The sequence below is a fragment of the Micromonospora sp. NPDC048063 genome (assembly GCF_043202855.1).
Classification (GTDB): domain Bacteria; phylum Actinomycetota; class Actinomycetes; order Mycobacteriales; family Micromonosporaceae; genus Micromonospora.
The window spans coordinates 1-56,999 of the sequence record NZ_JBIDBG010000003.1 but is presented as its reverse complement, the minus strand read 5'-3'; the positions used below and the strand labels follow the sequence as shown (position 1 = coordinate 56,999).

Here is a 56,999-nt window from a genome sequence, read left to right as displayed (position 1 = left end):
CGCTTCGCTCACCGGCGTCCTGCGCGCCGGACACACCGGGCCTGGTGATCCGCTCGCTCATGACGCCACATCCTCGTCCAGGATCCGCGGTACGCGGAACCGCTGCTCCTCGGCGTCGGGCGCGCCCGACAGCGCCTCCTCCGGGGTCAGCCCGGGCACCACGACGTCGTCCCGCAGGACGTTGGTCAGCGGCACCGAGTGCGAGGTCGGCGGGATGTCCGCCGCGGTGACCTCGCCGACCTGCGCGACCGCCTGGAGGATCACGTCGAGCTGGCCGGCGAAGGTGTCCAGCTCCTCCTCCGTGACGGCGAGCCGCGACAGTCGCGCCAGGTGCGCGACCTCCTCGCGGGAGATGGCGGCCATCGGTGCCCCCTTCGTGACGGTGTTGCCGGTCGGGCCGGTGCCGGCCGCGCGGCGATGTGCGTGACGCGCGGTGACCGGAGCGAGTCTATTGTTCCGTCCCGGCGGCGCGTCCCCGACTCCCCCTATGGGCGCGGCGCGCCGGGCCGCCGCCCCGTGGGAGGCATCCCGGCGACGGGCTCGGCGGACGGTGGGCTCAGCGGGCGTGCCGGCGGGGGATCTCCGCGTCGGGGCTGGGGGTCGGGCGGACCGGGCGGTAGCGGGCCAGCCAGGCGACGAGTTCCTCGGCCGGCATCGGCCGGGCGTAGAACCAGCCCTGCGCGGCGTCGCAGCCGGCGGCGTGCAGCATGCGCCAGGTGCGCTCGTCCTCCACGCCCTCGGCGACCACCCGCAGCCCGAGCGCCTTGGCCAGCTCGATCGTCGACCGCACGATCGCCGCGTCGTCGGCGTCCTCGGCCATCCCCAGCACGAAGGAGCGGTCCACCTTCACCTCGGACAGCGGCAGCCGGCGCAGGTGCTGCAACGACGAGTACCCGGTGCCGAAGTCGTCCAACGCGATGCCCACCCCGATCCGGTGCAGGCGGGAGATGGTGGCCAGCACCCGGCGGGGGTCGGCCATCAGCGCCCCCTCGGTGATCTCCAGTTGCAGCCGCTGCGGCGGCACGCCGTACCGGGCGAGCAGGTCGGCGATCTGGTCGGCGATCTCACCGGTGTGCAGGTCCCGCACGCTGACGTTGAGCGCCGCCGGCACGGCGATCCCGGCGGCCGACCACTTGGCGAGCTGTTCCACCACGTCGTCCACCACCCGCCGGGTCAGCAGCCGCATCACCGCGCTCTGCTCGGCGACCCGGATCAACTCCTCCGGGTCCACCATCCCCCGGCGGGGGTGCCGCCAGCGCAGCAGCGCCTCCACGCCGACCACCTCACCGGTCGCGATCGCGACCTGCGGCTGGTAGTACATGGTGATCTCGCCCGCGTCGGCGGCCGGGTCCAGCTCCGCGTCCCGACCCCGAGCCGGCCCGGGGTCCGCGCCCCGCCGCCGGGCCGCGTCCTGCCGGCCACCCCGCCGGGTCGCCGGGTCGCGGTCACCGCGCCGGCCGCCGTCGCCGGTCGTGCCCTGCCGGCGTACGCCGACGCCGGTCTCGCCCCCGGGCCGACCGGCGTGCTCGCGGCGGCCGGGACCGTCGCCCCGGTCCGGGCCGGTCTCGGGCGATGCCGCCGTCCGGCGGCGGATCGGATCGGCGGCGGTGACGATCCGGTTGATCAACTCGTCGGTGGGCGGCGGCTCGGTCCGCTGCCGGCGGCGGCGCAACCGCCAGCGGCCGGATCCGGCGTCGGGGCGCAGACCCGCCGCGTCGGCCGGAAGTTCCGCGCCGTCTCCGCCCCGCGCGCCCATCGCCGGCGTGGCCGGTGCCGTCGCGGCGGCACCATCGACGCCGGCGAGATCACCGCCCCCCTCGGCCAGGACCCCACCGGCCACGGTCCGGTCGGCCGCCCCCTGCGGCCCGTCGCCGCCGCCCGGGAGCCCGGCCCGCGCGCCTTCCCCCGCCGGTAGGCCGTCCGGGGCAGCTTCCCCCGCCGGGAGCCCGGCCGGCGCGGCGTCCTCAGGCGGGAGCGTGGCCCGCGCGGCGTCCTCAGGCGGGAGCCCGGCCCGCGTCGCCGGCGGCGCGCCGGCCGGACGGCCGGACTCCAGCACCCGGCGCAGGTCCGCGAGGAGGCCCAGCCGTTCGGCGGAGTTGTGGTCCGACTCGGCCGCGTAGACCGCCACGGTGTCGTTGCGGTGCTTGGCGTCGTACATCGCCACGTCGGCGTGGCGCATCAGGGTCGCGAAGTCCTCGCCGTGTTCGGGGAAGAGCGCGATGCCGATGGAGCCGCCCACGTCGAGCGGCAGCCCGTCCAGGGGCACCGGCTCGGCCAGCGCGCGGACCACCCGGTCGGCGAGGTCCCGGGCCTCGCCGACGTCGGCCAGCCCGGTCATCACGATGGCGAACTCGTCCCCGCCCAGCCGGGCCACCATGTCCTCCCCGGCCACGCCGGTCAGCCGGGCGCTCACCTCGACCAGCAGCCGGTCACCCACCGCGTGCCCGAGGGCGTCGTTGACGTTCTTGAACCGGTCGAGGTCGATCAGGAGCAGCGCCAGGTGGGCACCGGGCTTGCCGCGGGTTGCCCGTTCGGCGTGCAGGTGCACCTGCTCGCCGACCTCGGCCAGCAGCGCCTTGCGGTTGGGCAGGCCGGTGAGCGGGTCCAGTGAGGCCAGCTGTTGCTGCTCCACGCTGAGCCGGGCCATCCGGTAGACGGCGAACAGCGGCACCAGCACCAGCGGGATCAGCGCCGCGCTGGCCCGGGCCGCGGCGACCAGCACCGGGGCGAGCAGCAGCAGCGAGCCGGTGGAGAGCAGCTCGAAGCCCAGCCCCTGCCGCAGGCTGGGCCACCAGCGGTCGCCGAAGCGCAGCCGGACGGCGGCGCTCACCAGCGCGTAGTTGACGGCGAACCAGGCCACCGTCGCGCCGCCCACGGCGGCCACGTCCGTCCAGCGCAGCGGGCCGCCGTCGAAGATGCCGCCGGGCCCGAGCCAGGTGACCACGTACGCGGCGGCCAGGGCGCAGGCGTACTGGCCGGCGTTGAAGGCCGTCCGCCAGGGGGCGTGCCCCATCCGCCAGCCGGAGACGACGACGGCCACCGCCTGCACGGCGACCGCCGGGCCGAGCCCCCAGCCGAGCAGGATCGCGAAGGTGAAGCAGGTGGACGGGAAGACCGCCGAGGTCTGCCGGCGCCCGGGCGGCACGAACGGGCGCGCGTCGCAGCCGACGGCGAGGGCCGCCATCACCCAGAACGCCGCCGGCAGCTCCGGCAGCTCCTCCGGGAGGGCGAGCAGCGGGCGTACGCAGAACAGCACGGCCAGCGCGACGACCGACCAGACGAAGACGAAGAACGGGCGTCCCCGGCCGGGCGGAACGGAGTTTCGCAGGTCGGCGGCCTCCATCACACCTCCCGGGGGGCTCGGTCCACGAGGCGTGACCCGCTGGCACGCCGTGCCGTCAATGAAACGCCCTCGGTGGCGCAATGCCCGACACGACAGTCGCGAATCGGTCGTAGTCGTAATTAAGTTGGTATCCGGGCCAGTCCCCGCAAGCCGCCCGCGACGACGCCCACCGACGACACCGCGGACCGTCCGCCCGCGCGCCCGGGTGGCTTCCCCGCGTGCCCGCCGTCACTCCTCGGTGCGGGCGACCCCCCGGGCCGCCTCCGGGCCCTCGTCCAGCAGCACCTGGAAGCCCGCCTCGTCGAGGACGGGCACCTTGAGGCTGGCCGCCTTGTCCGCCTTGGAGCCCGGGTTGTCGCCCACGACCACGAAGGAGGTCTTCTTGGAGACCGACCCGCTAACCTTGCCGCCCCGGCTCTGGATCGCCTCGGACGCCTGGTCGCGGCTGAACCCGGCCAGCGTGCCGGTCACCACGACGGTGAGCCCCTCCAGCGGGCGCGGCCCCTCGTCGACCGCCTCCTCGGCCATCCGTACGCCGGCCTCGGCCCACTTGCGGACCACCTCGCGGTGCCAGTCGACGGCGAACCACTCCCGGATGCTCGCGGCGATCGTCGGCCCGACGCCGTCGACCGAGGAGAGCTCGTCCTCGGTGGCCCGGTCGATCGCCTCGACGGAGCGGAAGTGTCGGGCGAGCGCCTGCGCGGCGGTGGGGCCGACGTGCCGGATGGACAGGCCCACCAGCACCCGCCACAGGTCGCGTTCCTTCGCCACGGCCAGGTTGTCCAGCAGCTTGTGGGCGTTGCTGCCGAGGGTGCCGTCCTTGTTGACGAAGAAGGGCGACTGGGCGAGCTGCTTCTCGTCGAGGGAGAACAGGTCGCCCTCGTCGGTGATGACGTGCGCGTCGAGCAGCGCCGCCGCGCCCTTGTAACCGAGCGCCTCGATGTCGAACACCTTGCGGCTGGCGAGGTGGTAGACCCGCTCCCGCAGCTGCCCGGGGCAGGTGCGGGAGTTGGGGCACCGGATGTCGACGTCCGCCTCCTTCGCCGGCGCGAGCGGCGAGCCGCAGGCCGGGCAGGTGGTGGGCATGACGAACGGCCGGGCGTCGGCCGGACGCAGGTCGACCACCGGGCCGAGCACCTCGGGGATGACGTCGCCGGCCTTGCGCAGCACCACCGTGTCGCCGATCAGGACGCCCTTGCGCTCGACCTCCCGCGCGTTGTGCAGGGTGGCGTACGCGACGGTGGAGCCGGCCACCTTGACGGGCTGGAGCACGGCCCGCGGCGTGACCCGGCCGGTGCGCCCGACCTCGACGTCGATGTCGAGCAGCTTCGTGTTCACCTCCTCCGGCGGGTACTTGAAGGCGATCGCCCAGCGCGGCGCCCGGCTGGTCGAGCCGAGCCGGCCCTGGATGGAGACCGGGTCGACCTTGACCACCACGCCGTCGATCTCGTGCTCGACGTCGTGCCGGTGCGCGGCGTAGTGGGCGATGTATTCCGCGACGCCGGCCAGGTCGGGCACCACCCGCCAGCGGTCGCTGGTCGGCAGCCCCCACGCCTTCAGGGCCGCGTAGGACTCGGACTGCGTCACCGGCTGGAAGCCACGACGGGCACCGAAGCCGTGCACCACCAGGCGCAGCGGCCGGGAGGCGGTGATCCGCGGATCCTTCTGGCGCAGGCTGCCGGCGGCGGCGTTGCGCGGGTTGGCGAACGGGGGCTTGCCCTGCTCGACCAGCCCGGCGTTGAGGTCGGCGAAGGCGGCCACCGGGAAGTAGATCTCGCCCCGCACCTCCACGAACTCCGGGATGTCGGGGAACTCGGCCGACGTGCTGAGCTGGCCCGGCACGTCGGCGATGCTGCGCACGTTGGCGGTGACGTCCTCGCCCGTGCGGCCGTCGCCCCGGGTCGCCGCCCGGACCAGCCGCCCGCGCTCGTAGGTGAGGTTGATGGCGAGCCCGTCGACCTTCAGCTCGCACAGGTAGGCCACCGGCCCGCCCGCGTCGCGCTCGACCCGCTCGGCCCAGGCCGCCAGCTCCTCGTCGGCGAAGGCGTTGTCGAGGGAGAGCATCCGCTCGGCGTGGGCGACCGGGGTGAAGTCGGTGGAGAAGGTGCCGCCGACCCGCTGGGTCGGCGACTCGGGGGTGCGCAGCGCGGGGAACCGCTCCTCCAGCGCCGCCAGCTCCCGCAACTGCCGGTCGAAGTCGGCGTCGGAGATGGTCGGCGCGTCCAGCACGTAGTAGCGGTACTGGTGGTCCGTCAGCTCCTGGCTGAGCGTGGCGTGCCGCTCCCGGGCCTCCGGGGTCGGCTCGGCGCCGGCCGCCGCCTCCTGCGCCGGAGTGACCTGCTGGGCGATGGCTTCCTCGGACACCGTGCGACCTCCCGTGATTCCGCTACCCCGGCACCGTATCGGTCCGGTGGGACAATCCGCCGGCCACCCGCCACGCCCGAGCGGCGACAGGGCCGCCGACGTGCGAGGATCGCCGGACTGCGGGCTGCGCCAGGGGCCCGCCACCTGCGGCGTCCGCGCCGCACCAACTGTCGAGGCGGGGGTACGGATGCCGGAATGGCTGCTCTGGGCGACGGCGGTCGCGCTGGCCGTGGCGGCCGGCTGGGCGTGGAGCGAGTGGCGGCGCGGTGCCCGTGACGACGCCCCGCGCCGACGGGAACGCCCGCGCACCCGGCCCGGCCGCGGCACCGCGTCGCCGGGCGGGCCGGGCCGGTCGACCGCGCCACCCCGGCCGCGTACCGCCGAACGGGCGCCCGCCGGTGCCCCGCGCCCGGGTGAGATCTGGTGGGCCGACGTCCCGTATGCCGATGGCACCGGCTCGAAGGTGCGGCCCTGCCTGGTGCTGCGCGCCGACGCCCGGGGCGCCGACGTCCTGAAGATCACCAGTCAGGACAAGAGCGGCCGGGACGACCACGTCCGCATCCCGACCCGCGAGTGGGACCCCGGCGCCGACCACAACAGCTTCGTCGACCTGGCCGAGCCCGCCCACGTTCCGCTGGCCGACTTCTCCCGCCACGCCGGTGCCTGCGACCCCGCCCTGTGGCGCCGCATCCGCCGCCTGCCCCACCTCCCCGGCGCCTGACCACACGCCGTCCGACCCGCCCTCGCACGGCCCGACGGGGACACGCCCTCCAGCCGGCCATCGCACGTCGGGGCAGGTCAGTCCCAGGCGCGGGCGAGGGTGTGGAGCTGGTCGGCGTACTCGATGCGGGCGGACCAGGCGTCGGGCCAGGCCGGCATGCCCAGGGCCGCGCCGACGAAGGCGCCGGCCAGCGCGGCGATCGAGTCGGAGTCGCCGGCGGTGGTGGCGCCCCGGGCCAGCGCGGCGACCGGGTCGTCGGCGTGCCGGATCGCGCAGAACAGCGCGGTGGCCAGCGCCTCCTCGGCGATCCAGCCCTCGCCGGTGTGCCGGCACGGGTCGCCGCCGTCGTCGGGGTCGGCGAGCGCGGCGTCGAGGCGGCCGAGGACCGCCAGGCACTCGTCCCAGCCGCGGGCGATGAAGTCCTCCGGCGTGTCGACGCCGGGGCGCTGCCAGAGGTCGCCGAGCCAGTCGGCGCGGTAGACGCGCCGCTGGTCGCGGGCCCGGTCGGCGAGCAGGCGGGGCAGGTCCGCCGGTGCCGCGCCGGCGCGCAGCAGCCGCACGGCGTACGCGGTCAGCTCGCTGGCCGCCAGGCCGGTCGGGTGCCCGTGGGTCAGCCCCGCCTGGAGCTGGGACAGCCCGGCGAGGGTGTCCAGGTCGACGTCGAGCAGGCCGACCGGGGTGACCCGCATGTTCGCCCCGCAGCCCTTCGAGCCGGCGACCGTCGCCTCCTGCCAGCGCACACCTCGCCCGAGTTCGGCGCAGGCGCGCAGGCAGGTCATGCCCGGCGCCCGGTTGTTCTCCGGGCTGGCCGCCCAGTCGAGGAAGCGCTGCCGCAGCAGCGGCTCGACCGCCTCGGGCGTCAGCGCCGGGGCATCGTGCAGCGCCCAGCCGACGGCCAGCGCCATCTGGGTGTCGTCGGTGACGAGTGCCGGGTGGCCGGCGAGCTCGCGCGGGCCGGCCGGGCCGTAGCGGCGGACGATCTCGGCGACGGTCAGGAACTCGGTCGGCTTGCCCAGCGCGTCACCGTAGGCGAGGCCGAAGAGCGAGCCGGCGGCCCGCCGGAGCGAGGTGTCGATCATTCCCGCGATCATGCCGCCCGGCCGCAACCCGCACCACCGCGACGGCCGGGCACCCGCGCCGCGGCCCGCCGAGCCCGTGCCGCCGGACGGTCGGGGCGACCGGCGGCCGGCGGTCGACTCAGTCGAAGAAGACCAGGCAGAACGGGTGGCCGGCGGGGTCGGCGTAGACCCGGAAGTCGTCGCCCTCCCCCGGCAGCCGCCGGGCGCCGAGCGCCAGCACCCGCTTCTCGGCCGCCTCCACGTCGTCCACCTCGACGTCCAGGTGGAACTGCTGGGGGCGCTGCGGGTCGGGCCACGTCGGCGGGCGCAGGTCGGGTGCCTTCTGGAAGGCGAGCCGGTGCCCGGAGCCGGAGATCACCACCCAACCGTCGTCGCTGGCGTCGGCGTCCAGCGGCAGACCCAGCAGCTCGGAGTAGAAGTCGGCCAGGGCCCGCGGGTCGGGACAGTCGATCACCACTGTGCGCAGCTTTCCAATCATGCCGACCATCGTGCCCCGCCCGTACGACGGGAAACCTCAGTCCTCGGCGAGCCGCCGCCCCGCGTCCCGGCAGGCGGCGAGCACCGCGCGGGCGTACTGCGGGGTCGCGTTGGCGAGGCCGCACGCCGGGGTGACCACGACCTGCTCGGCGAGCCGCCGGCGCGGGAAGCCGAGGCGGTCCCAGAGCTGGCGTACCCGGTCGGCGACCTGAGCCGAGGTGGGCGCGCGACCGGCGGCCGGCGGCCGGGTCGGCGCGGCGCCGGCCAGCAGCCCGAGCCCGGCGTCGACGGCCTCGCCCAGCGGGTCCAGGTCGGTGACGAGGTCGAGGTCGAGGGCCACGCCGACGGCGCCCGCGGCGCGGATCAGCTCCAGCGGCACGTCCGGCGCGCAGCAGTGCACCAGGACCGGCACGCCGGCCGCCTCGACGACCGTGCGCAGCAGCGACCCGGCGACGCCCGGCTCCACGGCCCGGTACACGCCGAACCCGCTCTCGGTGGGCACCCGCCCGGCGAGCACGGCCGGCAGCGACGGCTCGTCGAGTTGGAGCAGCACGGTGGCGTGCGGCAGCCGGCGGACGACCGCCGCGACATGCGCGCGCAACCCTTCCGCGAGCGAACCCGTGAGGTCCCGGACCGCGCCGGGATCCCGCAGCATCCGGCCCCCGATCGGCAGCTCCAGGGACGCGGCCAGGGTGAACGGGCCACCCGCCTGGATCTTGACCGGTCCCGCGTACTCCTCGGCCTGCTCGGCGAGCTGGTCGAGGTCGCGTTCCATCAGGTCGCGGGCGCGGCGCAGGTCCCGCCCCGGGCGGGGCGCGATCCGCCAGCGGGCGGCGTACAGCTCGACCGGCAGCTCGACCAGCAGGCCGGCGGTCCGGCCGACCAGGTCGGCGCCGGGGCCCCGGGCCGGCAGCTCCGGCAGGTGCGGCAGCGCGGGAAGCTCGCCGAGGACGATCCGCTGTGCCTCGGCGATGTCGGTGCCGGGGAGGGAACCGATGCCGGTCGCCGCGCCGGCCGGCCAGGGCCACGCCTGATCTGTCACGGCCGAAGACTATCCGGCCGCCGGGCGGTCGGACCGCTCAGCCGGCGATCGTGGCGGAGCCGAGCACGACGTCGCCGGCCGGGTCCGGCCGGTAGGCGACGATCGCCTGGCCGGCGGCGACCCCGCGCACCGGGCGGCGCAGCTCGGCGCGGAGGCCGTCGGCGCTCACCTCGACCGTCGCCGGCACCACGTCGCCGTGCGCCCGCAACTGCACCTCGCACTCCAGCGGGGCCTCCGGGCGGGGCCCGCCCGTCCACACCGGACGCTCGGCGCGCACCCGGGAGACCTCGAGGGCCTCCGCCGGGCCGACCGTCACCGTGTTGGTCTTCGGCGTGATGGAGAGCACGTACCGGGGGCGGCCGTCCGGCGCCGGCCGGTCCAGGTGCAGGCCGCGCCGCTGCCCGACGGTATACGCGTACGCGCCGGCGTGGCTGCCCACCACGGCGCCGGTGGTCGCGTCCACCACGTCGCCGGGCGCCTCGCCGAGCCGCTGCGCGAGGAAGCCGCGGGTGTCGCCGTCGGCGATGAAGCAGATGTCGTGCGAGTCGGGCTTGTCGGCCACCGCCAGCCCCCGCCGGGCGGCCTCCTCGCGGACCTGCGCCTTCGTCGAGTCCCCGAGCGGGAAGACCGACCGGTCGAGCTGCTCTCGGGTGAGCACCGCGAGGACGTACGACTGGTCCTTGGCCACGTCGACGCTGCGGCGCAGCAGCCCGTCCGCCCCGAGCCGGGCGTGGTGGCCGGTCACCACGGCGTCGAAGCCCAGGGCTACGGCCCGGTCCAGCACCGCGGCAAACTTGATCTTCTCGTTGCAGCGCAGGCAGGGGTTCGGCGTACGGCCCGCCGCGTACTCGGCGACGAAGTCGTCCACCACGTCCTCATGGAAACGGTCGGCCATGTCCCAGACGTAGAACGGGATGCCGATCACGTCGGCGGCCCGCCGGGCGTCGCGGGAGTCCTCCAGCGTGCAGCAGCCGCGCGCGCCGGTGCGGTACGTCTGCGGGTTGCGTGCCAGCGCCAGGTGCACGCCGGTCACGTCGTGCCCCGCCTCCACCGCCCGCGCCGCCGCGACCGCCGAGTCGACCCCGCCGGACATCGCCGCCAACACCCTCACCGGCCCACTCCCTTCACCCCACCGAGCCTATCCCCGCCCCCGCCCCACCCGACCTCCCCGCCCCTGGCGCCAACGTCCCCCCGCCGCGCGATCTTGCAGTTGTCGCCCCGGCAGAAGGGGCAAACACCGCGATTGAGGGGCCGAAAGTGCAAGATCGCGAGCGCGACAGGGCGAGCGCGACGGGGTGGGGTGGGGGGTGGGGGGGGTGGGGTGGGGTCAGCGGGGGGTGCGGAGGGCGGCGGCGCGGCGGGCGCGTTCGACGGTGCCCGGGAGCGCGGCGATGAGGGCGTTGACGTCGGCGGGCGTGCTGGTGTGGCCGAGGGTGAAGCGCAGCGAGGAGCGGGCCCGGTCGTCGTCGGCACCCATGGCCAGCAGCACGTGGGACGGCTGGGCCACCCCGGCGGAGCAGGCCGAGCCGGTCGAGCAGGCGATGCCCTGGGCGTCCAGCAGGAGCAGCAGGGCGTCTCCCTCGCAGCCGGGGAAGGAGAAGTGCGCGTTGCCCGGCAGCCGGCCGGTGGGGTCGCCGTTGAAGACCACCTCGGGCACCGCCTGCCGGACCCGCTCGACCAGGTCGTCGCGGAGCGCGGCGATCCGGGCCGCGTACTCCTGCTGGCCCTTGACCGCCGCCTCCACGGCGACGGCGAAGGCGACGATGCCGGCGGTGTCGAGGGTGCCGGAGCGCACGTCGCGCTCCTGGCCGCCGCCGTGCAGCAGCGGGGTGGCTGGTACGTCGCGGGCGAGCACGAGGGCGCCCACCCCGGTCGGCCCGCCGAGCTTGTGCCCGGTCACGGTCAGCGCGGCGACCCCGCTGGCGGCGAAGTCCACCGGCACCTGCCCGACCGCCTGGATCGCGTCGGTGTGGAACGGCACCCCGTGCTCGGCGGCGACCGCGGCCAGGTCGGCGACCGGCTGCACGGTGCCCACCTCGTTGTTGGCCCACATCGCGGTCACCACCGCGACCCGTTCTCCGTGCTCGGCCAGCTCGGCGCGCAGCTCGTCGGGGCTGAGCCGGCCGCTGGCGTCCACCGAGAGCCAGCCCACCCGGGCCCCCTCGTGGTCGGCCAGCCAGTCCACGGCGTCGAGCACCGCGTGGTGCTCCACCGCGCTGGAGACCACCCGGTCCCGCCGGGTGTCGGCCCCCCGCCGTGCCCAGAAGATGCCCTTGACCGCGAGGTTGTCGCTCTCGGTCCCGCCGCCGGTGAAGACGACCTCGGAGGGGCGGGCGCCCAGCGCGGCGGCCACCCGCTCCCGCGACTCCTCCACCCGTCGGCGGGCACGGCGGCCCGACGCGTGCAGGGAGGACGCGTTGCCGACCTCGCGGGCGGTGGCGACGTACGCCTCCAGTGCCTCGTCGAGCATCGGAGTCGTCGCCGCGTGATCCAGGTATGCCATCACGGCTCAGCCTAACGACCGGCCCCGGACCGGACGGACGCCGGAGTACGCCGTCCAACCCACGGGGGCGGTGGGACCCCGTACCCGCACGTCACGAATCTCTCGGACGTCGCGGGGTACTACCGACCCGCGCGACACACGGATGTTCCCGGTCGGGGTGCTCGGCGACGGGTCGGACGAGCGGCTGCCGTTGCCACCGGACGTCGACCGTCAGGCATACTCGGTTGTCGACGTTTCCGCCGAGGCGTCCGACAGCCCACGGCCCCCGCGAGAGCGTGCCGAGGGGCCTCTGACGGGCTGATCGGCGGGCCGGCTCAGCTCCCCGGCCCGCCGATCAGCTCCCCACCCGCGGTCAGGCCGCGCCCGATGACGTCGTCGGTCCCGATCCTCCCCGTTCGGGAACGGACAGCGACGGGCCGGGAACCGCCGCGCGGTTCCCGGCCCCGGTGCGGGCGAGCGTCAGCTCACTTGCGCTTGCGGATCTCCTCCGCGGCCTGCGGGACGACCTTGAACAGGTCGCCCACCACGCCGAAGTCGGCCAGCTCGAAGATCGGCGCCTCGCCGTCCTTGTTGACCGCGACGATGGTCTTCGAGGTCTGCATGCCGGCCCGGTGCTGGATGGCACCGGAGATGCCGAGCGCGACGTAGAGCTGCGGGGAGACGGTCTTGCCGGTCTGGCCCACCTGGAACTGGTGCGGGTAGAAGCCGGAGTCGACGGCCGCGCGGGACGCGCCGACGGCGCCGCCGAGCAGGTCGGCCAGCTCCTCGACCAGCTTGAAGTTGTCGGCGTTGCCGACGCCGCGACCGCCGGAGACGACGACGCCGGCCTCGGTGAGCTCGGGGCGGGAGCCCTTCTGCTCGGCGACCCGGTCGACGACCCTGGCCAGCTTGTCGGCGTCGGTGACCGACACGGTGAGCTGCTCGACGGTCGGGGTGGCGGCCGCCGGGGTCGGGTTGACCGAGTTCGGCCGGACGGTGACCAGCGGCAGGCCGCGGGTGACCTTGGACTTGACGATGGTCGAGCCGGCGAAGGCCACCTGGGTGGCGGTGCCGTCGGCGGCCAGGGCGACCACGTCGGTCAGGATGCCGTTGTCCAGCTTGACAGCCAGGCGGGCGGCGATCTCCTTGCCCTCCTGGGACGAGGCGAGCAGCACGGCCGCGGGCTGCACCCGCTTGACCAGCTCGGCCACGACGGTGGCCTTGGGGGCCACCAGGTAGCCGTCGATGTCGTCACCCTCGGCGGCGTAGATCTTCTCCGCGCCGTACTCGCCCAGCTTGGCGCTCAGCGCCTCGGCGGCGCCGGGGCCGCCGAGCACGACCGCGCTCGCCGTGCCCAGCTCGCGGGCGAGGGTGAGCATCTCCAGGGTGACCTTCTTGACGCCGAATTCCCGGGTGGCTTCGACGACGACGAGAACCTCAGACATGTCCAGACCTCTCACACGAACTTCTCGGTGGCGAGGAACTCGACCAGCTTGACGCCGCCGTCGCCCTCGTCGGTGATCTTCGCGCCGCCGGAGCGCGGCGGGCGCTTGGTGTGCTCCAGCACGGCGCTGGTCGCGCCCTCGAAGCCCACCTCGGCCGGGGCGACGCCGAGGTCACCCAGGGAGAGCGTCTGCACCGGCTTCTTCTTCGCGGCCATGATGCCCTTGAAGGACGGGTAGCGCGGCTCGTTGATGGTGTCCCAGACGGAGACCACGGCGGGGGTGGGGGCGGTGACCACCTCGTAGCCCTCCTCGGTCTGCCGCTCGACGGTCAGGGTGGCGCCGTCGACGGTGAGCTTGCGGGCGCCGGTCAGCGCCGCGACGCCCAGCCGCTCGGCGATCATGTGCGGCATCACCTGCACCCGGCCGTCGGTCGACTCGGCGCCGCAGAGCACCAGGTCGGCGTTGAGCTGGCCGAGCGCGGCGGCGAGCACCTTCGAGGTGGACACGGCACAGGACCCGTGCAGGGCCTCGTCCACGACGTGCACGGCCTTGTCGGGGCCCATGGAGAGCGCCTTGCGGATCGACTCGGTCGCCCGGTCCGGACCCATGGTCAGGACGGTGACCTCGCCGCCGTGGGCCTCCTTGATCTTCAACGCCTCTTCGATGGCGTACTCGTCCATCTCGTTGATGACGTTGTTCGCCGAACCGCGGTCGACGGTGTTGTCGTCAGTGCGCAGGTTGCGGTCCGCGCCCGAATCGGGCACCTGCTTGACGAGTACGACGATGTTCATCGCGCTTCGACGACCCTCCTGTTTGGTGTAGCGATCACTCGCCCGGTCACGGGCGCAGCCTCCCGCGTGACTTAACGATCGGTCAACCACGGGCTGCTGTGCAGTTGCCCACGGCGCAATGTTACCTGTCAGTAGCATCGACCTCCGGCGACCTCAGGGTGACACAGCTCACGGCAGGCCGCCCCGGCGGGTAATCTGGCAAATTGGGAGGTGTCGCGAAATGTCAGAATCCTCCAGCGCCACGCCGCACGACCCGCCGCGGCGCCCCTGTCGCCGGGCGCGCCCCGAGGCGTACCGCTGCGCCTGCGGCCGGGTCCGCGACCGGTGCGTACGCGCCACCGTCCGGGCGCTCTGGTCGCCGGGCCGGCGCACGCCCGCGCCGGCGGACCGGCTCACGCCGACTGAGCCAGCGCGCCCCTGATCCGCTCGATGACCGCCGCCTCGGCCGGAGCCACCCCCCGGTGCGCCCCGGCCACCCGCTCGGCGGCGGACAGCACCACCTCGCGGTAGACCGCCACGTCCTGCGGCGACTTCTCGCGCAGGATCTCGACGGAGCGGCCCAGCGCCGGCAGCACCACCGCCTCGATCTCCAGCGCCGAGTCCCGGGGCAGCTTCGGCAGCGGCCCGGTGGTCAGCGCCTCCTTCACGACCCCGCTCGTGTCGGCCATCGCGGCGGAGGCGGCGAAGCTCTCCCGGAACAGGGCGAGCATCCCCGGATCGGCGTTGGCCACCAGGAACACCGCCCCGAACGCGCCCGTCTTGAGGGTCAGCCGCTCCTCGGCCGTCAACCGCTGCTCCATGATCACGGAGTGTAGACGTACGGGGTGGTCGTCGTGACCGGGACGAGGCCGAGCCGCTGGAGGATCGGCCGGCTCTCGTCGGAGGCGTCCACCTGGAGCAGCGTCCGGTCGCGCTGGGCGGCGAGCCGGGCCCGGTAGGTGACCAGCGCCCGGTAGATGCCCCGGCGGCGCCACGGGACGAGGGTCGAGCCGCCCCACAGGGTGGCGAACCCGGTTCCCGGCACGTAGCGCACCCAACCCGCGCTCACCACCTCGTCGCCCGCCTCGGCCACCACCACCGTGATCGACTGCGGGTCCGCCGCGATCTCCTTCTCCAGCCCGGTGGCCAGGTGGCTGCGGTCGGCGTTCCAGACCGCCTCCTCCATCGCCACGATCCGGTCCAGGTCCGCGCGGGCGGTCACCTCGCGTAGGCGTACGCCCTCGGGGACGACCGGGAGCGCGGCCGCGAGCGGCGCGACCGGGCCGATCACGACGGTCTCCGGCTCCTCCGGCACGAACCCGGCGGCGCGCAACCGCTCCGGCAGGTCCGCCGGCTCGTCGTGGCCGTGCCACTTCCACTCCACCGACTCGCCGCGCGCCCGGAAGAACTCCACCTGCCGGGCGATCAGCCCGTCCAGCGCCGCGCCGGTCAGCCCGTCGAGATCGCGGTAGGTGAGGAAGCCGCCGTGGTCGAGGCCGAGAAGGCGGACCAGCGGGCCGTCCCGGTCCACGGTCACCCCCGCCGGCAGTGGGTCGGGCACCGACGCCCGCAACTGGTGGTCGTACGCGTTCCGCAGCGTCATCGCGTCAAGATCCGTCACTGCTCCAGGCTACGACCGGACGGAAGCGGATAATCGGCACGTGTGGCAGGCGATCAGGCGATGGTTCGACCCGCGCGAACTGCGCTCGGTCGGCAGCACCCCCGACTACCGCTTCTCGCTGGCCAACGAGCGGACCTTCCTGGCCTGGCTGCGTACGGGGCTGGCGCTGGTCGCGGGTGGGCTCGCCGCCGCCCAGTTCCTGCCGCCGCTGCCGCTGGCACACCTGCGTGAGGTGATCGCCGTCGCGCTGCTGCTGCTCGGCGGAACGGTGGCGGTCCGGGCCGTCGACCACTGGGCGCGTACGGAGCGGGCGATCCGGCTCGGCGAGGAACTGCCGGCCTCCCGCTTCCCGGCGGTGCTCGCCCTCGCCGTCGGCCTCGGCGCGCTGCTGCTGGTGGCGGCGGTGCTGGCCCGGGCGGTCGGCGAACGGTGAGCGCCGGCGCGCAGCGGACGCCGCCGGGCCGGCCGGCGCGCGACCCCGGGCTGCAACCCGAGCGGACCCGGCTGGCCTGGCGGCGCACGGCGCTGGCGCTCACGGTGATCATGGTGCTGACCGTGCGGCTGGCGCTCACCGGCCCGCCCGCCGGCGGGACGCTCGGCGCGCTCGTCGCCGGGCTGGCCGTGCTCGGCTGGGCCGCGGCGCTGGCGGTCTGCTGGCGGCGGGCGAACGCCGTCGGCCCGGCCTCCCGCTACGGGCGGGCGCTGCCCCTGGTCGCCCTGGCCACCGCCGGCTACGCGCTGCTCGGTGCGCTCCTGGCGGCGCGCGGGCTGGGTTGACGGGACCGGGTGCGCCATCATTGACCCATGGCCCGGTTGTACGTCCTCCTCTTCGTGGTGCAGATCGTCCTCGCGGTCTGCGCGCTGATCAGCTGCCTCTCCGCCGAGGAGGGCGAGATCAAGGCCCTGCCCCGGATCGCCTGGGTGCTGATCATCCTGTTCTTCCCGCTGCTCGGCTCCCTCGCCTGGTTCGCCGCCGGGCGCGAGCGCACCCCGGGCCGGCCCGGCGGCGCGCCGTCGACGGGCCGGATCCTGCCGGCCCGCGAGCGGCCCCGCCCGGTCGCCCCGGACGACGATCCCGAGTTCCTCCGCTCGCTCGGCGAGCGCTCCCGGCGGGAGGACCAGGAGCTGTTCACCCGCTGGGAGGAGGACCTGCGCCGCCGCGAGGACGACCTGCGCCGACGCGAGGGCGAGCCGCCGCGCGAGGAGGACCGCCCCGAGGTGTAGCCGGCGGCCGGCTGCGGGTCACACCCGGCGCCGGAGCCCGCGCACGGCGAGCGGGGCGAAGATCGCCGCGAGGACGGCCGCCCAGAGCAGCGACTGCACCACCGGCGCGGCCACCGGCCCGCCGACCAGCAGGCCGCGCAGCGCGTCGGCCAGGATGGTGACCGGGTTGACCTCGACCCAGGACTGGAGCCAGCCGGGCATCGTCTCGGTCGGCACGAACGCGTTGCTGGTGAAGGTCAGCGGGAAGATCACCATAAAGCCGAAGATCTGCACCTTCTCCGGCTCGCTGACCAGCACGCCGACCAGCACCGAGATCCACGACGCGGCCAGCGAGAACGCGAGCAGCAGGGCGAACGCCCCGAGCAGGCCGGGCAGGCCGTTGCCCAGGCGGAAGCCGAGGATCACGCCGACGCCGACGAGCAGCGACACCGACCACGCCTGCTTGACCGTGTCGGCGAGGATCCGCCCGGCCAGCGGCGCCCAGCGGGCGATGGGCAGCGACCGGAGCCGGTCGAAGACGCCCTTGGTGAGGTCGTTGTTCAGCCCGAACCCGGTGGTCATGGTGGCGAAGAAGGCGTTCTGCACGATGATGCCCGGCAGCGCGAAGGTCAGATAGTCCCCGGGCGAGCCGGAGATCGCCCCGCCGAACACGTACGTGAACAGCAGGACGAACATCACCGGCTGGATGCTCAGGTCGAGCAGCTCCATCGGGTTGTGCTTGATCTGCACCAGGCTGCGCCAGGCCAGGGTCAACGTGTGGCGCAGCCCGGCGGCGGGGCCGAGCCGGCGGGCCGGCGCGACCGGCGCGGTCAGGGTGGCGGCGGTCATGCCGGGGTCCTCTCCAGGTCGGCCCCGGAAGGGGCGTCGGCGTCGGCGCGGTGCCCGGTCAGCTGGAGGAACACCTCGTCCAGGCTGGAGCCGCGCAGGGCCAGCTCGGCGACCGCGATGCCGGCGGCGTCGAGGCGGCCCACCACGGCGGGCAGCACGCCCGGGTCGTTCACCGGCACGGTGACGGTGCTCTGGGCCACCTCCGGGGTGGCGTGGACCACCTCGCCGGCGATGGCCACCACGGTCGCCAGGTCGGCGGCGTCCGCGGGCCGGACCGCGAGCACCTGGCCGCCGGTCCTGGCCTTCAGTTCCTCGGGCGTGCCCTGCGCGATCACCCGGCCGTGGTCGACGACGGCGATCTCGCCGGCGAGCTGGTCGGCCTCCTCCAGGTACTGCGTGGTGAGCAGCACCGTCACCCCGTCGGAGACCAGGCCGCGCACGATGTCCCACAGCTCGTTGCGGCTGCGCGGGTCGAGGCCGGTGGTCGGCTCGTCGAGGAAGAGCACCTGCGGCCGGCCGACCAGGCTGGCGGCGAGGTCGAGCCGGCGGCGCATGCCCCCCGAGTAGGTCTTGGCCGGCCGGTCGGCGGCGTCGCTGAGGTGGAAGTCGGCGAGCAACTGCCGGGCGCGGGCCCTGGCGTCGGCCCGGGAGGAGCCGAGCAGCCGGCCGATGAGCAGCAGGTTCTCCGCCCCGGTGAGCGTCTCGTCGACCGAGGCGTACTGGCCGGTCAGGCCGATGAGCTGGCGCACCCGGTGGGCGTCGCGCACCACGTCGAAGCCGCCGACCGTGGCGCGCCCCTCGTCGGCGCGCAGCAGGGTGGCGAGCACCCGGACGGTGGTGGTCTTGCCGGCCCCGTTGGGACCGAGCAGGCCGAAGACCGTGCCGGTGGGGACGGACAGGTCAACTCCGGCGAGGGCGGTGGTGTCGCCGAACCGGCGCACCAGCCCCTCCGCGCGGATCGCGTAATCCATCGCAACTCCTGTCGTTCTCGCTGGTCGAGCCACCATGACCGGCATCCCTGACATTCCGCCGATCCCGGGCTGACGTTACGGCGACAGGCGCTGACATTCCGCCGATTTAGCTGGTCGTGAAACGCGCCCGCCGCCGTCGCCGGGCGCGGCGACGGCGGCGGGCGGTGGTTCAGGCCAGGTTCGACGAGCGGGGGTACGCGTCAGCCGGGTCGGTGAGCACGTTCACCAGGTACGGCACGCCGGCGTCGAAGGCGCGCTGCAGGGCCGGCCCGAGGTCGGCGGCCTTCGCCACCGTCTCGCCCGCGCCGCCGAGGGCGCTCACCACCTGGTCGTAGCGCAGCTCCGGCTGGAGGTCGGCGGCGACGTCGTAGCCGTACATGGCGCGCATGGGGTGCTTCTCCAGGCCCCAGATGCCGTTGTTGCCGACCACGATCACCACGGGCAGCTTCTGCCGGGCGAGGGACTCCACGTCCATCAGCGAGAAGCCGGCCGCGCCGTCGCCCATCAGCACACAGATCTGCCGGTCGGGGTGGCTGACCCGGGCCCCCATCGCGTAGCCCATGCCGGTGCCGAGGCAGCCGTACGGGCCCGGGTCGAGCCAGGTGCCGGGCTGGGCGGGCTCCAGGTAGCGGCCGGCGTACGAGACGAAGTCGCCGCCGTCGCCGATCGTGATGGCGTCGCGGGCCAGGACCCGGCGCAGCTCGCCGTAGACCCGGGCGGGCCGGATCGGGTCGGTCTCGGCGGCCATCTCCGCGGCGTCGCGGGCCTTCGCGGCGTCCTCGGCGGTGCGCAGCCCGGCGATCCAGTCGGCGTGGTCGGCCCGGTCGCCGGGGTGGTCGGCGAACGCGGTGAGGACCAGCCGGAGGTCGCCGGCGGGGGCGGCGGCCGGCTGGACGTGCCCGGCCCGCTGGCTGGGCGCGTCGACGACGTGCACCACCTTCGCGTCGCCGAAGTCGCCGAAGCTGAGCCGGAAGTCCAGCGGGGTGCCGATCACCACGACCACGTCGGCGCCCTTGAGCGCCACCCGGCGGGCCTTGGCGAAGGCGAGCGGGTGCTCGGGCGGCAGCGCGCCCCGGCCCATCCCGTTGGTGAAGACCGGCACCTGGAGCGCCTCGGCGGCGGCCCGCAGGGCGTCAACCGCGTCCCCGGCGTAGACGTCGGAGCCGGCGATGATCACCGGGCGGCTGGCGGCGGCGATCAGGGTGGCCGCCTTCGCCACCTCGTCCGGGTCGGGCTCGACGGGCGCGATGCCCGGCGGGGCGGGGAGTTCGGCGTCGGCGACCGAGAAGACCGCCTCCAGGGGGAAGTCGAGGAAGACCGGGCCCCGGTGCGGGGTGAGCGCGGTGGTCAGCGCCGCGGTCACCGCGCGCGGGATGTCGTCGGGGCTGAACACCGTCTCGGCGTGCTTGGTGACCGGGGCGACCAGCGGCAGGTGGTCCATCTCCTGGAGGCTGCCGGAGCCCCAGCGGAACTGCGGGGCCCGACCACCGAGCACCAGCACCGGCGAGGCGTTGAAGTAGGCGCTGGTCAGCCCCGAGATGCCGTTGGTGACGCCGGGGCCGGCGGTGAGTACGGCGAGGCCGGGGCGGCGCTGGAGCTTCGCCACCGCCTCGGCGGCGAAGACCGCCGACTGCTCGTGCCGGACGTCGTAGAGGGGGAAGCCGGTCTTGTGCGCGGCGTCGTAGAGCGGGAAGACGTGCCCGCCGGAGAGGGTGAACATCTCCCGCACCCCGTACGCGCGCAGCGCCGCGAGCGCGAGCTCCCCGCCGTGACCTTCGATCCGCTCCGTCATCGCCGCTGTCCCTTCGTCCGCATGACCGGAGTCACACGCTACTCACCGGTAGGCGGAATGTGAACCGTCCTCGGCTCGGCGCGGGGCGTCCACGTCGGTGGTGGACGCCCCGCAGTGGGCGAGCCACTGGGCCGGCGGGCACGCCGCCGGCCCCACGCCGGTCAGCGGCCGGTGAAGTCCGGCTTGCGCTTGGCCACGAACGCCGCCATGCCCTCGCGGCGGTCGTCGGTGGCGAAGAGCGCCGCGAAGAGCTGGCTCTCCCACGCCAGGCCGGAGGCGAGGTCCATGTCCAGGCCGCCGTCCACCGCGAGCTTCGCGGCGCGCAGGGCCTGCACCGGGCCGGTGAGGTACGGGCGCACCAGCTCGACCGCGGCCTCGTAGACCTCGGCGGCCGGGGCCACCCGGTCGGCCAGCCCGATCCGCAGCGCCTCCTGGGCGTCCACCATCCGGCCGGACATGATCAGGTCCTTGGCGCGGGCCGGGCCGACCAGGCGGGCCAGCCGCTGGGTGCCGCCCGCGCCGGGAATGATGCCGAGCTTGATCTCCGGCTGGCCGAGCTTCGCGTCCTCGGCGACGACCCGCCAGTCGCACGCCAGCGCCAGCTCGCAGCCGCCGCCCAGGGCGTAACCGGTGATCGCGGCGACGACCGGCTTCGGGATCCGGGCGATCGCGCCGAGCGCGCTGGACAGGTCGGCCGCCCGCTCCGCCATGTCCACGTAGGACATGTCGGCCATCTCCTTGATGTCCGCGCCGGCGGCGAAGACCTTCTCCCCGCCGTACACGATGACGGCGCGGACACCCGGGTCCGCGGTGGCCGCCGCGGCCGCGGCGCGCAACTCCTCCTGCACCTGGGTGTTCAGCGCGTTCATCGGCGGCCGATCCAGCCGGATGGTGCCGATGCCGTCCTTGGTCTCCAGCCGCACGAACTCGCCCACGCTGGCCCTCACTTCCTCGTCGAAGTCGCGGGCCAACCTTACGGCGCGGGCCGTCGGGGTCAGTAGTGTGGTGTCAGGCCCGCCACCGGGAGTGCAGCCATGATCACTTACTACGACGACAGGTCGGTCCAGATCACGTCCACCGCCGTCCGCGTGGACGGCCGCACGTTCCGGCTGGCCGAGATCAGCATGGTCTGGCACCAGCGCGGCAGCCGGTCCTGGCGGGTGCTCGCCGGCCGGGGCGCGATCGGCGCGGCGCTGGCCGGCCCCCTGGTGGCCGCCGCGCTCGGCATCGCGCTGGCGCTCACGCTGGACCGCTCCCTCACCGTCACCGTCGCCATCGTCGGGGCCTCGGTGCTCGTCGGGCTCGCGGTCGGGCCGGTCGCCGACTTCCTCTTCGAGCACCTGGACCGCTCGTACGCGCGGGGCAGCCGACAACTGGAGATCTGGGCCCGCTGGCGCGGCCAGCCGGTGCGGCTGCTGCGCACCGGCGACGCGCTGCGCTTCGGGCAGATCTACCGCGCGGTGCAGCGGGCGGTGGAGGCCGGCCAGCCGGTGACGCCCCGCCGTCGCTAGAACCCCGTCCTTGAACGTTGCCCGGGTGATCGGTTGGTTCTGAAAAATTGAGCCCGGCCGCATCGAGCGCCGTCCACCTCGGCCGGCCGCAGACCCGGCGCAGCGGTTAGGCTTAGTGATGACCCTCTATTACCGGGACGACGCGGTGCAGGTGACCTCGGAGTCGATCCGGGCCGGAGGCCACGCCGTCGCGATCGCCGACGTGACGTACGTCTGGCACGCGCAGGGGCCGAAGACGCTGGCGGTACGCGGCCGGGTGCTGGGCCGCGGCGTCCTGGTCCTGCTCCTCTCGCTGCCCCCGCTGATCGCGGTGGTCTGCGTGCTCGCGCTGGCCTGGTCGGCGCAGGACCGGGGCGAGTGGCAGCTGGCACTGGTCATCCTCGCCGCGTGCGTGGTCGGCGCGCTGGCCCTGGCCCCGTTCCTGGAGATCCCGCTCGGCTGGCTCGACCGCTCCTACGAGCGGGGCAGCAAGGTGCACGAACTCTGGGTGCAGCACCACGGCCGCGAGGTGCTGCTGCTACGCACGCCGGACGCGCTGCGGTTCGGGCAGATCTACCGGGCGGTCCAGCGCGCGGTCGAGCAGCACACGGAGTCCTGACCCGGGGCGCTGCCCGGAGGCTCGCCCTGGGGCGCCGCCCGGGGGTCGCGTTGTGCCGCCCGGCGGTTCGGGCGCGGGCGACGCACACTTGGTGCCATGGTGATTCCCCTCCCCCGGCCCGCCGCGGTCGTCGGTCTGACCCGCTCCGCCCTCGACCAGGCCCTCGGCTCGGCGGCCTCGTTCGCCGCCGTGCCGGCCCGCGCGTTCGCCGTGCTGGACTCCGTGGAGGCGCTACTGACCCGGATCAACGGGGTGGTGGACCGGATCGACGGCATGGTGGAGCGGGTCGACGGCATGGTGGACCGGGTCGACGCCACGGTGGGCCGGGTCGACGGCATGGTGGACCGGGTCGAGCAGACCCTCGACCGGACCGACCAGGTGCTCGCCGACGCCGACGCCGCGGTGCGGGAGGTGCCCGTGATCAGCGCCGCCGCGACCGCCGCCATCGGGACGGCGACCGAGGTGGCCGCCGCCGCGTCCGTGGTGGTCAGGGAGGCCGAGTCGGTGGCCGGTCGGGCGGCCGGCGCCGTGGGCACCGCGGCGGAGGCGGCCGCCACGGCCGCCGAGCTGCTGACGGCGTACGAGCCGGCGTTGCGCCGGGCGGCGCCCATGGCGAACCGCTTCGTCGAGCAGCTCAGCCACGAGGAGGTGACCGCCGCGATCCGGCTCGTCGACGAGCTGCCCAAGCTCAAGCAGCACCTGACGGCGGACATCCTGCCGATCCTGGCCACCCTGGACCGGGTCGGCCCGGACCTGCACGACCTGCTCGACGTCACCCGCGACCTGAAGCTCGCCGTCGCCGGCATCCCGGGGTTGGGCATGCTGCGCCGTCGGGGCGAGAAGCTCAGCGACGACGCGGAGGCGTGAGCGGCGGTCAGCGGCTCGGCCCAGGGCGGGGCGGCCACGGCCCCGTTCACCGGGGCCCGGTCGGCGCCGACCCGCCCGGGCCAGATCAGGCGGGCGTGTAGAGCTCCTCGATCTCGGCCCGGCTGGGCAGGGCCGAGGAGGCGCCGAGCCGGCGGGCGCAGGCCGCCCCGGCCGCCGCCGCCCAACGCACCGCGTCGACGAGGTCCCGGCCCTCGCCCCAGGCGACCGCGAGCGCGGCGGTGAAGGCGTCCCCGGTCGCCGTGGAGTCCACCACGTCGACCTTCACCGCCGGCACGTGCACGGCCGTGCCGTCCCGGTCGCCGTACCAGGCGCCCTGCGCGCCGAGCGTGAGCACCACCCGGGGCACCAGGTCGAGCAGGGCCGACGGGTCGTCCCGGCCGCGCCCGGTGAGCGCCTGCGCCTCGGTCTCGTTGACCACCAGCAGATCCGTCGCCGCGAGCAGCTCCGGGGGCACCGGCACGGCCGGCGCGGCGTTGAGCACCACCCGCCTACCGGCCGCCCGGGCAACGACCGCCGCCCGGGTCACCGTGCCGACCGGGATCTCCAGCTGGGCGAGCAGCACGTCCGCGGAGCGTACGGCCGCCAGCTCGGGCTCGGTGAGGTGGGTCATCGAGGCGTTCGCGCCCGGGGTGACGAGGATCGCGTTCTCACCCTCGGCGTTGACCATCACCAGCGCCACCCCCGACGTGCCGTACGTCGTGCGGAGCTGGTCGGTGTCGACGCCGGCGGCGGTGATCCGGGCCCGCAGGGTGACGCCGAACGCGTCGGAGCCGATCGCCCCGAGGAAGGCGCAGGAGGCGCCGGCGCGGGCCGCGGCGATGGCCTGGTTGGCGCCCTTGCCGCCGGGCACCATGACGAAGCCGGTGCCGAGCAGGGTCTCCCCCGGCCGGGGCAGGGCGGGGGCGGTGCCCACCAGGTCCATGTTGGCGCTGCCCACGACGACGACCCTGGTCTGCCGCACGCCGACCTCCTTCTGGCGCCTCAGGCGGCGCGGGCGGTGTACCGGTCGCCGGAGCGCTCGACCACCAGCGGCAGCCCGAAGGTCTTGGAGAGGTTGTCCCCGGTGAGGGTGTCACCGAGCAGCCCCTGGGCCACCACCTGGCCGTCGCGCAGCAGGAGCGCGTGGGTGAAGCCGGGCGGGATCTCCTCCACGTGGTGGGTGACCAGCACCAGCGCCGGGGCGTCCGGGTCGTACGCCAGCTCGGCCAGCCGGGCCACCAGGTCCTCCCGCCCGCCCAGGTCGAGCCCGGCTGCGGGCTCGTCGAGCAGCAGCAGCTCCGGGTCCGTCATCAGCGCGCGGGCGATCTGCACCCGCTTGCGCTCCCCCTCGGACAGCGTGCCGTAGGCGCGGTCGGCGAGGCCGCCGATGCCGAGCTGGCTCAGCAGCGCGCGGGCGCGGGCCTCGTCGCCGCTGTCGTAGCTCTCCCGCCAGCGCCCCAGCACCGACCAGGCGGCCGTCACGACCACGTCGCTGACCCGCTCGTCGGCGGGCACCCGCTCGGCGAGCGCGGCGGTGGAGAGCCCGATGCGCGTGCGCAGCTCGTTGACGTCGGTGCGGCCGATGCGCTCGCCGAGCACGTGGGCGGTGCCGGTGGTCGGGTGCAGCCGCCCGGCGGCGAGGTTGAGCAGTGTCGTCTTCCCGGCGCCGTTCGGGCCGAGCACCACCCAGCGCTCGTCCAGCTCGACCCGCCAGTCCAGGTCGTGCAGCAGCGCCGTGCCGGACCGGCGTACGCCGACGCCGTCGAGGCTGACCACCAGATCCGCGTCCACGGGCGCGGGCGCGGCTGCGGCGCCGCCGGCGCCGGGGATCAGGTCACCAGTCACCCGACCATCCAACCACGCAGCGCGGGGCGCCCCCCACGGGCGGCGCCCCGGTCGTAGGGTGAGGCGCCGTGTCGTTGGTCACCACACTCGAAGGACGGTCCATGCCCGGTCGGAACACGGAGCCGCGCCGGTGAGCGCGGTCATCGAGATCGAGGGTCTGCGCAAGACCTTCCGCAGCCTGCGGCAGGGGCGCCGGGTGGCGGTCGACGGTTTCGACCTGCTGGTGGAGTCCGGCCAGATCCACGGCTTCCTCGGCCCCAACGGGTCGGGCAAGACCACCACGCTGCGTGCCCTGCTCGGGCTGGTCCGCGCCGACGCCGGCCGGATGACGGTCCTGGGGCGGACCTCGCCGGAGCAGCTGCCCCAGGTGGCCGGGCGGGTCGGGGCGATCGTGGAGAGCCCGCAGTTCTTCGGCAACTTCACCGGGCACCGCACCCTGCGCCTGCTCGCCCGGGCCGGCGGCGTGCCGGTCGCCCGGGTCGACGAGGTGCTGGAGCAGGTGGGCCTGCGGGACCGGGGCGACGAGCGGGTCAAGGGCTACTCGCTGGGCATGAAGCAGCGCCTGGCGGTGGCCTCGGCCCTGCTCAAGGACCCGGAGCTGCTGATCCTCGACGAGCCGGCGAACGGGCTGGACCCGGCCGGCATCCGGGAGATGCGGGACCTGATGCGCTCGCTGGCCGAGGCCGGCGTGACCGTGCTGGTCTCCAGCCACATCCTGGCCGAGATCCAGCTGATCTGCGACCACGTGACGATCATCTCGCGGGGCCGCCGGGTGGCCGCCGGGCGGGTCGACGAGGTGCTGGCCGGCTTCGACCGGCACGAACTGCTGGTGCGGGTGGACGACCCGGAGCGGGCCGCCGAGCTGCTGGCGGCGGCGGGGATGGCGGTGACCGGGCGCGACGACCATCTGGTGGTGGGCGACGTGGACGACGCCGCCACGGTCAGCCGCACGCTGGGCGAGGCGGGCCTGTGGGTGCGCGAGCTGACCCCGCTGCGGCCCGACCTGGAGAGCGTCTTCCTCGAACTGACCGGCACGGCGGCGCACCCGACGGTCCCCCGTCAGGTGGACGACTCGGTGCTGCCCGACCAGGGGCCCCGGGAACCGGTGATCGACCTCGACGCGAGCGGAGTGGACGCGTGAACCTGGTCCGTGCCGAGCTGGAGCGCCTGGGTGCCCGGCGCTTCGTGCAGCTCATGGTCGTCCTGCTGGTGCTCGCGTTCGGCGTCACCGCGGCGACCACCCTCGCCGGCTCCCACCGGCCCACCGCCCAGGAGATCCTCGACGCCGAGCAGCAGGCCGCCGCGGCGCGCAGCGAGCTGGAACGCACCCACCAGCTCTGCCTGGACCGGCAGCGCGGCGTCATCCGGGTGGACGAGGTGCACGAGTACATCCCGGACGACTGCAGCGAGGTCGACCCGGCCCAGATGGAGCGGGCCCCGGTGGCCGCCGACTTCCTGACGGGGGTGTTCACCTTCGCCGAGGAGGCCCGGCCGCTGCTCTACTTCCTCGTCGCCTTCCTGGTGCTCTTCGGCTTCCTGGTCGGCGCCTCCTACATCGGCGCCGACCTGAACTCCGGCGGGGTGGTCAACCTGCTGCTCTGGCGGCCCCGGCGGCTGACGGTGCTCGGCGCCAAGCTGGGCACGCTGCTCGGCGCGACGGCGCTGCTGTCGCTGGTCGCCTCGGTGGCGTACCTCGGGGCGTTCTGGCTGATCGCCCAGCTCGCCGGCCGGCCCGGGCGGCTCGACGGGGAGTTCTGGCGGTCGCTGGGCGCGACGTGGGGGCGCGGCATGCTGCTGGTGCTGCTGGTCACCGCGATGGGGTTCGCCATCGCCACCCTGGGCCGGCACACGTCCGCGGCGCTCGGCGCGATCGCCGGCTACCTCGTGGTGTGGGAGCTGGGGGCCCGGCTGGTGATGGAGATCCTGGACGTCGTCCAGGTGGACCGGTACGTGCTCTCCAGCTACGTGGCCGCCTGGCTGAACGGCAAGGTGGAGTTCTGGGACCTGCGGGCCTGCCCGGACGGGCTGACCACGTCCTGCAGCGGCTACTGGACGCTGACCTGGCAGCCGTCGCTCGTCCTGCTGCTCGGGCTGACGGGGGCGCTGACCGCGGCGGCCTTCGCCGTGTTCCGCCGACGCGACCTGATGTGACCTGCGGCGTCATCCGGCCCCGGCGCGGCAACACCTTGCAGCACCGGGGCCGATGATGAAATATTCCTTCACATGACGCGCGGCCAACCCCGCCGCTCCGGGCCGCCGACGCCCGCCGAGCACCTTCGGGCGACGCCCGCCGAGCACCTTCGGGCAGCTTCCGCCGAGCAGGTCCGGGCGACGCCGGGCGGGCACCGGCCGGCTCCGCCCGGGCCGGCCGGCACGACGGCGGCGCGCGGGTGGCGGTCAGCCGATCGTCGAGCCGAAGACCTCGTCGCGGACCGCGTCCAGCGCCGTGCGCAGCGCGCCGCGCAGGATCGGTTCCTCGGTCAGGCCGGTGGGCACGACCCGGGGCCGGACCAGGGTGATCGCCGCGACCTCGTGCTGCACCCGCTCCGCCAGCGCCGCCCCGCCGGCCTGGCCGACCTCACCGGCGAGCACCACCAGCGGCGGGTCCAGCACCACGCAGGTGCTCGCCACACCGAGCGCCAGCCGGCGGGCCACCTCGTCGAGCATCGGGCCGCCGGCCGTGCCGTCGGCGACCGCGGCCCGCACGGCGGAGGCGCCGCTGTCGTCCGGGTAGCCGTGCGCCCGGGCCAGCTCGCGGACCGCCTCCGCGCCGATCAACTGCTGGAACGCGGGCTTCGCCCGGCGGGAGACGTCGCGCGGGATGGGCGCCCCGGGCACCGGCAGGTAACCGATCTCGCCCGCGGCACCGCTGCTGCCGTGGTGCAGCCGGCCGCCCAGCACGATCGCCAGGCCGACGCCCGCGCCGACCCAGACCAGGACGAAGTCCGTCAGCCCCCGCGCGGCGCCCGACTGCGCCTCGGCGACCGCCGCCAGGTTGACGTCGTTCTCGAAGACCACCGGGGTGTGCAGGTCCTCCCGGAGCGCGGCGAGCAGACCGCTGTGCCAGCGCGGCAGGTTGAAGGCGAAGGTGATGTCGCCGGTGCCCGGGTCGACCAGGCCGGGGGTGCCCAGCACGATCCGCCGTACGCTCGACAGCTGCGCCCCGGCGCTGCTCGCGGCCTGGACCACCGCGTTGTGCACGACCCCGACCGGGTCGTCGGTGTCCCGGGTCGACTGCTCGACGCGGCCGATCACGGCGCCGGTGATGTCCGCGCACGCGGCGACCACCCGGTCGGCGCCGACGTCCACGCCGACCACGTGCGCGCTGCCCGGCCGCACGGCGTAGAGCTGGGCGTTCGGTCCCCGCCCGCCGGCCTGCTCGCCGACCCGGGTGACCAGCCCCCGCTCCTCCAGCCGTTCGACCAGCTGGGAGGCGGTGACCTTGGACAACCCGGTCAGCTCGCCGAGGCGGGCCCGGGTCAGCGGCCCCTGCTCCAGCAGCAGCTCCAGCGCCGCGCGGTCGTTGAGCGCCCGCAACAGGCGGGGGGTGCCGGGCAGCCGGGTCGAACTCATGCCACGTCCTCTAATTTTGTTAAACCTTGCTAACTGTAAACGGACCTGCAAACGGGTAGCCGTAGCGTATCGGCCGCCCGGGACCGGGGCGCTCGGCCGACCCGGTACGTCGCCGACCGCCGCCGGTACGACATCCGTGCCCTCGGGCACCGAAAGGGGAAGATCACGTGGGGCTCGATCCAGGACTGCGCCGGCTCGCGCTCGGCACGCTGCTCGCCGCGTACCCGGGGCCGGTCCCGCCGGACTGGGCGGTCGACCTGGTGGCCGAGGGACTCGCCGGGCACACCCTCTTCGGCACCAACGTCCACGACCCGGGGCAGTTGGCGGCGAGCACCGCCGCCCTGCGCGCGGGCCGGCCGGACGTGCTGATCGCGATCGACGAGGAGGGCGGTGACGTCACCCGGCTGGCGCACGCCACCGGCAGCCCGTACCCGGGCAACGCCGCGCTCGGCGCGATCGACGACGTGGCGCTGACCCGCCGGGTCTACGAGGCCATCGGCGCGGAGCTGGCGGGCCTCGGCATCACCGTCGACCTCGCGCCGACCGTGGACGTCAACACCGCCGACGAGAACCCGGTCATCGGCACCCGCTCGTTCGGCGCCGACCCGGTGCGGGTCGCCGCGCACTCCGCCGCGGCGGTCGCCGGCCTCCAGGCCGCCGGGGTGGCCGCCTGCGCCAAGCACTTCCCGGGGCACGGCGCGACGGTCGCCGACTCCCACTACGAACTGCCCACCGTGGACGTGCCACTCGACGTGCTCCGCGAGCGCGACCTGCCGCCCTTCGCCGCGGTCGTGGCGGCCGGCGCGCAGGCCGTGATGACCGCGCACATCCGGGTGCCGGCGCTGACCGGCGACGGCCCCGCCACGTTCAGCCGGGCGGTCCTGGTCGACCTGCTGCGCGGCGAGTACGGCTTCACCGGCACCGTCATCACCGACGCGCTGGAGATGAAGGGTGCCGCCGTGGCCGCCGGCGGGGTGGGCCCCGCCGCCGTACGGGCCCTCACCGCGGGCGCCGACCTGCTCTGCATCGGCGCCAAGGTCGACGCCGAGCTGGTCGAGCGGGTGGTCACGGAGATCGTCGGCGCGCTCGCCGACGGCCGGCTGGACCGGGCCCGGGTCGAGGAGGCGGCCGGCCGCGTCGCGACGCTCGCCGCGTGGACCCGGGCCACCGGCGCGACCTCGGCCGCGTCCACCGAACTCGGGTACGCCGCGGCACGGCGGGCCGTCCGGGTGGAGGGGGCCCTGTCCGGCCTGGACCGCCCGCTGGTCGTGCAGCTGCACGCCGCCTCGACCATCGCCGAGGGACGGGTGCCGTGGGGCCTCGGCCCGCACCTCGACGGCGTGGAGGAGCTGCGCGTGGTCGCGGCCGAGACCGAGCCGGCGGCCCTGCGCCGGCTCGCCGGGGACCGGCCGATCGTGCTGGTCGGTCGCCACCTGCACCGCCTGCCGGGCGGCCCCGAGCTGATCGCCGCGCTGGCCGCCGCGCACCCGGTGACCGTGGTCGAGATGGGCTGGCCGGCCCAGTGGCGGCCGGCGGGCGTACGGGCGTTCGTCACCACGTACGGCGCGAGCCACGCCAACGGCCGGGCGGCGGCCGAGGTGCTCGGCCTGGCCGGCTGACGCGGGCGGCGGCACCCGGGCCCGGGCCGGCGGCTTGACGGCGCGGGCCCGGGGTGCGCCGTCGGAATGACCGACCCCTGACACCGCGCCACCCACTCTTGAACGCGTTCAAAGAGTGCCCTACGCTCATGGCAACAAACTTGAACACGTTCAAGAAGGGCGTCGGCGATGGACACCAAGGTCTGGATGTACCTGGTCTACCTGGCGGTCAGCATCGGGCTGACCGTGTGGGTGGCCCGGGCGCTCTCCCGCAACGGGTTGGTCTTCCTCGAGGAGGTGTTCGCCGACGAGCGGCTGGCCCGTGCGGTGAACAGCCTGCTCGTGGTCGGCTTCTACCTGCTCAACCTCGGCTACGTCACGGTGGCGATGAAGCACCCCGACCCGGTCGGGTCCACCGCCCAGGCCATGGAGGAGCTCTCCCTCAAGATCGGCCTGGTGCTGCTGGTGCTGGGCGCGCTGCACTTCTTCAACGTCTTCGCGCTCGGCCGGTACCGCCGGGGCCGGCTGCGCCAGCTCGCCACCCATCCGCCGCTCGCCCCGGTCGGCCGGCTGCCGATGCAGCCCACGCCCCGCGGCCCCCACCCGGCCGCCGCGGCCGGCCCGCACCCGGTCGGCCCGTACCCCGGCAACCTCCACCCCGGCAACCCGCAGCCCGGCGGCCCACGCCAGCCCGTCGGCACCCAACAGCCCGCCGGCCCGACCGGCCCCGGGCCGGAGGCCGGCCCCGGCACGCCGCCGGCCCGATGACCGTCCCGCCCGGCGACGGAACGGGCGGGGTTCCGGATGCCACCGCGCACGGGGGCGGTGGCATCCGGGGGTTCACCGTCCTCTACGACGCGCACTGCCCGCTCTGCCGCGCCGCCCGCCACTGGCTGGCGTCCCGCGCTCAGCTCGTACCCCTGGAGTTCGTGCCGGCCGGCTCCGCCGAGGCCCGGCGGCGCTTCCCCGGGCTGGACCCCGACGCGACACTGCGCGACCTCACCGTGGTCGCGGACACCGGCGAGGTGTACGCGGGCGACGGCGCCTGGTTCGCCTGCCTGTGGGCGCTGGCCGACCACCGGGGCGCCGCCGAGCGGCTGGCGCGCCCGCACCTGCTGCCGCTGGCCCGCCGGATCGTCGCCGCCGCCGCGTCGGTACGCGAGCGCGTCCGCGACCCGTGGGCGGGCCCGGTGGACGACCCGGCGGGATACGGTGAGCCCGATGACCGAGCAGACTGCGCCGACGACCGCTGCGGGTGAGCCGGCCACCGCCCGGGGCGAGCAGACGCGGCAGCTCATCCTGGACACGGCGATGCGGCTGTTCCAGGAGCGGGGGTACGCCCGGACCACCATGCGCGCCATCGCCCAGGAGGCCGGGGTGGCGGTGGGCAACGCCTACTACTACTTCGGCTCCAAGGACCACCTGATCCAGGAGTTCTACGCCCGCGCCCAGCTCCAGCACCGGGCGGCGGCGCAGCCGGTGCTCGACCGGGAGTCCGACTTCGCCGCCCGGCTCGCCGGGGTGCTGCACGCCGGCATCGACGTGCTCACCCCCTCGCACGACTTCGCGGCGAGCTTCTTCAAGACGGCGGCGGAGCCGACGTCCCCGCTCAGCCCGTTCTCCGCCGAGTCGTCCGCGCCCAGGAAGGCGGCCGTCGACCTCTTCGCCGAGGTCCTCGACGGCTCGACCGCGAAGGTGGACGCCGAGCTGCGTCCCCACCTGCCCGAGCTGCTGTGGCTCGCGTACATGGGGGTGGTCCTCTACTGGGTCCACGACCGGTCCCCGCAGCAGGCCAAGACCCGGCAGCTCATCGACGGCGCGGTGCCGTTGGTCGACCGGCTGGTGGGGCTGTCCCGGTTGCGGGTGCTGCGCCCGGTCACCCGGCAGGTGCTCGACCTCATTCGCACGCTGCGTCACTGACCCGCCGCGCCGCCTCGACACGCTGCGCCCCAGGTCAAGTCCACTTCTGGACAGTTCCAACCGCCCGCCGGCATCTTGCCGAACAGCCCATCAATACGTAGCGTAATCGGCACACACGGCGACCGGCCCCGCAACGCCCGTCGCGGGCACGGGACCTGGGGGAGGCTGCGGGCCGTGGATCCGGCCCGGGATCCACGGTCCGCGCCCCGCCCCACCGTCGAGTCAGGGCGGGTACACCCCGAACGACCGCCAGCCCCGGTCGGGGAAGCCGGCGGCCTCGGCGACCCGCGCGGAGGCCGCGTTGGCGCGGTCGTGCAGGTAGGTCGGGACGGCCCCCTCGTCGAGCACCCGCCGGGCCGCCTGCGCGACCAGCCGCCGGGCCAGCCCCCGCCCCCGCGCCGCCGGCACCGTCCCCACCGCCAGCTCGTGGCCGTACGCGTCGTGTCGCTTCACCCCCACCCCGGAGAGGTACCGGCCACGCTCGTCGCGCACCACCAGCACGGGCCGGTCGAAGAGCCGGAGCCAGGACGGCAACCCCGGCGAGGCCGGGGACACCCACTCCCCCACGTCGGGCAGCGGGGCCGGGGCCACGCTCCACCGGAACACGTCGTCGTGGACCGCCCAGCCGGGCTGGCCGACCGTCGCGGGCAACTCGGGCAGGAACCGCCCGGCCCGCCGGCGAACCAGCTCGCGGACCGCGTCCACCCGGTCCGGCGGTACGGAGAGCACGGTGCTCGCCCCGGCCGCGACCGCGATCGCCGGCCGAAGCCGACCGTCCCAGGCCGGCCGGGCCCGCCGGCGCGACCCGACCACGTGCAGCGCCGGGCCCGCCGGCCACTGGCCCAGCCAGGTCGCCAGGTGCAGGTGGAGCCGCCGGTCGAGCATCGAGTCACCTTCCCCGCGGCCGGCCCACGGCAGCCGCCCGCGCGGACGCCGCCGGGGTCGCTCGCCGCGCTCGGCCCGAGCGCGGTCCGCGCCCCGGCCCGTCCGCCGATCACCGTACGCCGGACGGTTGCCGCCCGGCGCACCGTTCCGATCAATGGGCCCGCCGGCCTCATTGCCGGGCTTCGCGCCTCAGCCGCACCGACGTCGGTTCAAGCGCACGGCGGGCGGGTACAGGTGCAGGACGTCGATGGACGCCGCCCCGAGAGCCGGCGCGGTCGCGGGAACCCGATACATCGATCGAGCGTCATATTCATTTCCATACATGTACAACTTTCTTTGGGACGGTAATGGTCATGCCGAATCAGCCGAATGACCGGTACCAGCAGGAGACCGAGCGGCTCTGGCGCCCGCCCGGGACCGTCGGACGGTTTCCCGCGCAGCCGCCGTACCGGGGCAACCGCGGCGCCGCCCGGACCGAGGCGCTCCCCTGGGGAGAGCTCAACAAGCTGCCGGCCGGCACGTCCACCCGCCGCAACCTCAACCCGCGCTGACCCGCGCCGCCCCGCCGGGGGCGACGACACACCCGGGGCGGTCCAGCGGCGGCTTTCGCACACCTGTCGGGTAATTTCTTGTGGTCCGCAACCCCGACCCACGACAGGAGAAGCACCGCGCATGGGCAAGAAGACGATCCACGTCTCCGACTTCACCGGCACGGTCATCCAGCCCCACGACGAGGTGGTCCGCGTCGTCGTCCTGGAACACCCTGACCTGGTGGCCGGGCCCGTGCAACTGGACGCCACCCCGGTCGAGGTGGAGAGCATCGACGACGCCGCGCTCGACGTCGCGGTGGTCGAGATCCACGACCGGCACGGCGGCGACGAGCCCCGGCGGGTGGTGCTGACGGCGAGCGAGTTCGACGCCATGGCGACCGACGTCCCGATGGCGCAGCTGCTGCGGACCGCCGAGCGGGTCCGCCCGCCGAAGGCCCGCAAGAGCGCCGAGAAGGTCGACTACGGCACGATCGAGCACGCCGGCAAGCCGCACCGGGGCCGGGTCACCGAGGAGGAGGCCCGGCTGGTGCGCGAGCAGCTCGACGAGGTCAACAAGCGCCTCGCCGACGCCGGGATCCGCCAGGTCGACCCCGCCGACCCGGAGCACGCCGCCCGGTACGGCTTCCCCACCGCCTCCTGAGTCGCCGCGGCGGCAACCGGCGTCCGGCGCGCTCCCGGACCCGGCACGTCGCCGCCGAGGCGCCCCGGACGCTCGTCGCGGCGGCCCCCGACCGCCGCGACGAGCGTCGACCCTCCCGTCAGCCCTGGACGCCCTTCGCGGCGGCCTCGACCGCCGCGACGAGCGTCGACTCGGCGGTGGCCTTGTCGACGCCGAGGTCGGCGAGCACCCCGCTGCCGTTCTCCAGCTCCAGCAGGGCGAGCAGGATGTGCTCGGTGCCGATGTAGTTGTGGCCCAGCCGCAGCGCCTCGCGGAAGGTCAGCTCCAGCGCCTTCTTGGCCTGCGCGTCGTACGGGATCAGGTCGGGGACCTCGGCCGACGACGGCGGCAGCGCGGCCGTCGCGACCTCGCGCACCCGCTCCAGCGGTACGCCCTGCGCGACGATCGCCTTCGCGGCGAGGGCCTCCGGCTCGCTGAGCAGCCCCAGCAGCACGTGCTCGGAGCGGATCTCGGCATGCCCGCTCGCGCGCGCCTCGTTCTGCGAGGCCATCACGGTGTTGCGGGCGCGCGGGGTGAACCGGCTGAAGCCCTGTTGCGGGTCCAGCGGCGCCTCGGTGGCCTTGGGCACGAAGCGCTTCTGCGCCGCCTGCTTGCTGACGCCCATGCTCCGGCCGATGTCGGTCCACGAGGCGCCGGAACGCCGCGCCTGGTCCACGAAGTGGCCGATCAGGTGGTCGGCGATCTCGCCGAGGTGGTCGGCGACGACGACCGCGCCGGCGAGCTGGTCGAGGGCGTCGGTGTGCGCCTTCTTGATCGCCTGGATGAGGTCGTCGAGCCGGACCGGGTTGCTCATCTGCGTGTGTTCGGTCATGCGTCAACGATAGGTTGACGCATGCTTGTCGTCAACCCTGAGTTGACGATGCCCCGCGGACGACGGCTGACGTGACCGCGGCCGACGGGCCGCGGCGATCCGCCGCCGCACCGGCGCCACCCCCTGCGGCGGGCCGGTGCGGCGACGGCCGGTCAGGCCGCGCTTCCGGCCGTCCGCAGGCTGGCCGGGCGCATGTCCGTCCAGACGCTCTCGATGTGGCTCAGGCACTCCTCGCGAGAGCCGCGGACGCCCACCGCCTGCCACCCGTCCGGCACGGGCCGGTCGGCCGCCCAGATCGAGTACTGCTCCTCGGCGTTGCGGACGACGACATACTGCTCCGCTTCGAAACTCATCCCGCGCCTCCCCGTCACGAACCGGTCACTGAAGATCACTGGTACCGCACGACCCTATCCAGCCGGCACGGCCGGGGCAACGACGGCCTTCACTCGATCCGGCGACGCCGGGCGACGCGGTTTCCCGGCGCCGGCGGCAGCCCCGGCCCATGACGGCGGCGGTTCAGCTCCCGCCGTCGGGGTGCGGCGCGTCGCCCGACAGCGGCCGGACGAGGAGCTCGAACGCCTCGGCGTACCACGTCTCCGGCACCGACTCCGGGTCGACGAGGCGCTGGATGCTCAGCCCGATGTCCAGACCGAGGAGCAGGGTCGCCGTACGGTCCACCAGCACGGGGTCCGGCCCGTCGGCCCGGGCGGCCAGGTGGGCGGCGATCCCGGCGCGGGTGCGGCGCAGCGCCTCGATGTAGCGGGGACGCACCCGCGGATTGCGCATGGCGGCGATCCAGAACTCCATCATCAGCAGCGCGAAGTCGGCGTTCTCCCCGGCCCGGTCGCCGGTCGAGTTGGCCGAGCTGAGGGCGGCGAAGGCCTGCACCATGTCGGACTCACCGGCGTCCACCTGGGTCAGGTCGGTGCCGATGAGGTCCAACTGCCGGTCCAGCAGGGCGAGGATGATGTCCTCCTTGTTGCGGAAGCTGGAGTACACCGCACCCTTGGTCAGCCCGGCGGCCGCGGCGATGTCGTCCAGGGAGGCGGCCGGCCCGCGCTCGGCGAGCAGCCGCTGCGCCGCGTCGAGCAGGCGGTTCCGGTTGTGCCGCTGCCGCTCCTGGCGCCCCATTCGTTCCATCAGGCGACTCTCCCGTCGTTCCGCTTGACCAGAATCTCCGCATTCCGCATACTCGGCGGTATCTGAATACCGACCAGTATCGGAGATGTCATGGTGCTGCGCGTGGACCATGTCTGCAAGGAGTATCGCGGAGGGGTGCGGGCCAACGACGACATCAGCATCCGGGTGAACGCCGGCCAGGTCTACGGCCTGCTCGGCCACAACGGCGCCGGCAAGACCACACTGGTCAACCAGGTCGCCGGGCTGATCAAGCCCACCAGCGGCACGATCCGCATCGGCGACGGCGACCCGGTCGCCGACCCCGGGTTCGCCCACCGGGTCTGCTCGGTGCAGCCGCAGGCCCAGGTGCCGCTGATGGGCGTCACGCCGCGCCAGGCCATCACCCTGGTGGCCCGGATCCGGGGGGCCGGCCGGGCCGAGGCGGCCGCCGCCACCCAGCGACTGCTCGAGGCCCTCGACATCACCGAGTGGGCCGACACCCCGGCCGAGCGCCTCTCCGGCGGCGTCCGTCGCCTCGCCGCGTACTGCCTGGCCGCCGTGCGACCGGGCCAGGTGATCGTGCTCGACGAACCCAGCAACGACGTGGACCCGGTGCGCCGGCGACTGCTGTGGCAGCAGGTCCGGTCGCTGGCCGACGACGGGGCGGCCGTCCTCCTGGTCACCCACAACCTCACCGAGGTCGAGCGGATCCTCGACCGGCTCTCGGTCCTGGCGCACGGCCGGGTGGTCGCCGAGGGCACCGTCGCCGACCTGCGGGCCGGCGCCGGCCCGGCGCTGCGGCTCGACGTCAGCCTGTCGGCCGGCAGCGACGAACCCGCGCCACCGCCGTTCGCCGGGCAGCCCCCGCGCCGGGACCGGCAGCGGCTCGTGTACGCCCTGGACACCGCCGACGCGGTGGCCGCCACCGAGTGGGCGGCCCGCATGCAGGCCGCCGGCACCATCGAGGACTTCTCGCTGTACCCGATGCGGGTCGAGGACATCTACCTCGCCCTCGAAGAGCACCAGACGACCCACGAGGAGGTCGACGATGTCGTGGCTCCGTAGCTACGCCCTGCTGCTGCGCTGGAACGCGCTGCGGCTGCGCTTCCTGCTCCCCCTCTTCGCGATCGTCTCCGCCGGGCTCTCCGTCGGCATCATCGTCGGCTTCGCGTACCTGCTGCCCGACGTCGACGCGACCAGCGCCGCGTTCCTCGCCACCGGCGGCCCCACCATCGGGCTGATCACCGTCGGGCTGGTGATGGCCCCGAACATGGTGGCGCAGAGCAAGTTGCAGGGCAGCTTCGAGTTCGACCAGACGCTGCCCGTCCCACCGCTGGCCTCGGTCGCCGCCGGGGTCACCGTGTGGATCCTGGGCGCGCTGCCCGGGCTCGTGCTGTCGCTGCTGGTCGCCGCGTTCCGCTTCGACCTACGACTGGACCCGAGCCCGCTGGTGATCCTCGCCGCCCTGCTCGTCGCCCTGACCGCCACCACGCTCGGCTACGGACTGGCCCACGCCCTCCCGCCGGCCGCGGTCGGCCTGGTGACCCAGCTCGTCGTCTTCGTCACGCTGATGTTCTCCCCCGTCAACTTCCCCGTCGACCGGCTACCGGGCTGGTTGCAGGCCGTGCACGTCGTGCTCCCGTTCCAGTACATGGCGCAGAGCGTGCGCGAGGCGCTGGTCGGCGGCATCAGCGGCACCCCGTACCTCGTGATGGGCGCGTGGTGCCTGGTCGGGCTGGTGGTGACCTACCGGCTGATCGTCCGGCGGCCCTGACTCACCGGGGGACGACCTCGTACAGCGGGAAATAGCTGTCGAAGGCGTCCCGGGAGTAGGCGTCGGCCAACTGCGGGATGGCGTCGAAGGAGGCCACCGGCTCGTTGATCTCGGGCAACCAGCCGGTGCTCTCCTGCACGTCCCGGATCCGCGCGCAGTCCTGGAACCGCCAGGCGTGGGTGTGCACGTGGATGTGCCGGCCGATGCACTCCACCGCCCGCAGGTTCGACAGCCGCATGCCGTGCTTCCAACCGACGGTGGCGAGCACGCTCTCGCGGGCCAGCGACTGCAACGTCACCCGGTGCAGCCCACCGCCCATGTTGTCCAGGAAGATGGAGACGCCCTGGCCGCCGCTGAGCTCCATCACCCGCTCGACGAAGCGCCGCTTGGAATCCTTGTGCCGGTCCAGCGCGTCCGGGTCGCCGGAGGCCTTCGCCACGTCGTAGTCCAGGTCCGGGAACTCGCGGCGGTCGATCGGGGCGGCGCCGGAGGCGGCGATCGCGGCCAGCCGGGTGTCGCGGCCGGACACCATGGCCGTGCGGAAGCCGTCCCGGCGGGCCAGCTCCAGCTGCGCCCAGACCACGCCGCCGCCCCAGCCGAGGACCAGCGGCGGCTCGTCCCAGTGGTCGTCGACCTGCGCCTCCCAGCAGCGCCGGGCCACCCGCCAGTTGTCCCAGGCGGTGAAGTACCGGGCGAACGGCGCCCAGCGCTCGATCGGGTGGCGGCTCTGCTCCGGCAGGGGCACCAGCAGCCGCGCCTCCGTGACGAACCGCCCGCACAGCAGCCCCGGCGAGCCGGGGGCGTCGTACGCGCAGATCCGCTCGGCGTAGCCGTTGCGGTCGATCACCCCGAACGGGATCCACAGGCACTCCTGGCCCTCGCGCAGACCCCGCACGCCGGGCCCGGCCGCGAGCACCCGGACCACGCCGCAGGTGCCGAGAACGATCTTGTCGTCGCCCCGCTGCCGCGCCACGTCCACCGGGTGCCGGGAGATCGCATGCTCCATGTTGGCTTCCCAGCAGCCCACCAGCGGCTCGACGAGGACCTCGCCCTCCTCGGGCCGGCGCACCGGGATCTGCTCCAGCGTCAGCTGTCCCCGGGTCAGCTCGCTCCCCGGGTCAGTGGCATGCAGCACCCACGCCTTGGTCGTCGCCATCCTGCACCTCCTGATCGTCGTCATCCATCTGGGCGGCCAGTGCCTGTTCCACGGCGGCGGCGAACGCCGTCACCGTGCGGTTCTCGAACACGCTGCGGATCGGCAGGTCGACCTGCCACGCCCGGCGGGCCCGCGACACCACCTGGGTGGCCTTGATCGAGGTCCCGCCGAGCGCGAAGAAGTCACCGTCCGGGCCGAGACCCTCCACCTGGAGCACCTGGCCCCAGAGCGTCGCCACGGCCTGCTCGGTGACCGTCATCTCGGCCCGCGCCTCCTGCTCCCCGGCCAGGTCGCGCGGCGACGGCAGGGCGCGCACGTCGAGCTTCCCGCTGCTGGTCAGCGGCAGCCGGTCGAGCGGCACGACGGCACCGGGCAGCATGTACTCCGGGAGCACCTGCGCGCAGTGCGCGAGCAGCTTCTCCGCGTCCACCCGCGCCGCGCCGGCCGGCACCACGTACGCCACCAGGGTGTCCGGCGTGCCGTCCGAGCCGTCCGAGGCGCGGGCCACCACCGCGCACTCGGCCACGTCGTCGTGCCGGCGCAGCACCGCCTCCACCTCGCCGGTCTCGATCCGCAGGCCGCGTACCTTGACCTGCTGGTCGGTGCGGCCGAGGAAGCGCAGCGCACCGTCCTCCGTCCAGCGCACCAGGTCGCCGGTGCGGTAGAGGCGGGCACCGGACGGGCCGAACGGGTCCGGCACGAACCGCTGCGTGGTCAACTCGGGGCGCCCGGCGTACCCCCGGGCCAGTCCGACGCCACCCACGTGCAGCTCGCCGGGAATGCCGACGCCGACCGGGCGGCCCGAGGCGTCCAGCACCCGGACCGTGACGTTCGGGATCGGCCGGCCGATGGGCGGGGCCTCGTCCTCGGGGCCGCACTCGTGCACCGAGACCCAGATCGTCGCCTCCGTCGGGCCGTACGCGTTGAAGACCCGGCGCCCCGGGGTGCGCCACTGCCGCACCAACGAAGCGGGCAGCGACTCACCGGCGAGGACGAGGGTGCGCAGTTCCGGCAGGGCCGCGACCGGCACGGCCGCCAGGGCCGACGGGGTGATGGTCAGCGCGGTGATCCGCTCCGTGGCGAGCAGGTCCCGCAGGTCCGGCCCCGGCGCCACCCGCTCGGCCGGGGCGAGGTGCAGGGTGGCGCCCGCGCCGAGGGCCATGGCCACATCGAAGACCGACGCGTCGAACGTCGGCGACGCCCACTGCAGCACCCGGTCGTCCGGGCCCAGCCCGAAGAGCGCACGCTGGGCCGCGATCACGTTGCACAGCCCCCGGTGCGGCACGAGCACCCCCTTGGGCCGGCCGGTCGACCCCGAGGTGTAGATGGAGTAGGCCAGGTCGTCGGGACCGGCCGCGGCGGGCAGCCGGTCGTCGGGCAGGTCGGCGTACCGGTTGCGGTGCGCGTCCAACAGGACGGTCTCCACCCCGGCGCGCGGCAGGCCGGCGCGGTGGTGCCGGTCGCTGACCACCACCGCGACGCCGGCGTCGGCGAGGATGTCGGCCAGCCGGGCCGGCGGGTGGTCGGGGTCCAGCGCGACGAAGTAGCCGCCCGCCTTGAGCACGGCGAGCATCGCCACGACCAGTTCCGGGGTACGCCCCAGGCACAGCCCGACCGGCGTGTCCGGGCGCACGCCCAGGCCGCGCAGGTGCCGGCCGAGCTGGTTGGCCCGGCGGTCCAGTTCCCCGTAGGTGACCGACTCGCCGCCGGCCCGCAGCGCGACCCGCTCGCCGCCCAGGTCGGCCTGCTCCTCGACGAGCCCGTGCACGGTCGTCCCGTCCGGGTACGGCGCGGACGTCCCGCTCCAGCCGGCCACCAGGGCGCGCTCGGCGTCGGTCAGCACGTCCACGTCGCGCACCGGCGTGTCCGGCCGCGTCGCCACGGTGTCGGCCACCGTCGCGAGGTGCCCGAGCAGCCGGGCGACGGCGTCGTGGCCGACCCGACGGGGGTCGTAGCCGACCCGGACGGCCAGCCGCTCGCCCTCGGGGATCACCAGCACCGACAGCGGATAGTTGGTCCGGTAGCGGTACTGCCCGTCGCGGATCTCGACCGCGCCGCTGCGCCGGTGCAGCACGCCCACCCCCGGCAGGTTGAGCACCGTCATGATGGTGTCGAACAGGGGCAGGCCCGGGGGCACCTCGCTCCACCGCTGCACCTGCTCCAGCGGGCTGAAGTCGTACCGGCGCAACGTTGCCTGCTCGTGTTGCAGGGCGACGGCCGTGGCGAGGACGGAGCGGGCCGGGTCGAAGCGGACCCGCACCGGCAGCGTGTTGATGAACAGGCCGGCGGTCTGTTCCACCCCCGGCACGTCCGACGGGCGGCTGGACAGCGTGCCCCCGAACACGACGTCGTCGCGCCCGCTGTGCGCCCGCAGGACCAGCGCCCAGCAGGTCTGCAGCAACGAACCGAGGGTGACCTCCCGGCGGCGGCCCAGCTCGCGCAGGGCGGCCACGGTCTCCGCCGGCACGTGCAGCACCTGCTCCGGGTTGTCCCGACCGGACGGCTCCGGGGCGCTGCCGTCCGGTGGGCGGATCCACGCCGGGGTGGTCGAGTCGGTGACGCCGCGCAGCGCCTCCCGCCACGCCTGCCCGGCCGCGTCGAGGTCCTGGGCCCGCACCCAGCCGACGTACTCGTGGAAGGAGGTCGCCGGCCGGGTTTCCAGGGGCCGCCCGCCGGCCAGGGTGTCGTAGTTGGCGAACGCCTCGTCGAGCACCATCAGCGCCGACCACGCGTCCAGCAGCAGGTGGTGGTAGCGCAGGACGAACGTGTAGTCCTCCTCGCCGGTGCGGATCAGGGTCAGCCGGACCAGCGGCGGCTGCTGGACGTCGAACCCCTGGAGCCGGTCGGCGCGCAGCCGCTCCTCCAGCCGCGCCGGCAGGTCCGCGGCGGGCACGTCCCGCCAGTCGAGGGTCTCCATGGGCACCTCGACGTGGTCCCGGACCACCTGGACGGGCTGCTTGATGTCCTCCCAGTGGAACGACGTGCGCAGCACCGCGTGCCGCTGGGTGAGCGCCTGCCACGCCGCGAGCAGCAGGTCCGGGTCGACCGGCCCGTGCAGCCGGTACTCGACCTGGTCGACGTAGAAGGCCGCCCGGGGGTCGGCGAGGCTGTGCGACAGCAGCCCTTCCTGCATGTACGACAACCGGTAGATGTTGTCGACTCCGGGAACGGTCACGGGTTGTCCTTCCTCAGCGTCTCGGGTGCGGTGGGGCGTCCGTTCGGGCGGCCGGAGCTCGCCCCGGCCAGTTGCGCGGCCAGCGCGGTCAGGTCGCTCGCGTCCAGCTCGGCGTCGGCGAAGGCGGCCAGGTCGGCCGGGGTGCGGCGGCCTGTCCCGGCCGACGCCCGCTCCCCGCCCGGCGCGGCGTCGGCGTCCACGCGCCCGCCGCCTCCCCGGTCGCCGGCCGCCCGCTCCTCGGCTTCCCGGTCGTCGGTGGCGACGGCGGCGAGGTCCCGGACGGTCGGGTGGGCGAAGACGTCGGCCTCGGCGATGCGCAGGCCCGCGCGGCGGGCGGCCCCGACCAGCCGGAGGCTGAGGATCGAGTCGCCCCCGAGGTCGAAGAAGTTGTCGGTGACGCCGACCCGGTCGACCCGGAAGATCTCCGCCCAGATCTCGGCGAGGATCTGCTCGCGCGGGCTCTCCGGCATTCGGTGGGGACCGCCCGATCCCGGCCCGGCGGCCCGGGTCGTCGTCGGGGCCGCGTCGACCAGTTCGGCGTAGAGGCCCGGCCGCCACCGCTCCGGCAGGTGCCCGGCGAGCCGGGACCAGTCGGCGTCCGCGACCACCAGGCACGGCGGCCCGGACGCGGACCGGGCCAGCACGTCCAGCCCGGCGGCCGGGTCGAGGGGGTGCAGGCCGAACGCGGCCAGCCGGTCCCGCTCGCGGGCGCCCAGCCGGGCCGCCATCCCGGTCTCCGCCCACGGGCCCCAGGCGATGCTGACCGCCGGCAGGCCGAGGGCGCGCCGGTGGCCGGCGAGGGCGTCGAGGAAGGCGTTGCCGGCGGCGTACCCGGCCTGGCCCGCGGTGCCGACCACCCCGGCCAGCGAGGAGAACAGCACGAAGAAGTCGAGTTGGTCGTGGAGGGTGGCGAGGTGCAGGTGCGCGGCGGCCAGCTTCGGCCGGAGCGGGACGTCGAGGCGGTCGGGCGTCTGCGCGCCGAGCGGGGCGTCGTCGAGGCCGCCGGCGGCGTGCACCACGCCCCGCAGCGGCGGGCCGGCGCGCCTCGCCTCGGCCACCGCCAGGTCCAGCGCGACCGGGTCGGTGACGTCGCAGACCAGGGTCCGCACCCGGTCGTCCCCGGTCGGGAGGGGCTCCGCGCCCTCGACGGTCGTGGCGCCCCGGGACAGCAGCCACACCCGGCCCGCGCCCCGGTCGAGCAGCCAGGCCGCGACCCGGCGGCCGAGGCCGCCGGTGCCGCCGGTGACGAGGTAGCTGCCGTCGGGGTGCACGGGCAGGGTCTCCGGCCCGTCCGCCGGTGCCGGCCGGAGCCGGGGCACCAGCGTCCCCGTCGGGCGGACGGCCTGCTGCGGCGGCGGGGCGGGGGCGGTCAGCGCGGCGAGCACGGCGGCGGCGTCCGCGGCCGGGTCGCCGTCGGGCGCCAGGTCGACCAGGACCACGTCGGCGTCCGGCCGCTCGGTCATCGCCACCCGGCCCAGCCCCCACACGGCGGCGTGGGTGGGGTCGACCGGCCCGGTGTCGTCGGTCTGCTGGCAGCCGCGGGTGACGAGCACCAGCCGGGCCGTCGGGTGCCGGTCGGCCAGGGCGTGCAGCAGGTGCAGCGCGGCGTGCGCGCCGTGAACCTGCCGCTCGTGCAGCGCCCCGGCGCCGCCCGGCACCCCGGGCCCGTCGTCGAGGGGCCACAGCAGGGCGACACCGCGCAGCGGCTCCGGCCCCGGCTCCGCCAGCAGGGCGGGCAACCCGCCGGGGTGGTCGGCGACCGTCGCCGGCCCGACCGACCGGCACGTCCCGCCGCCGTCGCGTACGGCGGCCGCGACCCGGTCGGCGACGCCCCCGCCGTCGGCGAGGAGCAGCCAGCCGCCGGTGGTGTCGGTGGGGCGTTCCGGGGCCGGGTCGGCGGGACGCCAGTCGATCCGGTGGCGCAGCCGGTCGCCGTTCTCGGCCCCGCGCAGCAGCGCGTCCCGGCGGACCCGGCGCAGCCGCAGGCCCTCTACGACCAGGCGGACCCGGCCGGCGGCACGCAGGGTGACGTCGAGGACGAGGTCGTCGCCGTCGGGGGTGGCCGACCGCAGCCGGGCCCGGCAGGTGAGGTCGTCGTCGTCCCCGGCGGCCGTCGGCCCGGGTGCGTACCAGGCGAGCCGGTCGACGCCGACCGGGACGGCCAGCCCGCGTCCGTCGGTCGCCAGGGCCTGCGGTGCGAGGGCCAGGACCAGGCGCAGGCAGGAGTCGAGCAGGCCGGGTTCCGGTCGCGTGGACGGCGGCACGACGCGCGGGCGACGCAGCGTGGCGTCGACCTCGTCGCCGTGCCGCACGACCGACTCCAGCCACCGGTAGCGGGGGCCCAGCCGGTAGCCGGCGGCCCGCATCCGGTCCTCCAGGTCCACCACCTCGGCGCCGGCGGTGTCGCGGGGACGGGCGGGTTCGGCCGGCGCCGGGCCGGCCGGCCGCACGGTGCCGGTGGCGTGCACCCGCCAGCGCCCCGGGTCGGTCCCGGTCGCGCTGACCACCTCGGCGGTCCGCCCGGGGCCGTCCGGCGCGCCGAGCAGCACCTGCACCCGGGCCTGTTCGCCGGCGGTCAGGGTGAGCGGCTCGGGGAAGGCCACGTCGGTGACCTCGGCGGTCGGTTCCCCGTCGGCGGCGGTCGCGGCGAGGATCGCGGCGAGGTGGTTGGCGGCCGAGACGACGGTGGCGCCGAAGAGGCCGTGGTCGGTCAGCCGCTCCGGCAGCTCGGGGCCGACGACCTGCTCGAAGACGCTGCCGGTGAGGGCGGGTGAGCGCAGCCGCTCCCCGAGCGGGCCGGTGTCGGCGGACCGGGCCACCCCGAGGCGGGTGTCGCGCCAGAAGCGGCGCCGCTGGAACGGGTACGTCGGCAGCGGCACCCGCCGGGCGTCCGGGTGCACCCGCTCCCAGGCCACCGGCGCGCCCACGCAGAAGGCGGCGCCGAGGGCGTCCCGGGCCACGGCGCGGTCGCCGCGCCCCCGGCGCATCGCCGGCACCCACCGGGCGCCCCGGGGCACGAGCGCCCCGCGCCGGGCGAGCGTGCCCAGCACCGGGTCGGGGCCCAGCTCCAGCACCAGGCCGCAGCCCAGCTCGCCGAGGCGGCCCACCGCCTCGGCGAAGCGCACCGGCTCGCGGGCGTTGCGGCACCAGTAGTCGGCGTCCATCGGCCCGTCGAGCAGCCGCCCGGTCACCGTGGAGACCACGTCCACGCGCGGCTCGGCGGGCCGGACCCGGGCCGCCTCGGCGGCGAGTTCGGCCAGGACCGGGTCCATCAGCGCCGAGTGGAACGCGTGCGACACCCGCAGGTCGCGGTGCCGGACACCGGCCTCGTCCAGGGCCCGCGCCACGCTCTCGACGGCGCCGGCCGGGCCCGACACGACGGTCTCGGCCGGGCCGTTGTACGCCGCCACGGACACCTCGGGGTGCCGGGCCAGCACGGCCTCCGTGGCCGCCCCGTCCGCCGCGATGGCGAGCATCCGGCCGCCGGCGGGCAGCGCGTCCATCAGGCGGGCCCGTACGGCCACCAGCCGGAGCGCCTCGTCCAGCGGCAGCACGCCGGCCACGCACGCCGCGGCGTACTCGCCGACGCTGTGGCCGAGGACGACCGCCGGCTCCAGGCCCCAGGAACCCCAGAGCCGGGCCAGGGCGTACTCGACGGCGACGACCGCCGGCTGGGTCCAGCCGGTGCGGTGCAGCAGCTCACCGCCGTCGTGGAGCACCCGAACCAGGTCGTCGCCCAGGTGCTCGCCGAGGATGTCGGCGCACTCGCGCAGGGCGGCGCGGAACACCGGCTCGGTGTCGTACAGCGTCCGGCCCATGCCCGGGTACTGGCAGCCCTGGCCGGGGAAGACGAACGCGATCCGGGGGGCGCCGCGGACCTCGCCCTCGACGAGGTCGTCCGCCCGGCCCCGGGCGTACCGGTCGAGGTGGTGGCGCAGCTCCTCCCGGTCCGCGCTGGTGACGGCCAGGCGGTGCCGCAGCGGGGCGCGGAACCGGGCGGCGGCGGCGCAGACGGCCGGCGCGGGGAGTTCCGGGTGCCGGTCGAGGTGGGCGGCGTAGCGTCCGGCGAGGGCCCGCAGCGCGGCGGGCGACCCGGCGGACAGCGGCAGCAACAGGGCGTCGCCGCTGCCGGCGCCGCTTCCCTCGCCGCCCGCCGGCTCCGTCGCGGGACGGTACTCGGCCAGCAGGACGTGCGCGTTGGTGCCGCCGATGCCGAACGAGCTGACCCCGGCGACCCGGGGCCGGCCGTCCGGGCCCTCCGGCCAGGGTCGGCCGGTGGTGGCCACCGACAGGGGCAGGTCGTCCCAGGGCAGGCGGGGGTTGGGGGTGCGGAAGTTCAGGTGCGCGGGGATCCACCGGTGCCGCAGCGCCAACACCGTCTTGATCAGGCCGACCACCCCGGCCGCCGCCTCCAGGTGACCGATGTTCGTCTTCACCGAGCCGACCACCAGCGGTTCGCGCCGGTCCCGGCCCAGCACGTCCGCGGCGGCACGCAGCTCGATCGGGTCGCCGAGCGGGGTGCCGGTGCCGTGCGCCTCCAGGTAGCCGACGTCGGCCGGGGCGAGACCGGCGGCGCGGAGCGCGTCGGTCAGCAGTTCCTGCTGGGCGGTGCCGTTCGGCACGGTAAGGCCGCTGCTGGCGCCGTCGTGGTTGACGGCGGACCCGGCGAGCACGGCGTGGATGTCGTCGCCGTCGGCGATCGCGTCGGAGAGCCGCTTGAGCACCACCATCCCGGCGCCCTCGCCCCGGGAGTAGCCGTCCGCCGCCGCGTCGAAGGTCTTGCACCGGCCGTCCGGGGCGAGCGCGCCGGCACGGCAGAGGAACAGGGTGATGTCCGGGGCGAGCATCAGGTGCGCGCCGCCGGCCAGCGCCAGGTCGCACTCGCCGGCCCGCAGCGCCTGGGCGGCCAGGTGCACGGTGACCAGTGACGACGAGCAGCCGGTGTCGACCGCCATCGACGGCCCGCGCAGCCCGAGCACGTACGACAGCCGCCCGGCCGCCACGCAGAAGAGGTTCCCGGTGCCGGTGTAGCCGTCGATCCGGGCCGGATCGGCGATCTGGAGTCCCTTGTAGTCGTCGATGGACAGGCCGGCGAACACGCCGCTGCGCGTGCCGCGCAGCCGGTCCGCCGGCATCCCGGCGTGCTCCAGCGCCTCCCAGGCCACCTCCAGCAGGAGCCGCTGCTGGGGGTCCATGCTCTCCGCCTCCACGGCGGAGATGCCGAAGAAGTCGGCGTCGAAGGTGTCCACGGTGGGCAGGAATCCGCCGCGGTGGGCGTAGATGGTGCCCGGTTCGAGGGGGTCGTCGCCGTGCAGCGCGTCGACGTCCCAGCGGTCGCGGGGCACCGGGGCGGTGGCGTCGACGCCGTCGCGCAGCAGCCGCCAGAACTCGTCCGGGCCGTCGGCGCCGGGCACCCGGCAGGCCATGCCGACGACGGCGATCGGCTCGTCGGCCGCCGGAACCGGGCCCGTCCGGACCGGGGTCGCCGCCGGCCCGGACGCCGGCGGGTCCCCGTCGCCGCCGCCGAGCCGGGCGGTGAGGTGGGCGGCGAGGTCGGCGACGGTCGGGTGATCGAACGCCACCGTCGGCCCCACCGGGACGTGCGGACGCAGCTCGGCGGCGAGCCGCTCGGCGAGGCGGACGGCGGTCAGCGAGTCGAAGCCGAGGGCGAACAGTCCCGCGTCGGCGGGGATCTCGGAGCGGTGGCGGCCCAGCACCTCCGCCGCGCGGTCGACGACGTACTCCCGGACCCGGTGGCCGAGCCCGGCCGGGCTGCCGGCGCGGAGCCGGTCGACGACCGACGACCCGACGGACACCCGCTCCGGCTCCGCGGCCGGGGTGCCGGCGGCCCGGGTCACGGCCGGCAGCGCGTCCCAGGCCACGGGCAGGCCGGCGAGGTAGAGGTCGGCGGCCAGCGCGTGGACCGCCTCGGCGGCGTCCCGGTCGGGGCGCAGCGAGCCCAGCACGGTGGTGCCGGGCCGTCCGCCCAGGCACTGCAGCAACGCCGTGCGCAGCACCGGCGTGGGGCTGATCTCCAGGTGGACGGCGGTGTCGGCGCGGGCCACCGCGTCGAGGAAACGCACCGGCCGGCGGGACAGCATCCCCCAGTGCTCCGCGCCCAGCCGGTCGCCACCGACCAGGTCGCCGTGGACGGTGGAGACCATGTCGGTGGTGGTGGGGCCGTTGCGCAGCAGCGGCCGCAGGTCCGCCACCAGCTCCCCGGTGAACGGCTCCATCTGGGGGCTGTGGAAGGCGTAGTTGATGCCGAGGTCGCGGTGGAACACGCGGTCCGCGGCCAGCCGCGCCACGGCGGCGTCCAGGGCGGACCGCTCCCCGGAGAGCACCACGCTCGCCGGGCCGTTGACCGCCGCCAGCGACAGCCCGGCGGGCAGGTCGGCGAGCAGCCGGGTGGCCTGCTCGGCGGAGAGACCGACGGCGAGCATCCCGCCGCCGCCGGTCGCCCGCTGCAACATCCGGCCCTGGTGGTACGCGACCGCCATGGCGTCCTCGACGCCCAGCGCCCCGGCGGCGTACGCGGCGGTGATCTCGCCAAGGCTATGCCCTATCACCACGTCGGGTCGTACGCCGAGGCTGTCCAGCAGCGCGAGCAGGCCGATCTCCACCGCGACGATCGCCGGCTGGGCGACGGCGGTCTCGGTGAGCCGGCTCGCCCCGGCCGGCCGGCGGATCTCCTCGGTGACGGACCAGCCGCCGAGCGCGCGCACGGCCGCGTCGCACCGGTCCAGGGCGTCCGCGTACGGGGCGCATCCGGACAGCCCGTCGCCCATGCCGGGCCACTGGGTGCCCTCACCGGAGAACACCATCGCCAGGCGCGGGGCGTCGGTGCCGGTGGCCGTGCGTACCCCGTCGGTGGGTTCCCCGGCGGCGGCGGAGCGCAGCGCGGCCACCAGCGCCGCCCGGTCCCCTCCGGTGGCGACCAGCCGGTGCGCCGCGCCCGCCGGGGCGCCCTGCGCGGTCGGCTCCGCCCCGGCGGCCAGCCGGTCCGCGGCCTCGGCGGCCCGGCGGCGCAGCGCGTCGGCGTCGGCGGCGCCGATCGGCACCATCCAGGACATGGGCACCTCCGTCACCGTGGTTCCACCGCCGCCGGGACGGGGAACGGCGTGTCCTTGATCTGGAGGCCGCCCAGCTCACCCTCCACCAGCAGCACCTTCGCGGCGGCGGGCGGCGCGGGCGGCCGGAGCACCTCGGCGACCGGCCGGTACGGGTCGGCGGTGATCGCCGCGAGCGTCGCCACGAGGTCGTCGAGCACCCGGCCGGCGGCCTCGTCGGTCAGCAGGTCCCGGTGGTACGACAGGATCAGTCCCAGCTCCACCCCCGGCATCACGTCGAGCCGGAACGGCTCGGCCAGCCGGCTGAAGAACGTCGGGACCCGCTCGGTGGAGCCGAACAGGGTGGGGTCGAGGTTCTGGAAGACCAGGTACGCGTCGAACATCGGCTCGTCCGCCGGCCAGCCGGCCCACTCCGCCACCCGCTCCGGCGCCACGTACTGGTGGTGGGCGGCGTCGGCGCCGACGGTCATCACGTGCGACAGCAGGTCGACGACGGGCCGGTCCGGCGCGGGCAGCCGCACCCGCATCGGCAGCACGTTCATCGTCGGCCCGGTCAGGTCCTCGACGCCCGGCAGGTCCGCGGGGCGGCCGTTGAAGAAGACCCCCAGGGTGGCCTCGTCGCGGCCGGCATAACGGGCGAGCAACGCCGCCCAGGCGGCCTGGACCAGCGTGTTCGGGGGCATCCGCAGCCGCTGCGCGGTGTCCCGCAGCGCCTCGGTGACGCGCGCGTCCACCTGCATGTGCTGCCGGGCGTAGCCGTGCCGGTCCCCGGCCCGGTTGTCGGGGGCGGACGCGGCCAGCAGGGTGGGCGACCACCCGCCGGCGAACATGTCCCGCCAGAACGCCGGTGTGTCGGCCGGTACGCCGCGCCGGCGCAGCCAGTCGACGTAGCGGCTGAACGGCACGTCCGTGCCGGCCTGCGGGGTCTCGCCGGCGAGCAGGCGGTGGTATTCACCGATGACGTCGCTGAGGAAGACGCTGAGGCTCCAGCCCTCCATCCGCAGGTAGCTGAAGCTGAACACGGTCCGGTAGGCGTCCTCGTCGACCTTGGCCAGGAAGAGCCGGATGCCGGCGGGGTCGTCGGGGGCGCAGCCCACCGCCTGGTCCTCGCGGAGGAACCGGGCCAGCGCCGTGTCCTGCTCGGTGGCGGTGAGCCCGGTCCAGTCCTCGTACCGGGAGGGCAGCTCGACGTCGCGTCGCACCACCTGGAGCGGCTCGTCCAGGTCGGCCCAGACGAACATGGTCCGCAGCAGGGCGTACCGGCGGGCCAGCCCCGCCCAGCAGCGGCGCAGCAGGTCCACGTCGATGGGGCCGCGCAGGGTGTCGACGCGTTGCACCAGGAACTCGCCGGGACGCGGGTCGGCGACGAGCCGGCGCAGCATGTGCGCCTGGTACGGGGCCAGCGGGAAGACCTCCGCCACGTCGGCGTCGGCCAGCAGCCGCTCCCGGTGGGCCCGGTCGCGCTCCGACAGCCCCCAGTCGCCCGGCGACTCCGGGGCGGGCCCGTCGACGGTGCCGCCCTCGGCGAGTCGGGCGTCGGCGACCGCCGCGAGTTCCGCCACCGTCGGGTGCGCGAAGAGGTCGCGGGGCACGAGCGGCAGGCCGGCCCCGTTGGCCCGGGCCATCACCCGGATGCCCCGGATCGAGTCGCCGCCCAGCTCGAAGTAGTTGGCGGTGGCGCTCACCCGTTCCAGGCCGAGGACGGACGCCCAGATGTCGGCGACGAGCTGTTCGGTGCCGTCGGCCGGCGGGACGTGCGCTCCCCGGTCCCGGGCCGCCACCGGCGGCGGCGCCGGCAGGTCCGACCAGTCCACCTTGCCGTTGAGGCTCAGCGGGATGCCGGGCACCGGGACGAACACCGCCGGCACGGCGTAGCGCGGGATCCGGTCCTTCAGGTGCGCCCGCCAGCGCGGGCCGAGTTCGCCCATCAGCCGGTCCTGGCGGGGCCAGTTCGCGAGCGCGCCGCCGCGCGCCGGGGGCGCCGGCGGCCACGACGGGCGCACGTCGGCGCGGTGGAACAGGGCGTCGATCCGGGTCGGGTCGGCGGCCGACGGGGCGACGACGACGTCCACGCCCAGCTCGTCGGCGAGCCGGTACAGCTCGTCGGGGTCGACGCCGGGCGGCTCCCGGTCGACCCGGGCGCGCAGCTCGCCCACCGTCCGGCAGGCGCCGTCGCCGGCCCGCAGGACGGCGATCTCGCGGAGGCGGCCGTTGGGTATCCCGGTCACGGCGACCACCGCCTCCTCCCGGAGCCGGTCGCGCAGCCGGCCGGCCAGGTCGCCCTCCCAGCCGAGGGGGTCGGCGGCCGGCTCCGGTGCGGCCGGGCCGTCCGCCGCCGGGTCGGCGGCGACGCGGACGACCACGTCGTAGCGGAACCGGCTCAGCTCGTTGTCGTAGCCGCCGCGCTTGAGCCGCACCTCGACGGCGGCGACGTCGGGCAGGGTGTCGCCGAGGCCGGTGAACAGCGCCGGGTCCAGCGCCAGCTCCTCCTCCTGCCACGTCCGGGCGGCCGCCCGGGCGAGCACCACCGCCGGGTCGGCGTCCGGGTCAGCCCGGTGCAGTTCCACCGAGCGGTGGAAGTCGGCCAGCAGGGGCAGGCTGCGGACGTCGCCGACGACGATCCGGCCGCCCGGGGCGACCAGCCGGCGGGCCTCCGCCAGCACCTGCCGCAGGTAGTCGGCGTCCGGGAAGTACTGCACGACCGAGTTCAGCAGCACGGTGTCGAAGGACCCGGCGGGCAGGTCCGCCAGCTCGTGCGCGGCCCGTTCGTCGAGGGTCACGCCCGCCAGGCCGCGGGCCCGGACCTCGGCGCGGACCTGGCCGAGCGCGAACCGGGAGATGTCGGTGCCGTGGTACGACGCGGCGTGCGGCGCGATGCGCAGCAGGAGCAGGCCGAGCCCGCAGCCCACCTCCAGGACCCGGCCGGGCGGCTCCGCCAGGGCCAGGGCGACGGTCTCGTCGACCCACCGCCGCATCTCGTCGGGCGGGATCGGGGCGCCGGTGTAGCTGCTGTTCCAGCTGGAGAAGTTGCTGTCCGCCGCGTCGGCCGTCTCCGGCTCGGTGTACGCCTCGTCGAAGACCCGCGCCCACTGGTGCACGGTGCCGTCGACGTCGCCGGTCGCCGGGGGCTCGTCCGGGGTCACCGGCGCGGCCGGCTCCGGCTGCTCCCCGGAGCGGGGCACCACGTACGCCACGAGCTGGCCCTCGCCGGCCTCCCCGCCGGCGGCGTCGCGGCGCACGGTGACCACCGCGTCCCGGACGGTGGGATGCTCCCGCAGGGCCGCCTCGATCTCGCCCAGCTCGAAGCGGATCCCCCCGAGCTTGACCTGGAGGTCCTCCCGACCGAGGTAGGACAGGGTGCCCCCGGGCCGCCACCGGACGATGTCGCCGGTGCGGTACATCCGGGCGCCGGGGCGGTCGGTGAACGGGTCGGGGACGAAGCGCTCGGCGGTCAGCGCGGGCCGGCCCTGGTAGCCGCGGGCCACCTGGATGCCACCGATGCACAGCTCGCCGGGCACGCCGACCGGCACCGGCCGGCCGGCCGGGTCCAGCACGTAGACGCTGGTGTTGTCGACGGGGGCGCCGATCGACACGTCGGTGGCGTCCTCCCCCGGCGGGCACCGGTAGGCGGTGACGTCCACGGCCGCCTCGGTCGGGCCGTACAGGTTGTCGAGCCGGGCGGGCAGCCGCTCCTGGAGGCGGCGGACCAGGTCGCGGGGCAGCGCCTCGCCGCTGCACACCACCCGGCGCAGCCCGGTGCAGGTGGCCGAGCGCGGCTCGTCGAGGAAGAGCCGGAGCATCGACGGTACGAAGTGGACGGTGGTGATCCGCTGGTCGTTGATCAGGTCGACCAGGTAGCCGGGGTCGCGGTGCCCGTCGGGGCGGGCCATGGTGACGGTCGCGCCGACCAGCAGCGGCCAGAAGAACTCCCACACCGAGACGTCGAAGCTGGCGGGGGTCTTCTGCAGCACCGCCTCGCCGGCGGTCAGCTCGAAGCGGCGCTGCATCCAGCGCAGCCGGTTCACCACGGCGCGGTGGCTGTTCATCACCCCCTTCGGCATCCCGGTGGAGCCGGAGGTGTAGATGACGTACGTCAGGTCGTCCTCGGTGACCCCGCTGGGCGGGGCCTGCTCGGGCTCCTCGGCGCAGTCGTCGCGGTGCAGGTCGATCACCGGCGGCGCGTCGGCGGGCAGCACCTCCCGCCCGCCGTCGCCGGTCAGCACGATCTCCGCGCCGCAGTCGGCGAGCAGGTACGCCAGCCGCGCGGGCGGGTGCTCCGGGTCCAGCGGCACGTAGCAGCCGCCGGCCTTGAGCACGCCCAGCAGCGCCACCAGGAGTTCCGGCGAGCGGTCGAGGCAGACGGCGACCCGGCTGTCCGGCCCCACCCCGTGCCGCCGCAGCCGGTGGGCCAGCCGGTTGCCGCGGCGGTCCAGCTCGGCGTAGGTCAGCGACCGGTCGTCGAGCCGGACGGCGACGTTCCCGGGGGTGCGCCGGACCTGCTCGGCGATCAGCTCGTGCAGGACGCGCGGCGCGGGTTCCGGGGCGGTGGTGTCGTTCCACGCCCGCAGGACCCGGTCGCGCTCCTCGTCGTCGGTCAACTCCAGCCGGGACAGCGGGGCGTCGGGGTCGGCGCAGACCTGGTCGAGCAGGCGCAGCAGGCTGGCCAGGAACCGCTCGACGGTGTCCCGGTCGAACAGGTCGGTGGCGTACTCCAGCCCGCCGGGCAGCGTGTCCCCGGCGTCCGCCAGGGACAGCCACAGGTCGAACTTCGCCGACCCGGTGTCGCCCTCGACCAGCCCGACGAGCTGGGTGTCGGCGGTCAGGTCTACCCGGGGTGGCGGGGTGTTGTTCAGCGCGAGCATCACCTGGAACACCGGGTTGTGGCTGGTGCTGCGCTCGGGTTGCAGCTCGTCGACGAGCTTCTCGAACGGCAGGTCCTGGTGGGCGAAGTCGGCCGACACGTCGGCGCCGACCCGGGCCAGCAACTGCCGGAAGGTCGGGTCGCCGGTGACCGTGGTGCGCAGCGCGAGGGTGTTGGCGAAGAAGCCGAACAGGTCCTCCAGCTCGGGGCGGTTGCGGTTGGCCACGGGCGTGCCGACGACCACGTCGGGCTGCCCCGACCAGCGGGAGAGCACCACCGTGAAGGCGGCGAGCAGCGCCATGAACAGCGTGCTGTCGGTGCCGGCGCAGAGCGCGCGCAGCCGCCCGGTGAGCCGCTCGTCGACGGTGAACCGGAGGGTGTCGCCGCGGAAGCTCTGCACGGTGGGCCGGGGCCGGTCGGTGGGCAGCTCCAGCAGCGCCGGGATCCCGGCGAGGCGGTCCCGCCAGTAGCGCACCTGCCGGGCCAGCGTCGGCCCGGACATCTGGGCCCGCTGCCAGACCGCGTAGTCGGCGTACTGGAGCTTCAGCTCGGGCAGCCGGGGCGTGCCGCCGCTGACCAGCGCGGAGTAGCACTCGGCCAGCTCCCGGGAGAACACCCGTCCCGACCAGCCGTCGGCGATCAGGTGGCTCCAGTTGACCAGGAAGACGTGCCGGTCCGGGGCGAGCCGGAACAGCCCGAACCGGACCAGCGGCCCGACCGCGAGCACGAAGGTCCGCCGGGCCTCCTCCTGGAGGGCCTGGCGTACGCGCTCGTCGCGCTCGGCCTCGCTCAGCCCGGTCAGGTCGGTCACCGGCAGGTCGACGGCTGCGGGCGGCGAGACCACCTGCACCGGCTCGCCGTCGGCCTCCCGGATGGTGGTGCGCAGCGCCTCGTGCCGGTCGACGATGCGCTGCACGCTGTCCCGCAGCGCCGCCACGTCCAGCGGCCCGCGCAGCTCGACCGCCATCGGCGTGTTGTACGCCGGGCTGTCCGGCACCATGCGTTCGAGGAACCAGAGGCGCTGCTGGGAGAAGGAGAGCGGGGCGGGGCCGCCGTCGCCCCGGCGGGGGATCTCGTCGCGGTTGCCGCGCCGCCCCTTGGACCAGGCCGCCAACAGCGCCTGCTTGGCCGGGGACAACGCCTGGGCGGGGCGCGCCCCGCGCTGCTCGTCGACGGTCATCGCGCGGCCCCGTCCGACTCGGCGCGGTCCGCCCCGGGCGCGGGGGCGCCGTCCGGCCCGGGGGCGGGGTCCGCGTCCTGGAGGGCGCGGATGATGGTGGCCTGGGCGGCGACGGTGTGCGCCTTGAACAGCTCCTCCAGCGGCAGGTCCACCGAGAAGCGTTCCCGCAGCCGGGTGACCAGGCGGGTGGTCAGCAGGGAGCTGCCGCCGAGGGCGAAGAAGTTGTCGTGCACGCCGACGGTCTCGAAGCCGAGCAGCTCGCGCCAGGCGGCGGCGATGGACTCCTCCAGGTCGTCGCGGGGCTCGACGTACTCGGTGGTCAGGTGGGGGCGCTGGTGCAGGGTGCTGCCGAGATCCACGTCGAGGCTGGTCGGGCCGGCGTCCACCGGCTCCGGCGCCCGACGCAGGGCGACCGAGTCGTCCTGCACCGGCACGGGGCCGTCCTCCGGCACGTCGATCCAGTAGCGGCGGCGCTCGAACGGGTAGGTCGGCAGGGACACCCGGCGGCAGGGCTGGCCGGCCGCGAAGGACTCCCAGTCGACGTCCACGCCGGACTCCCAGAGCCGGGCCAGGGTCGCCAGCAGGAACGCCTGGTCGGGCTGCGAGTCGCGGGGGTGGCGGACGGACGGCAGGACCGGCGGGGCCGCGCCGTCGCCGTTCGCCCCCACCAGCGCGCCGAGCACCGTGCCGGGGCCGACCTCGACCAGCATCCGGTCGGCGGAGCCGGCGAGCAGGGTCCGCACCCCGTCGGCGAAGCGGACGGTGCCGCGCAGGTGCCGCACCCAGTAGTCGGGGTCGGTGGCCTCGGCCGGGGTGATCCAGGTGCCGGTGACGTTGGAGACGTACGACAGCGACGGCTCGCGCAGGGTGAGGCCGGCGACGTGGGCGCGGAACTCGTCGAGCACCGGCTCCATGGCCACCGAGTGGCCGAGGGTCTGCACGTGCAGCCGGCGGAAGTCCACCCCGTCGGCGGCGAGCCGGTCGGCCAGCTCCTGCACCGGCTCCACCAGGCCGGAGACGGTGCACTGACCGGGGGCGTTCACCGCGGCGATGGAGAGTTCCGGCCCCAGCCGGGCGGCCAGCTCCTCCTCGGGCAGCGAGACGGCGAGCATGGCGCCGCCGGGCAGCCGGTCGATGAGCTGGCCGCGCAGGGCCACGGTGTCGATGGCGTCGGCGAGGTCGAAGACGCCGGCCAGGCAGGCGGCCACGTACTCGCCGCTGCTGTGCCCGAGCATCGCGTCCGGGCGCACGCCCCACGACTGCCAGAGCACGGCCAGGGCGTACTCCACCGCGAACAGCGCGGTGGTGACCCCGGCGGACGTGCCGAGGAACTCCTGGACGGCGCGGTCGCCGTCGGGGGCGCGGACCACGTCGCGCAGGTCGAAACCGAGCCGGGCGAGGGCCAGGTCGGCGCAGCGGTCCAGGTGCTCGGCGAAGACCGGCTCGGTGGCGTAGAGCTGGCGGCCCATGCCGAGGTACTGGCTGCCGCCGCCGGGGAAGAGGAAGGCGACCTTGCGGCCGGGCCGGAAGTCGACGGTGCCGGTCGGGGGCGCGGTCAGCGCGGCCGCGGCCTGGGTGGCGTCGCGGCAGACCACCGCCCGCCGCCGCTCGAAATGCCGACGACCCACCTGCAACGTGTACGCCACATCAGCCAACCCCACGCCACC

At 75.4% G+C, this 56,999-nt stretch carries 45 protein-coding genes; 17 read left to right on the top strand and 28 right to left on the bottom strand.

Annotated elements, in window-relative coordinates:
- Positions 1–57 precede the first annotated feature (57 nt).
- From gatC to ligA, 3 genes are all read right to left on the bottom strand, one after another.
- Positions 58–363, bottom strand: a complete 306-nt coding sequence (gatC, locus tag ACGFZ2_RS08650) for an Asp-tRNA(Asn)/Glu-tRNA(Gln) amidotransferase subunit GatC (RefSeq protein ID WP_350685712.1) — start codon at positions 361–363, stop codon at positions 58–60.
- Positions 364–556: 193 nt separating this feature from the next.
- Entirely contained in the window at positions 557–3,343 is a 2,787-nt protein-coding gene (locus ACGFZ2_RS08645) for an EAL domain-containing protein (protein ID WP_393451561.1), read from the bottom strand.
- Between the two features lie 228 nt (positions 3,344–3,571).
- Positions 3,572–5,707 (bottom strand): NAD-dependent DNA ligase LigA, encoded by a 2,136-nt coding sequence (gene ligA / locus ACGFZ2_RS08640; protein ID WP_393451558.1) that lies wholly within the window; start codon positions 5,705–5,707, stop codon positions 3,572–3,574.
- 100 nt (positions 5,708–5,807) lie between these two features.
- Here ligA and ACGFZ2_RS08635 point away from each other — a divergent pair, with 100 nt between their 5' ends.
- Entirely contained in the window at positions 5,808–6,428 is a 621-nt protein-coding gene (locus tag ACGFZ2_RS08635) for a type II toxin-antitoxin system PemK/MazF family toxin (RefSeq protein WP_393451555.1), read from the top strand.
- A gap of 77 nt (positions 6,429–6,505) precedes the next feature.
- Here the strand turns inward: ACGFZ2_RS08635 and ACGFZ2_RS08630 are convergent, their stop codons facing one another.
- The 9 genes from ACGFZ2_RS08630 to ACGFZ2_RS08590 all read right to left on the bottom strand — a co-directional run bounded on the left by ACGFZ2_RS08630 (position 6,506) and on the right by ACGFZ2_RS08590 (position 15,344).
- Positions 6,506–7,507: an ADP-ribosylglycohydrolase family protein gene (locus tag ACGFZ2_RS08630; protein WP_357697142.1), complete on the bottom strand. Its 1,002-nt coding sequence runs from the start codon at positions 7,505–7,507 to the stop codon at positions 6,506–6,508.
- Between the two features lie 118 nt (positions 7,508–7,625).
- Positions 7,626–7,985: a VOC family protein gene (locus tag ACGFZ2_RS08625; RefSeq protein ID WP_393266908.1), complete on the bottom strand. Its 360-nt coding sequence runs from the start codon at positions 7,983–7,985 to the stop codon at positions 7,626–7,628.
- Between the two features lie 36 nt (positions 7,986–8,021).
- Positions 8,022–9,026: a methionine synthase gene (locus ACGFZ2_RS08620; RefSeq protein WP_350704699.1), complete on the bottom strand. Its 1,005-nt coding sequence runs from the start codon at positions 9,024–9,026 to the stop codon at positions 8,022–8,024.
- Between the two features lie 37 nt (positions 9,027–9,063).
- Entirely contained in the window at positions 9,064–10,137 is a 1,074-nt protein-coding gene (gene mnmA, locus ACGFZ2_RS08615; protein ID WP_393266914.1) for a tRNA 2-thiouridine(34) synthase MnmA, read from the bottom strand.
- A 216-nt stretch (positions 10,138–10,353) separates the two neighbouring features.
- Positions 10,354–11,529, bottom strand: coding sequence for a cysteine desulfurase family protein (locus tag ACGFZ2_RS08610; protein WP_393451551.1), 1,176 nt, complete (start codon positions 11,527–11,529; stop codon positions 10,354–10,356).
- Positions 11,530–11,993: 464 nt separating this feature from the next.
- Positions 11,994–12,953 carry an electron transfer flavoprotein subunit alpha/FixB family protein gene (locus tag ACGFZ2_RS08605; protein WP_393266918.1) on the bottom strand — a complete coding sequence of 320 codons (960 nt, stop codon included), beginning with the start codon at positions 12,951–12,953 and terminating at the stop codon, positions 11,994–11,996.
- Between the two features lie 11 nt (positions 12,954–12,964).
- Positions 12,965–13,744 carry an electron transfer flavoprotein subunit beta/FixA family protein gene (locus tag ACGFZ2_RS08600; protein ID WP_393451549.1) on the bottom strand — a complete coding sequence of 260 codons (780 nt, stop codon included), beginning with the start codon at positions 13,742–13,744 and terminating at the stop codon, positions 12,965–12,967.
- A gap of 392 nt (positions 13,745–14,136) precedes the next feature.
- Positions 14,137–14,544: a hypothetical protein gene (locus ACGFZ2_RS08595; RefSeq protein WP_393451547.1), complete on the bottom strand. Its 408-nt coding sequence runs from the start codon at positions 14,542–14,544 to the stop codon at positions 14,137–14,139.
- A 2-nt stretch (positions 14,545–14,546) separates the two neighbouring features.
- A complete protein-coding gene (locus ACGFZ2_RS08590) occupies positions 14,547–15,344 on the bottom strand; it encodes a GNAT family N-acetyltransferase (protein WP_393266926.1) in 798 nt (265 codons plus the stop codon).
- Positions 15,345–15,384: 40 nt separating this feature from the next.
- Between ACGFZ2_RS08590 and ACGFZ2_RS08585 the strand changes: the two genes are divergently transcribed.
- From ACGFZ2_RS08585 to ACGFZ2_RS08575, 3 genes are read left to right on the top strand one after another with little or no spacing between them, the layout of a single operon-like run.
- Positions 15,385–15,777, top strand: coding sequence for a DUF202 domain-containing protein (locus ACGFZ2_RS08585; protein WP_350705113.1), 393 nt, complete (start codon positions 15,385–15,387; stop codon positions 15,775–15,777).
- Entirely contained in the window at positions 15,774–16,121 is a 348-nt protein-coding gene (locus tag ACGFZ2_RS08580) for a DUF202 domain-containing protein (protein WP_357453649.1), read from the top strand. The genes ACGFZ2_RS08585 and ACGFZ2_RS08580 overlap by 4 nt, the downstream gene beginning before the upstream one ends.
- 27 nt (positions 16,122–16,148) lie before the next feature.
- Complete coding sequence (locus tag ACGFZ2_RS08575; RefSeq protein ID WP_357453652.1) at positions 16,149–16,568, top strand: PLD nuclease N-terminal domain-containing protein; 420 nt, start codon at positions 16,149–16,151, stop codon at positions 16,566–16,568.
- 18 nt (positions 16,569–16,586) lie between these two features.
- On the opposite strand, the gene ACGFZ2_RS08570 is transcribed toward ACGFZ2_RS08575, so the two are convergent.
- The 4 genes from ACGFZ2_RS08570 to ACGFZ2_RS08555 all read right to left on the bottom strand — a co-directional run bounded on the left by ACGFZ2_RS08570 (position 16,587) and on the right by ACGFZ2_RS08555 (position 21,094).
- Entirely contained in the window at positions 16,587–17,396 is an 810-nt protein-coding gene (locus ACGFZ2_RS08570) for an ABC transporter permease (protein WP_393266929.1), read from the bottom strand.
- Entirely contained in the window at positions 17,393–18,367 is a 975-nt protein-coding gene (locus ACGFZ2_RS08565; RefSeq protein WP_393451544.1) for an ATP-binding cassette domain-containing protein, read from the bottom strand. Before ACGFZ2_RS08565 ends, ACGFZ2_RS08570 begins: the two co-directional genes overlap by 4 nt.
- Before the next feature lie 169 nt (positions 18,368–18,536).
- A complete protein-coding gene (locus ACGFZ2_RS08560; protein WP_393451541.1) occupies positions 18,537–20,159 on the bottom strand; it encodes an acetolactate synthase in 1,623 nt (540 codons plus the stop codon).
- A gap of 161 nt (positions 20,160–20,320) precedes the next feature.
- Entirely contained in the window at positions 20,321–21,094 is a 774-nt protein-coding gene (locus ACGFZ2_RS08555; RefSeq protein ID WP_393451538.1) for an enoyl-CoA hydratase/isomerase family protein, read from the bottom strand.
- A 99-nt stretch (positions 21,095–21,193) separates the two neighbouring features.
- Between ACGFZ2_RS08555 and ACGFZ2_RS08550 the strand changes: the two genes are divergently transcribed.
- The 3 genes from ACGFZ2_RS08550 (at position 21,194) to ACGFZ2_RS08540 (ending at position 23,135) form a co-directional block, all read left to right on the top strand.
- Positions 21,194–21,670 (top strand): DUF6232 family protein, encoded by a 477-nt coding sequence (locus ACGFZ2_RS08550; protein ID WP_393451535.1) that lies wholly within the window; start codon positions 21,194–21,196, stop codon positions 21,668–21,670.
- 118 nt (positions 21,671–21,788) lie between these two features.
- Complete coding sequence (locus ACGFZ2_RS08545) at positions 21,789–22,268, top strand: DUF6232 family protein (protein WP_357697179.1); 480 nt, start codon at positions 21,789–21,791, stop codon at positions 22,266–22,268.
- Between the two features lie 96 nt (positions 22,269–22,364).
- On the top strand, positions 22,365–23,135 hold the full coding sequence (locus ACGFZ2_RS08540; RefSeq protein WP_393451531.1) for a hypothetical protein: 771 nt from the start codon (positions 22,365–22,367) through the stop codon (positions 23,133–23,135).
- An 85-nt stretch (positions 23,136–23,220) separates the two neighbouring features.
- On the opposite strand, the gene ACGFZ2_RS08535 is transcribed toward ACGFZ2_RS08540, so the two are convergent.
- Positions 23,221–24,117: a ribokinase gene (locus ACGFZ2_RS08535; protein ID WP_393451528.1), complete on the bottom strand. Its 897-nt coding sequence runs from the start codon at positions 24,115–24,117 to the stop codon at positions 23,221–23,223.
- 20 nt (positions 24,118–24,137) lie between these two features.
- On the bottom strand, positions 24,138–24,992 hold the full coding sequence (locus ACGFZ2_RS08530; RefSeq protein WP_393451525.1) for an ABC transporter ATP-binding protein: 855 nt from the start codon (positions 24,990–24,992) through the stop codon (positions 24,138–24,140).
- A gap of 118 nt (positions 24,993–25,110) precedes the next feature.
- Here ACGFZ2_RS08530 and ACGFZ2_RS08525 point away from each other — a divergent pair, with 118 nt between their 5' ends.
- Both ACGFZ2_RS08525 and ACGFZ2_RS08520 read left to right on the top strand, forming a co-directional pair.
- A complete protein-coding gene (locus ACGFZ2_RS08525) occupies positions 25,111–26,121 on the top strand; it encodes an ABC transporter ATP-binding protein (RefSeq protein ID WP_393451522.1) in 1,011 nt (336 codons plus the stop codon).
- Complete coding sequence (locus tag ACGFZ2_RS08520) at positions 26,118–27,131, top strand: ABC transporter permease subunit (RefSeq protein ID WP_393451519.1); 1,014 nt, start codon at positions 26,118–26,120, stop codon at positions 27,129–27,131. The genes ACGFZ2_RS08525 and ACGFZ2_RS08520 overlap by 4 nt, the downstream gene beginning before the upstream one ends.
- A 246-nt stretch (positions 27,132–27,377) precedes the next feature.
- Here ACGFZ2_RS08520 and ACGFZ2_RS08515 read toward each other — a convergent pair whose 3' ends face one another.
- A complete protein-coding gene (locus tag ACGFZ2_RS08515) occupies positions 27,378–28,553 on the bottom strand; it encodes an ROK family transcriptional regulator (protein WP_357453700.1) in 1,176 nt (391 codons plus the stop codon).
- A 167-nt stretch (positions 28,554–28,720) separates the two neighbouring features.
- Here ACGFZ2_RS08515 and ACGFZ2_RS08510 point away from each other — a divergent pair, with 167 nt between their 5' ends.
- The 4 genes from ACGFZ2_RS08510 (at position 28,721) to ACGFZ2_RS08495 (ending at position 32,071) form a co-directional block, all read left to right on the top strand.
- Positions 28,721–30,172, top strand: a complete 1,452-nt coding sequence (locus tag ACGFZ2_RS08510; protein WP_393451516.1) for a glycoside hydrolase family 3 N-terminal domain-containing protein — start codon at positions 28,721–28,723, stop codon at positions 30,170–30,172.
- Positions 30,173–30,340: 168 nt separating this feature from the next.
- Positions 30,341–30,919, top strand: coding sequence for a hypothetical protein (locus ACGFZ2_RS08505; RefSeq protein ID WP_393451513.1), 579 nt, complete (start codon positions 30,341–30,343; stop codon positions 30,917–30,919).
- Complete coding sequence (locus ACGFZ2_RS08500) at positions 30,916–31,410, top strand: thiol-disulfide oxidoreductase DCC family protein (protein WP_393451510.1); 495 nt, start codon at positions 30,916–30,918, stop codon at positions 31,408–31,410. The genes ACGFZ2_RS08505 and ACGFZ2_RS08500 overlap by 4 nt, the downstream gene beginning before the upstream one ends.
- The gene (locus ACGFZ2_RS08495) at positions 31,373–32,071 is read left to right on the top strand and encodes a TetR family transcriptional regulator (protein ID WP_393266968.1); all 699 of its coding nucleotides are present in this window, start codon (positions 31,373–31,375) and stop codon (positions 32,069–32,071) included. The genes ACGFZ2_RS08500 and ACGFZ2_RS08495 overlap by 38 nt, the downstream gene beginning before the upstream one ends.
- Before the next feature lie 222 nt (positions 32,072–32,293).
- Here the strand turns inward: ACGFZ2_RS08495 and ACGFZ2_RS08490 are convergent, their stop codons facing one another.
- Positions 32,294–32,956, bottom strand: coding sequence for a GNAT family N-acetyltransferase (locus ACGFZ2_RS08490; RefSeq protein ID WP_357697201.1), 663 nt, complete (start codon positions 32,954–32,956; stop codon positions 32,294–32,296).
- 353 nt (positions 32,957–33,309) lie between these two features.
- On the opposite strand from ACGFZ2_RS08490, the gene ACGFZ2_RS08485 reads away from it, so the two are divergent.
- A complete protein-coding gene (locus tag ACGFZ2_RS08485; RefSeq protein WP_393451507.1) occupies positions 33,310–33,507 on the top strand; it encodes a DNA repair protein in 198 nt (65 codons plus the stop codon).
- A 121-nt stretch (positions 33,508–33,628) separates the two neighbouring features.
- Positions 33,629–34,147 (top strand): hypothetical protein, encoded by a 519-nt coding sequence (locus ACGFZ2_RS08480; RefSeq protein ID WP_357453722.1) that lies wholly within the window; start codon positions 33,629–33,631, stop codon positions 34,145–34,147.
- Positions 34,148–34,265: 118 nt separating this feature from the next.
- Here ACGFZ2_RS08480 and ACGFZ2_RS08475 read toward each other — a convergent pair whose 3' ends face one another.
- The 3 genes from ACGFZ2_RS08475 to ACGFZ2_RS08465 all read right to left on the bottom strand — a co-directional run bounded on the left by ACGFZ2_RS08475 (position 34,266) and on the right by ACGFZ2_RS08465 (position 36,137).
- Positions 34,266–34,997: a Clp protease N-terminal domain-containing protein gene (locus tag ACGFZ2_RS08475; RefSeq protein ID WP_393266974.1), complete on the bottom strand. Its 732-nt coding sequence runs from the start codon at positions 34,995–34,997 to the stop codon at positions 34,266–34,268.
- Between the two features lie 152 nt (positions 34,998–35,149).
- Positions 35,150–35,350 carry an MbtH family protein gene (locus ACGFZ2_RS08470; protein WP_393266977.1) on the bottom strand — a complete coding sequence of 67 codons (201 nt, stop codon included), beginning with the start codon at positions 35,348–35,350 and terminating at the stop codon, positions 35,150–35,152.
- 163 nt (positions 35,351–35,513) lie between these two features.
- Complete coding sequence (locus tag ACGFZ2_RS08465) at positions 35,514–36,137, bottom strand: TetR/AcrR family transcriptional regulator (protein WP_393451504.1); 624 nt, start codon at positions 36,135–36,137, stop codon at positions 35,514–35,516.
- A 90-nt stretch (positions 36,138–36,227) separates the two neighbouring features.
- Here ACGFZ2_RS08465 and ACGFZ2_RS08460 point away from each other — a divergent pair, with 90 nt between their 5' ends.
- Both ACGFZ2_RS08460 and ACGFZ2_RS08455 read left to right on the top strand, forming a co-directional pair.
- Complete coding sequence (locus tag ACGFZ2_RS08460) at positions 36,228–37,181, top strand: ABC transporter ATP-binding protein (RefSeq protein ID WP_350702753.1); 954 nt, start codon at positions 36,228–36,230, stop codon at positions 37,179–37,181.
- Complete coding sequence (locus tag ACGFZ2_RS08455) at positions 37,165–37,890, top strand: ABC transporter permease (protein ID WP_357697216.1); 726 nt, start codon at positions 37,165–37,167, stop codon at positions 37,888–37,890. The genes ACGFZ2_RS08460 and ACGFZ2_RS08455 overlap by 17 nt, the downstream gene beginning before the upstream one ends.
- A gap of 1 nt (position 37,891) precedes the next feature.
- Here ACGFZ2_RS08455 and ACGFZ2_RS08450 read toward each other — a convergent pair whose 3' ends face one another.
- From ACGFZ2_RS08450 to ACGFZ2_RS08430, 5 genes are all read right to left on the bottom strand, one after another.
- Positions 37,892–39,046, bottom strand: coding sequence for a hypothetical protein (locus tag ACGFZ2_RS08450; protein ID WP_393451500.1), 1,155 nt, complete (start codon positions 39,044–39,046; stop codon positions 37,892–37,894).
- Entirely contained in the window at positions 39,009–42,221 is a 3,213-nt protein-coding gene (locus tag ACGFZ2_RS08445) for an amino acid adenylation domain-containing protein (RefSeq protein ID WP_393451497.1), read from the bottom strand. The genes ACGFZ2_RS08450 and ACGFZ2_RS08445 overlap by 38 nt, the downstream gene beginning before the upstream one ends.
- Positions 42,218–49,294, bottom strand: a complete 7,077-nt coding sequence (locus tag ACGFZ2_RS08440; RefSeq protein WP_393451494.1) for an SDR family NAD(P)-dependent oxidoreductase — start codon at positions 49,292–49,294, stop codon at positions 42,218–42,220. The genes ACGFZ2_RS08445 and ACGFZ2_RS08440 overlap by 4 nt, the downstream gene beginning before the upstream one ends.
- A gap of 11 nt (positions 49,295–49,305) precedes the next feature.
- Positions 49,306–55,332 carry an amino acid adenylation domain-containing protein gene (locus ACGFZ2_RS08435; protein WP_393451491.1) on the bottom strand — a complete coding sequence of 2,009 codons (6,027 nt, stop codon included), beginning with the start codon at positions 55,330–55,332 and terminating at the stop codon, positions 49,306–49,308.
- Positions 55,329–56,999 (bottom strand): acyltransferase domain-containing protein (locus ACGFZ2_RS08430; RefSeq protein ID WP_393451488.1); only part of this gene is annotated, 1,671 nt, incomplete at its 5' end. The genes ACGFZ2_RS08430 and ACGFZ2_RS08435, both read right to left, overlap by 4 nt.

What these genes read in the sequence shown, in the direction of transcription:
- ACGFZ2_RS08625 (WP_393266908.1), bottom strand. Translation starts at nt 7,985, where the DNA reads ATGATTGGAAAGCTGCGCACAGTGGTGATCGACTGTCCCGACCCGCGG.
- ACGFZ2_RS08630 (WP_357697142.1), bottom strand. Translation starts at nt 7,507, where the DNA reads ATGATCGACACCTCGCTCCGGCGGGCCGCCGGCTCGCTCTTCGGCCTC.
- ACGFZ2_RS08490 (WP_357697201.1), bottom strand. Translation starts at nt 32,956, where the DNA reads ATGCTCGACCGGCGGCTCCACCTGCACCTGGCGACCTGGCTGGGCCAG.
- ACGFZ2_RS08540 (WP_393451531.1), top strand. Translation starts at nt 22,365, where the DNA reads ATGGTGATTCCCCTCCCCCGGCCCGCCGCGGTCGTCGGTCTGACCCGC.
- ACGFZ2_RS08545 (WP_357697179.1), top strand. Translation starts at nt 21,789, where the DNA reads ATGACCCTCTATTACCGGGACGACGCGGTGCAGGTGACCTCGGAGTCG.
- gatC (WP_350685712.1), bottom strand. Translation starts at nt 363, where the DNA reads ATGGCCGCCATCTCCCGCGAGGAGGTCGCGCACCTGGCGCGACTGTCG.
- ACGFZ2_RS08565 (WP_393451544.1), bottom strand. Translation starts at nt 18,367, where the DNA reads ATGGATTACGCGATCCGCGCGGAGGGGCTGGTGCGCCGGTTCGGCGAC.
- ACGFZ2_RS08495 (WP_393266968.1), top strand. Translation starts at nt 31,373, where the DNA reads ATGACCGAGCAGACTGCGCCGACGACCGCTGCGGGTGAGCCGGCCACC.
- ACGFZ2_RS08610 (WP_393451551.1), bottom strand. Translation starts at nt 11,529, where the DNA reads ATGGCATACCTGGATCACGCGGCGACGACTCCGATGCTCGACGAGGCA.
- ACGFZ2_RS08575 (WP_357453652.1), top strand. Translation starts at nt 16,149, where the DNA reads ATGGCCCGGTTGTACGTCCTCCTCTTCGTGGTGCAGATCGTCCTCGCG.
- ACGFZ2_RS08605 (WP_393266918.1), bottom strand. Translation starts at nt 12,953, where the DNA reads ATGTCTGAGGTTCTCGTCGTCGTCGAAGCCACCCGGGAATTCGGCGTC.
- ACGFZ2_RS08435 (WP_393451491.1), bottom strand. Translation starts at nt 55,332, where the DNA reads ATGACCGTCGACGAGCAGCGCGGGGCGCGCCCCGCCCAGGCGTTGTCC.
- ACGFZ2_RS08440 (WP_393451494.1), bottom strand. Translation starts at nt 49,294, where the DNA reads ATGTCCTGGATGGTGCCGATCGGCGCCGCCGACGCCGACGCGCTGCGC.
- ACGFZ2_RS08475 (WP_393266974.1), bottom strand. Translation starts at nt 34,997, where the DNA reads ATGACCGAACACACGCAGATGAGCAACCCGGTCCGGCTCGACGACCTC.
- ACGFZ2_RS08455 (WP_357697216.1), top strand. Translation starts at nt 37,165, where the DNA reads ATGTCGTGGCTCCGTAGCTACGCCCTGCTGCTGCGCTGGAACGCGCTG.
- ACGFZ2_RS08600 (WP_393451549.1), bottom strand. Translation starts at nt 13,744, where the DNA reads ATGAACATCGTCGTACTCGTCAAGCAGGTGCCCGATTCGGGCGCGGAC.
- ACGFZ2_RS08560 (WP_393451541.1), bottom strand. Translation starts at nt 20,159, where the DNA reads ATGACGGAGCGGATCGAAGGTCACGGCGGGGAGCTCGCGCTCGCGGCG.
- ACGFZ2_RS08645 (WP_393451561.1), bottom strand. Translation starts at nt 3,343, where the DNA reads ATGGAGGCCGCCGACCTGCGAAACTCCGTTCCGCCCGGCCGGGGACGC.
- ACGFZ2_RS08500 (WP_393451510.1), top strand. Translation starts at nt 30,916, where the DNA reads ATGACCGTCCCGCCCGGCGACGGAACGGGCGGGGTTCCGGATGCCACC.
- ACGFZ2_RS08470 (WP_393266977.1), bottom strand. Translation starts at nt 35,350, where the DNA reads ATGAGTTTCGAAGCGGAGCAGTATGTCGTCGTCCGCAACGCCGAGGAG.
- ACGFZ2_RS08485 (WP_393451507.1), top strand. Translation starts at nt 33,310, where the DNA reads ATGCCGAATCAGCCGAATGACCGGTACCAGCAGGAGACCGAGCGGCTC.
- ACGFZ2_RS08465 (WP_393451504.1), bottom strand. Translation starts at nt 36,137, where the DNA reads ATGGAACGAATGGGGCGCCAGGAGCGGCAGCGGCACAACCGGAACCGC.
- ACGFZ2_RS08515 (WP_357453700.1), bottom strand. Translation starts at nt 28,553, where the DNA reads ATGAGTTCGACCCGGCTGCCCGGCACCCCCCGCCTGTTGCGGGCGCTC.
- ACGFZ2_RS08505 (WP_393451513.1), top strand. Translation starts at nt 30,341, where the DNA reads ATGGACACCAAGGTCTGGATGTACCTGGTCTACCTGGCGGTCAGCATC.
- ACGFZ2_RS08550 (WP_393451535.1), top strand. Translation starts at nt 21,194, where the DNA reads ATGATCACTTACTACGACGACAGGTCGGTCCAGATCACGTCCACCGCC.
- ACGFZ2_RS08570 (WP_393266929.1), bottom strand. Translation starts at nt 17,396, where the DNA reads ATGACCGCCGCCACCCTGACCGCGCCGGTCGCGCCGGCCCGCCGGCTC.
- ACGFZ2_RS08460 (WP_350702753.1), top strand. Translation starts at nt 36,228, where the DNA reads ATGGTGCTGCGCGTGGACCATGTCTGCAAGGAGTATCGCGGAGGGGTG.
- ACGFZ2_RS08480 (WP_357453722.1), top strand. Translation starts at nt 33,629, where the DNA reads ATGGGCAAGAAGACGATCCACGTCTCCGACTTCACCGGCACGGTCATC.
- ACGFZ2_RS08450 (WP_393451500.1), bottom strand. Translation starts at nt 39,046, where the DNA reads ATGGCGACGACCAAGGCGTGGGTGCTGCATGCCACTGACCCGGGGAGC.
- ACGFZ2_RS08595 (WP_393451547.1), bottom strand. Translation starts at nt 14,544, where the DNA reads ATGGAGCAGCGGTTGACGGCCGAGGAGCGGCTGACCCTCAAGACGGGC.